This window comes from Hyperthermus butylicus DSM 5456 (genome assembly GCF_000015145.1).
GTDB lineage: Archaea > Thermoproteota > Thermoprotei_A > Sulfolobales > Pyrodictiaceae > Hyperthermus > Hyperthermus butylicus.
On sequence record NC_008818.1, the window covers coordinates 975,242 to 1,032,912 of the forward strand.

Here is a 57,671-nt window from a genome sequence, read left to right on the forward strand (position 1 = left end):
CACCTGCAAGTATGATCGCCTTCAAGGTTCACGCCACCACACAGTTACTCGACTGTAACAGTCTTTGCGAGGTTACGCGGCTTATCGGGGTCACGGTTTAGGGCTACAGCCAACTTGTAGGCTAGCAGCTGTGCTGGCGGTATTATAGCATAGGGTATGAGGAGTTCATCGTAGCTGCCAACATCTATGAAGACGTCTACGCCTTCTAGCTTACCATAGGGTGTTGTGCCAATAACGATTGTGTGGGCACCTCTTGCTTTCATCTCCATAACGTTGCCTTGCAGCTTTTCAAGTAACACATCCTCGGGTGGCACACCGAGGAATATGACTGGGAAGTCCCTCTCGACAAGTGCTATTGGGCCGTGCTTGCTCTCTCCGGCTGGATAGGCTTCTGCATGTATGTAGCTTACCTCCTTGACTTTTAGAGCAGCTTCATAAGCTAGGGGTACACCGATGCCACGACTTAGGATGTACATGTTGCCCTTATTCTTTAGTACCAGGACGAGTTTATCCAGTATGCGTAGGCTTGCATCTATACTTCTTGCAGCAGCCCTGCCAGCCAGGGCTAGTTCTTCAATAGCTTTCTTATACTCCGTAGTTGTAATAGTACCCTCCTCGGTTGCGAGTGTTAGTGCAAGCGATGTTAGTGCCAGGACTTGCGTGAGGAAGGTTTTCGTTGCTGCGACACCTATCTCGGGGCCTGCCCTAGTATAGATTGTTGTATGTGACTCTCGTGGTATAGTGCTTCCGAGAACATTGGATACGGCTATGATTTTTGCGCCTTTAGACTTGAAGGCTCTCAGAGCTTGCAGGGTATCTATGGTTTCGCCGCTCTGACTAACAGCTATAAGCACGGAATCCTCATCTGCTACATCGGAGTAAACGGTGTATTCACTCGCTATAAACGGCGTAGCTACTCTCTTAGCATACCTTGCTATGTAGTAGGCAAAAACTAGGCCTGCATGATAACTTGTTCCTGCACCTGTGATAAACACTTTTCTAGCCGATGCTATCAGCTTTGCAGCCTCAGCCAGCTCTTTTGAGGAGAGAAGTCCTGTGTATGTCTCGTAGAGAACCCTAGGTTGCTCCATAATCTCCTTTAACATGTAGTGGGGATAGCCGCCCTTCTCTGCATCCTCAATACTCCACTCAACCCGTATCACTCGTGTCCTCCAGTTGATTGGTTTCCCGTCCTTCTCGATGTACACCTTGTAGGGTTCTATGAACCCGTACTCTCCGTCCTCGAGTACTATTACTCGGCGTGTATATGGTAGTATGGAGGGTATGTCGCTAGACACCATGTTGAAGCCTTCGCCAAGCCCTATAATGAGGGGGCTGACTCTTCGCGCAAAGTATATCCTTAAAGGTTCACGTGCGTTTATGATGGCTATAGCATATGCTCCTTCGAGTACCTGAACTATCTTGCGTAGGGCTTCTAGTCCGTCAAGTCCTTTCGAGACATACTCCTCGAATAGGTGGGCGATAACCTCGGTATCGGTATCGCTTCTGAACATGTGGCCCTTTGAAGCGAGCAACTCGCGCAGCTCTGCAAAGTTCTTAATAATTCCATTGTGTACGACTGCTATTTCACTCCTACAGTCTATGTGTGGATGCGCATTTCGCTGGCTAGGCTCGCCATGGGTTGCCCAGCGTGTATGCGCTATACCTGTATGGGAGCAGTAGGCTTCAATACCATACTTTTCGACCACGTGGCTGATTCTGCCTTTATCCTTGAAGACAAGTATTCTAGCCGTCCCACACTCTATAAGTGCAAAGCCGGCGCTATCGTAGCCCCTATACTCTAGCCTCTTTAGACCATCAACAAGCATCCTGGTTATGCTTCCAACAATCTCTCCGTCAGCTGTGATACCAACGATTCCACACACGGTCCATAGCCCCTCCAGGCTTCAATCTTCTAGTCTTCTACGCTACAGGACTGTCTGGGTGCACACTCTTCGCGAAAGACATAGAATTGAGAGGGTATAATATGATACCGGGCTGGCTGTGATGAAAGAACCCCTGTTACGAGCAGTTGCAATGAAATGCCTTCAGCGTACTGAGCCCAAAAACATCTACTCCAGCGCAACCTCCTTCTCAAGGTATACTAGCGTGGGCCTCTTGGATACGTAGCGTGGAAGTGTTGACTGTACTCTCGGGTATCCCTCAAGGTCTTTTAGCACCATTTCCAGCAGCTCCTCGGGCTTCACCGCTACCCTATCGTTGGTGCGTCGTATGGTTACGTTGACGGTGCCGGTTTCCACCTCGCGGTCGCCTATAACCGCTATGTAGGGTATCCACTCCCTAGCTGCATCCCTTATCCTCCTTCCCAGGCTTAACTGTCTATCATCAATATCGACCCTTATAAGGTGCCGTTCCAGCAGACTTGCAACCTTCTCGGCATGGCTGAGCTGTTGCTCTGAGGACGGATTGACCGGGATTAGCCTTACTTGTATTGGTGCCAGCCATGTTGGTATGTAGGGTGTCTGGCCGCGCCGCTCCATCTTTACAGCGGCATCGAATACCATGTATATGTATCTCTCAATGGAGCCTATGAGTGCAGTATGTATTATCACAGGGTAATGCTCCTTGTTATTCTCATCGACATATCTTATTCCGAACCTTTTCGCGTTGCCGACGTCAAATTGGAAAGTTGCTATCTCCCGGGGCCTGCCAGCAGAATCCACAATGTGATACTCGACGTTAACTACCCAGTAGTATATGCCTGCCGGATAGACTGTTATCAAGGCAGGCTTCCCATCACGCCTTACGAGTTCTAGTAGTAGGTTGCGTTTCTCCTCCCAGAAGTCCTCGGTTACATTGTATACGGCGTAGTATGTCTGGCCTAGCTTCTCAGCCTCCCGGTGTATAATCTTTTGCAGCTCCTCAGCAATCTTTACCGCTTCTTCAACGCTGCGAGCCAGTATGTGAAGGTCGGGCATATAGAATCTGCGTAGCCTAAAGCAGAGTGTAACCTCTCCACTCTGCTCGAGCCTGTAGCTATCGGCAATCTCGAACATTCCGAGCGGAAGGTCCCGGTAGCTGAGAACATAGTCTTTAAGCATAGAGAACTGTTGATGGCATGCCGCGTATCTCATGACGAGGTGTTTCTTATCAGCCCATAGTTCATAGAGGCGGTCGCCGAAGAGTGCTGCATGTTCATAGACGGGCTTTTCTGCCAGGTCGAACATGTTTGTACCCTTAACCTTTAGCACGGGGATTGTGAGGCTTCTAGCAAGTATCCATGCATACTCGCCTACAGCCTCTATCATTAGTGTAGCGTGTGGCTCGTAGCGCATGTGTCCGTAATCGGATAATGGCTCCCATTCAAAACCGAATTTTGCGCACAGCTTGTTAACTGGATTTTCAACTCCGCCAATCTCCTTGCCGAGAGCCTCCTTCTCTATTACAGCCCTAAACTCTGGAGAAGCCTTCTCAAGGAACTCTTCGGGACTATAGACTTCGCCCTCCGGGGTTAGAACGTAGTACTTCTTCTTAACCTCAACCCTAGCCGTGGTCTTAGCCTCGTAGTTTCTTGAAAGCTCTGATAATGGGTGACCGTGGCAGTGCAGCTCAAACTCCTTATACCAGCCAAATGGTGCCCTGCTAACCTCAAACTTGTCGCTAGCCAGCTTCTTTATCTCCAACTCGAGCATTGCTAAGATATTCTTGGCTTGATGAGGCGGTGCAAGCTTTTGTGAGAGATGGGCATAGGGGTACACGACTATCGTCTTAGCTCCAACCTTTGAGGCTATCTCAACGATATCCTTGGCAGCAGTCTCTACGACTTCCTTTGGGTTGCTAGTATCGCGGCTCTCAACAGTGGTAAATACGACGAGGGCGTTCTCGAAGCTGCCTTCTCCTTGTACGCCGTTAATATCTTCTGCCTCAGGTATAGCTTTCATCCTTGTCCGGTAGATGAACCGTTTAGCATGTATTAGTAGCACTCTCAAAACGCTACACCTAGGCCAAGCAATTAGCCCAGCACATCACAGCTCGGCGAGGATTATTTAAGGGGTTTCGCGGGTCGACATGTGCTTTTAAGCTAAGGCCGTCAAGAGAATAGTTTCGGCCGGGTCAAGAGCAGTATATAAAGGTGTTACTACACCTTCATGCCCGGGATAGTAGGATGGCTAAACAAGAAATAAAGTCGATAACCGATCTTCCTGGCGTAGGTCCAGCTACAGCTAACAAGCTAATTGAAGCAGGCTATGCTACCATAGAAGCTATAGCTGTTGCGACGCCACAGGAGCTGAGCGCAGCAGCAGGCATACCGCTAACGGCTGCCCAGAGAATAATAAAGGCTGCACGTGAAGCTCTCGATATAAGATTCAAGACAGCCCTCGAGGTAAAGAAGGAGCGTATGCAGACCAGGAAGATAACAACTGGCAGTAGAAACCTTGACGATCTACTAGGCGGCGGAATAGAGACCAAGACAATAACAGAGTTCTTTGGCGAGTTTGGTAGTGGAAAGACACAAATATGCCACCAGCTAGCTGTAAACGTGCAGTTACCCATTGAGAAGGGAGGTCTAAGCACGCAGGACAGGGTAGCTAAGGCTGTCTACATCGATACTGAGGGAACATTCCGGTGGGAACGCTTAGAAAACATGGCGAAGAGATGGGGGCTAGACCCCGACGAGGTTATGTCGAACATATTCTACATAAGAGCCATAAATAGTGACCATCAGATGGCGATAGTCGACGAACTGTTTAACATAGTGCCCAAGGAGAACATTAAGCTCGTAATAGTGGACTCAGTTACTAGCCACTTCAGAGCCGAATACCCGGGCAGGGAGAACCTTGCTGCTAGACAGCAGAAGCTCAACAGACACCTGCACCAGCTTGCAAAGCTAGCAGAGGTCTATGATCTAGCAGTGGTAATCACGAACCAGGTTATGGCTAGGCCAGACGTCTTCTATGGCGATCCAACCCAGGCTGTAGGTGGGCATGTATTATACCATGCGCCGGGTGTGAGGGTGCAGCTTAGGAAGAGCAGGGGTAACAAGCGCATAGCAAGAATAGTGGACGCGCCGCATCTGCCAGAGGGCGAGGCAGTGTTCGTGATAACAGACTACGGCATAGCAGACCCGGAGGACTAGCGAGCTAAGCTAGCACCTCCACACTATGCAACTATTACATGCTGCTATAGCTTCTTCATCTAGCTCTACAACCGATCTTTTCCAGTGAAACTTGATCATGCAATCGTCAAGCACTATAACTGGTACTTTAACACGTAGCTTGAGGCCGCTAAGTTCGTCGCGTACATGCTCCTCATCGCTTTCGAGCTTGATACTCTTAGCAACGCATACGAATAGCATCCTGCGGAGAGCCTGGCGCTCAAATACTATGACGCTGTACGTCCCCTCCCCAGCCTCTATGTGTGCCGAAGCACTGGTAATAACGAGTCTCAGCTGTCTGTCATCTCGGCTCGAGTAGGGGAGCCTTACCGGCCTAAGCCTGGCAGTAACTTCGCCAAGCCGGCTACTATGAATACCGAGCTTCGACAAAACGGTATTAATGGCGGCTTCCAGACAGCTATCACTCGCCATCAAAGAGCCCCCTAGGAGGGTGAGGAGTAGGTGTACGCTGCTTTAACAGCTCTAGTCGTGCTAACAATACTCTCACTCTACGATATAAAGCAGCGCGAGCTGCCTCCGCAAATAGTATACGCAGGGCTAGCTGCAACTCTACTAGTACGCATAGCCGAGTATATGCTTGCAAGTCTAAACTATGTAGGTCCAATACCAGCTAGGGCTTACATAGCATTAGATCTGGCGCTGCTGTCATCATATGCTGTTGTAGCCCTACTAGGGCTCCACGGCTGGGGTGACGTCTTCACACTAGCAATAATAGCAGCTGCATCTCCCCTTCCCGAGGGAAATATAGAGCTTCTACCCCCGCTCCTCCTAGCAACAATATACTATGTCGCCATAATGGTCCTCTATGCGATAGCTAATGCAGTCATAAACATCGTAAAACATGCTGATAAGCTTGCAAAGATACCTCTACGCTACAGGATAGCTTACTTACTAATCGCGCAGCCGATACGAGCCAAGCAGTTCCTGGAGAACAAGCGGAAATGGTGGTATCCACTATCACTATGTAGCTACAAGATAACTTTCAACATATACCACAACCCCGAGGACGTTGCAAGAGAGGTTAGGGAGGCAATAAGGAGAGGCTGCATACGCAAAGAGGACACGGTATGGGCAACATATGGCATGCCGGCGGTCCCCCTACTAGCGGCATCCTACTTCATAGCCCTGCTAGTCGGAGATAAACCCCTACTAGCACTAGTATCAGCCTAGACGCTTTGAACCGCAGAGCCGAGGAGGGGTGCAGCAGAATTGTCTGAGCCGCTAATGCCTGTATTGTTTGCCCCATGGAGATTCAAGTACATAAAATCGACGGTTGAAGCCGAGAAGCAGGTCTGCATCTTCTGCGAAGCGCCACGAAAACCAGACGATGAAAGCCTCATACTATACCGTGGAAAACATAGCTACGTAATAATGAACCTCTACCCCTACAACACGGGTCACGTAATGGTAGTACCCTATAGGCATGTGGCAAACATAGAAGACCTATCCGACGAAGAACTGCTAGAGATGGCAAGACTAGTCAAACTATCCATAAAAGCCATAAGGGAGGTATATCGGCCCCACGGGTTCAACATAGGCATAAACATTGGCCGTGTAGCAGGCGCCGGTGTAGACAAGCATGTACACATACACATTGTTCCACGCTGGAACGGCGATACAAACTTCATGCCAATAATAGCAGGCGTAAAAGTGGTATCACAAGATGTGAAGGAATCATACAAAATGCTCAAGCCGGCCTTTAACCGTGCAGCCCACGAGCTAGAGAGCTGGAAAGACCCTTCTCAACACCATCAAGATAAAGCCTAATCTCACCTATATGACCCATGATCTCGTCCCTAACCCTTGAGAGGCCGCGCATGCTATGCAGCGCTTCCATACGGTTCCTAACAGCTGCAGCGTACCTAGCGAGAAGCTTAGCCTTCTCAGCATATGCTACAGCAGCATCAAACCCAGCGTCAACAAGCATCTCCAGTACACGCGCAAGCTCAGCCAAGTCGTTCTCAAGTCTTCGGGAGAATAGGCTGGACTCTATAGCTAGTAAGTCGTCCTCGATCTGGGCTAGTAGTTTTATAGCCCTTCTAACGAGTTCTATTGCTTGTTGGCTAGCCTTCCCTAAGCCTGTAGACCATGCGCTTTCTCTCATAGTCTGGCTCCCTAACAACTATATTCTCTCTAACGAGGCTGCTCAAAATTTCTCTTATCTCAAACTTCCTGGCAGACCCAGCAAGCCTCGAGCTAACACCCTCAAATATCTCGTCAAAGGTTAGTGGGCCTCTAGCCTCTTTCAAGACCTCGATTATAGCTCTGGCCACGTCCTCCCGGCCCAACCCAGTTACACCAAACCCCAAGACAGCAGTAGTGCGGGAAAAACGCTATATTGCGGACGCACGTGCCGTAGAACCCTTCCAGGAGAAGGGTGTAGCTATGGGGGACTACGAGCTAGTACTTGTTGAAGAATATGAACTCCTCGGCGAGAAGAGGTACAGATTCCAGCTAAAAGGCACATCAATATTCCTAAACGTCTCAGCAAACAACGTTGAGGAGGCGCGCGAGAAAGCCAGGCGGATGGTTAGGGAGATACAACTAGATGCCCTTCTCCGCTACATAGCTGCACAAACTGAGCAGAAGACGGCCAGTTAAATCTTCTTTGATGGAGCCCGAGCCTTTCTTAGCTCCTCGAACTCCTTTACAACATCCATAGCTGCCCTCCTAAACTCTCTCTCGTCGAGTCTCTCCACGAACAATCTAAAGAACCTCGCCAGGCACGACTTACTATGAAAGGTTAATTCCACGTTAGCCCTCCTAATGATTATGCCTTGCCCCTCCGGGAAAACCCTACCGCATACAACACAAGTATACTTCTTCACCGCCATTGCTCAGCGCCGTAGTAGGGCTTGACGCATAATTATATTAAACCCTATCGCAGCAACACAACCACTCTCTAGGGCTGCATCCTAGACTTTGAGGAGGCAACCTACCAGCCCGAGCAGCCTGCTGGTGTTAGGGTAGTCTCCCGGAAGGCAAGGGTAATGAGCGAGGAGAGGGTGTATATGCAAAGCAGGCTAGAGTTCGAGGGTGCTATGTCGCTACTCCACGAGAAGGTACGGGAGCTAATACGGCTCCGTGGCTGGAGAGAGCTGACTGAGATCCAGGAGAAAGCGATTAAGCCAATACTGGAGGGTCATAATGTATTCATTGTAGCGCCCACTGGTTACGGGAAAACAGAGGCTGCACTACTACCCATACTCTCAAGGATGCTTGAGGAGAGGGTTGAGCCTGTAGCACTCCTCTACATCACCCCGCTGCGTGCACTAATAAATGACATCTATGAACGCATAAGCTGGTGGGCATCACGCTTTGGTTTCATAGTGGCTCGAAAGCATGGTGATGTGCCGCACTCGGAGCGCACTCGGAGGCTACGTCATGCACCACACATCCTAGTCACAACGCCCGAGAGCCTAGAGATAGATCTTGACTGGGCGCCAAAGTTCCGGCAGTATTACCGCAACCTCCGCTGGGTTATAGTTGACGAGGTCCACGAGATAGTTTCCAATAAACGAGGCGTACAGCTAGCAGTTCTACTCGAAAGGTTCCGCCGCATAGCTGGCGACTTCCAGCTCATAATGATATCTGCTACTATAGGTGAGCCAACGATAGCAGCACGAGCATTTACCGGTAGCTCCCGCAGACCATTAACCGTTGTCTCGGTCGAAAAGCGGAAGCCAATAGAGATAGTTGTGGACTATGTAGAGGCGCCGAGCACTAAATTCTGGAGAGCAGCTGCAGAAAAGCTTGTAAAGCACATGGAGCCCTTAACACTTGTGTTCGTGAACTCTAAGCATGCTGCCGAGAAGCTTCACGGCGAAATAGAGAGGATGGGTGTTGAAGGAGTAGTTGTTCACCATGCCTCAATACATGGAGAGGAGAGGCGCCGCATAGAGAAGATGGCGAAGGAAGGAAAGCTAAACATGATAATAGCAACGAAGACTCTAGAGCTAGGCATCGACATAGGTAGTATTAGGAAGGTCATACTCTTCCGTCCAGCTGGCAGTGTATCCTCCCTCCTACAGAGGCTCGGCAGGAGCGGCCACACGATAGCTGGCAAGATAAGCGGGATAGTCCTAGCTACGGATCCGCTGGAACTCCTCGAGGCAATAGCGGAGGCTAGACTAGCAGCTAAGGGTAAAGTTGAGGTGCCAGAGCTTCCAGTTAAACCTCTCGATATGGTTGCTAGAGCTATACTCGGCATGGCGTTATCCGGCGAATATACAGTAAATGACATGTACGATATACTATCCAAGGTCTACTACTTCCGGGGCCTAACTAGGAGTGAGTTTGACGAACTCATAGACTATCTCAAGAATGCAAAAATGATAAAGATTAACAACGACGGGAAAGTGTCGTGCGGCCCACAGTTCTACAAGATATGGAGATTCGACGCTGGTGATAGCAAGTATAGCTGGTGGGTGCAAAACTTCTCACAGTTCTTCACGACTATAGGTGAACGGCGCGCCTACACCGTCCGAACAGTTGACGGCAGGGTTGTAGGTGAGCTTGACACAGATTTTGTTGTAAAGGTTCTACGTGTAGGCCACGTTATAAGGCTTGGCGGTAGGAACTGGCAGGTTATAGGAATAGACGAGCACAATGGAAAGGTGGTCGTAGCTGAGACAGAGCAGTCTATAACAGCTATACCATTCTGGAAGGGTAAGGGGCCAGAACTATCGAGGCTCGTCATAGCCGAGCTCGAGAAGGTCATACAAGAAACGCATCGTGGTCAGCTCAACATCCCATCTTCAGTCAAGCTCACTGAGTCTGCTGCAGCAGTACTAAACGGTATCATAGGCGAGGTGCGGAAGTACCGCTACCCAGCCCCGGCGAGGAATAAGGTAATCGTTGAGAAGCTTGCAGACGAGGACGTCTATGTCGTGTTAGCACCGGAGCGTGTGGTAAGGACTCTTGCCTACTTGGTAATGCTTGAGGCCTACCGGTCTAGTAGCGATGTATACGTGAAACTTAACCACTACGGCTTTGCGGTACCCTCTCACTCAATAGCGTTTAATCCGCTAAAATTCTTGGTTAGCCTTACACGCGAAGAGTTCGAAGAAAGGCTAAGGGAGGCAGTTACGCGGTCACCATACTTTGCGGAGGAAGCACACAATATACAGCTCGTATTCGGCGTAACTAGGAAGATAAAAAGGAGTGATGGCGTGGCCTTTGAGGAGATTGCAAGGCAGACGCTTCAAAATTACTTTGACCCCGAAGCTGCATGGGAGCTAATACAAGGTATACGTGAGGGCAGGATAAAGATCGTTTTCAACCAGAGTAGAACCAGCATGTATGCCAGGAGTGTAGTTGAAGAGGTTCCCGAGAAACCCTGGGTAGGCGATGTCGGAGAGTTGATAGCAGAGACGCTAGAAGGCATGGCGTTTACGGTTGAAGAGCTTGCAGATGCTATAGGTGTGCCGCCAGAGATAGTTGAATCCAAGCTACGAGACCTCGGCAAGCCTGGCGCTGATAACCGTGTATTCTACTTCATAGATGTTGATACTGGCGAGATTAGATGGGGCCTAGTAAGGGATGCAGCGGGCATAGCTGTTTCAGAGGAGTTCTCGTCATCGTTCACGCCGTTACAACAGGATGGGCTATACCTGGTGCTCGTTAAGAGTGAGAATGGAACACTGATACATGCCATAGTCCGCGTAGCAGAGTTCGTGAGGAACCCCGAGAAGCTCCTAGAACAAATACCATTCCATGAGATTCACGAGGTGAAGGTTGTACCGCTAACCGGTTACTATGAGGGGCAAGCGCCTAGGTACCAGCAAGTGCCGAGAGAGATAGTGCCATATCTAGTACTCAACGCTATAGCATTCATACAGAAAATGCAGATGAGCAACCCGCTGATATAACACCATATGGGCGATGAAGACCGCCACGCGCCTGAACTCATGATGAGGGTCCGTGTTTCAGAGCCCCCAACACCTTTACGGCTGGGCGTGATGAACTCTCGTCTCCCGAGCAAGTGCTATGAGGATGTTATCCCCGGCTGACCCTTAGCAGGGTTGCTGGAGTGGTGGCAGCGTCTTGGCCAGGCTCTATACGTACCTAACCGTGACGCTGAGTTTAAAGCCGCAAAAGTCATTGCCACAGCTGATAAGCCTTGTGGAGATGTCACATCCCTCACTAGAACTTGTGGACTTCAACGAGGAGACACGCCGCGTCGTCATACGTGCTAGGGCTTCTGAGGCACCCTTCCTCGAGAAGCTCCTCAGGGACTATGCCTCCTCCGCCTCAATAGAGGTTAAGGCTTCCCTCCGTACAAAGATAGATGTCAAGAAGCTGCGTAGCATCGGGGTACGCTACATAGCCTATGGCGGCAGAATTCTCTTCTACACGCGGTGCAGGGATGACGCGGTTTTCGGTGAGGCAAGGGGTAGAGAGATATTGCTAAAGTACTGTAGGTGGGCTAGCAGTGTGGATCCAGCAGCTCTTCCCCCAGCACTCTGTAGTTTCTCCCAGATAGAGGGTCTAGTCGAACTCGTATCCAGCGCTAGACGGTGTTTCGGGGAGCTGCTTAGAACTCTGGGGCTGGCCTAGAAGGTTTTGTTAGGTGTTGCTTGAAGCGTATGTTTTAAAGCACTTTATGCGAGATAGGCAGCGCGGAAGGGGGAGGTGTAGGGCTTGGCTGTGGAGGAGAATGTTGTCGTTATTGGTAAGAAGCCTGTCACAGACTACGTTCTCGCAGCGATACTTTTGTTCAACGAGGGCTATGATGAAGTAATCATTAAGGGTCAGGGCAACAATGTGAGCAAGGCGGTTGATGTGTATAATGCATTAGCAAATAGGCTTCAAGATGGTATAGAGCTTGTAGATGTTAAGATCGATAGTGTTGAGCGTGGTAGGAGACTCGTACCAGTTATAGAGATAAAGGTTCGAAGAAAGATAGTTTAAAGATGTGCTAGGGCCACCAAGACTTCTTCCAAGCTTCACTCTATACTCCTGGACGACCTAGCTACGCCTCTAGTTGCCTCTCCGCCACACACATATAACTCCATATCCTCAGCTAGCTAGTGCTAGAGAAGACTAAATTGTTGGCTAACTTCTCGGCGAGGCGTCCTGCCTTGGCTGGTGAGGCTGCAATACCGAGCGTGGCTTGGAACGAGCAGGTGGGGCTGCTTGCGCGTATAGTTGTTGCACTTTTCGCGGGTATGCTGGTTGGTATTGAGCGTGAGAAGGCTAGGACTGTAGCGTTAAGGAGTAGGAGGAGGACGGATGTTGAGGAGATAGTTATTAAGGAGGTTCCTGGGCTTAGGACCTTCAGTCTTGTAGCGGTTTTCGGCTCAATACTTGGGATACTATGGAGTGGTGGCTACATAGATTCGGCACAGACAGCTGTTCTACTAGGCGTATTTGGCATTATTGTTGCCGTCTTTGCTACACATAGGCTCCTAGTAATGAGGTCTACTGGTATAACCACGATAATCGTATTGTTAGTAGACTTCGGCATAGGTCTCCTAGCAGGTCTAGGTCTTATACTAGTAGCTGTGAGCGTAGCCGTCCTCTCAACATTCATGCTGGCTATAAAGCTGCCGGCGGAGCGTATAGTGGGCCGCATAAGGTACGAGGAATTCCTCTGGGCATTGGAGCTTGGTGTTATACTGATAGTTGTTGGTCCATTCTTCCTCGGGCTCCCAGCGTCATTCTATGGTGTTAGTCTTCGCAGCCTCTACCTCTTCTTCGCACTGGTACTGGCGACGTCCTATCTGGGCTATGTTATGGCTCGGCTTAAGGGTGGCGAAGGGATAGCGTATACAGCCTTCTTTGGTGGCCTAGCTAACAGTGAGGCTACCCTTGTAGGCTTGCTTTCAATACTTGATCAAACGCTTCGGAGGCTGCTAGCATTTGATGTTACAGTATTGTCGAATACAGCTATGATACTAAGGAACACGGTTATAGCAGCAGTGATGACCTATGTGTCGGGTTATGTAGATTATGAGGTCGTAATACTAGTCCCTCTTCTAGCTTCTACAGCCCTAGCACTATTGCCTGCAGTACTTTCCTGGCGCAGGGCGCCCCAGCGCATAGCGGGGATCGAGTCTCTACGCATAGAGAACCCGCTGCGTTTAAGCACTGCAGCTAGAATGACGCTTCTCTATGTAGCTATAGCCTTTACGGCCAATGTTGTCCGCAGAACTGGTATCCTCGGCTTAATATCGGTAGCTGCTGCTGGCGGCTTCGTTTCAAGCGGGGCGACAATAATTGCGCTCTTCTCCGTAGATGGTATTGATCCGGCACTACTCCCGGCACTGGTCCTCATAGCCGTTGTCATGGGTGTCTTAAACAAGCCCGTCTACGTCTACATAGCTGGCTGGAAGAGCCGAGAGGTACTAGCAAAGGTTGGGGGGGCAACGCTACTGCAAGCAGTCCTTATGGTTCCAGGGCTACTCATAACCCTGCTACTCTAGCTCATCGGGATATTGGCTATAATGTGAAGCTAAACTTCTGGAACAATGCTGCGTACCCCGCATCAACTAGAACGGTTAGTACGCGGACGCCGGCAGAGTATAGGCCTGCAACAGCATATGCTGGCGCATCGGTTACATCGACTACGCGTGCCGAGAAGCCGCGTGTAATTCTCGCTACTCTCCTTACAACCTCCTTAACGTGTAGCCTTGTACTCGGCTGTAGGGGTACACGGTATACATCTACAATCCTCTCCGCGGCAAGGACTTCGAGGAGTGTGTTAAGAGGCCCCCACCCCTCTACGGGCTCAGAGGACGCAATAACCCTGATCCTGCGTGCACCTTTAACCCTGGAATAGGCTATCGCTGCTAGCACGGGCTCCACGGCTGTCCGAGCGATGACAGTGTCAGGCACAGCGTCGCCTCCTACCCTCTGAGCTATCGCTTCAAAGGCCTCGTCAAGCGACTCCAGCACTGTTTCGATGAGCTGCCTCCTAACATCCTCCCTTCCCGATGCCAGTGCCAGCCTGAAGAGGTCACCTACGCCGAGCCCGGGCTGCAAACCCCTCTACACCTCACAAGCAACCCTTGCGGTTACTATGCCGCTGCTAGCCTCTATAACGCTGTAGCAGCTTGGCCTTGTAGCCAGAGAGCCGGGGCAAACATGCAGTATTCCGTCAATGTAGAATGTGCCGGGACACATGCATTCCCCAATAACCACCGCTAGGGGCTTGTACTGGTAGAGCTTGTGGAGCTCAAGGAGTCCCCTCCTTGCTCCCGGCAGCGTAGAATAATCCATAACCATGTATGGTGGGTAGTAGGTTGCAAGTATGAAGCTTCTGGGCTTAACCTCCCCTAGCTCTCTTAAAAGCGAGTAGATATTGGCTACGGGCTCTCTCCCACCGATACCGCCAAAGTAGAGCCCGTCAATGTACGCCAGGTGGCCCTCTACGAGGTAACCAATCGAGTCTATAACTCTTGCAATATGATGGTCATCGCTTCTCCCAGCTACTCCTACGACAACCTTACACAGAGCCGCAGCCTCTTCGAGAACCCTCGCAGAGCCCACATCGCCGAGAATCAGCAGAACGTCGCAATCCCTGAAGATACTCTTCCAGCTTGCTCTATCAAGGCCGCGTACAGCTATTATCCGCATATACGGGCCCTCGGCGCTACAATGCGTCTACATCCAAGTGTTCAGGTCCGCCCATCGCTCCTCACGGGGCCGCCACTCTCCTACATACCCGGCTACAACAGCTATTATAGCTGCTGCCCGCAGCCTCCAACTCCGGGGGAGGAGTGGGGCCGATGAAGCACTATGGTAGCGGGTATGGGGAGGCCAGCCGTTGACCGGCACGCCGGCCCCCGAGGCCCTAGCAGGTAACCTCATCTATTTCCATTCCGTGGTTCTTGTTTATCTCGTGTTGGAGCAGGTAGAGCAGATCGCTGAGCCTATTGAGGAGACGGGCTGGAAGCTCCACTTGGCCCTGCGGGAGCCCTACCTCCCATACACAGCGCCAGAATGCTCTCTCAGCCCGCCTTGTAACAGCCCTTGCAAGTGATACGGCAGCAGCTGCTGGGTGGCCCCCATTCAGTTTGAACGTTGGCTCAAGGTTCTGGGAGAGCTTCTCCACCAGGCTTTCAACCCACTTGAGGTCTTCGGGGCCTAGACAGGTGCGGCCATTAATGGTGAAGCCTATACGGAAGAGTAGTTGCTGAACCTTCTTTAGTATGATGGCTATGTGTCTATTCCTCTTGTCGAGCCACTCTAGAATGCTCATTGCCAGTCCTATAGCTGCTTCAGCCTCGTCGAGGGTGCCGACAAATTCTACACAAGGGTGAGACTTGGGAACCCAGCCAGCGCAGGGTACGAATGTGTAGCCGCTATCACCGAGGCCGGTGGAGAGTTTTAGCCCTAGTCTTTGCTCTACTGGCACAACCACCGCCGTTAAAGCATTGGCCTACACGGTGGTTTTACGGGGTTTAGGGTACATCGCTGTTATTTGGTGCCAGAGGTTTTGCAACTATTTAACACTTAGTATCTAACGGTTTTCAATATGTTTAAAGGGATGTTTGGCTGCGTTGGTACATGGAAGTAACGGCCAACTTTCGATGAAGGTGTAGCTCGGCTTGCCTCTAAGCGAGGTTAACTTGTTAATAGGTGGTCCTCAAGGCTTGGGCATAGAGACTACAGCATATGTGTTGACAACGGCGTTTACCGTTGCGGGCTACGGTGTTCTCTCTGAGAGGGAGTACCACTCAAACATTATTGGCAGGCATAGTTACATAATTATGAGGATTTCATCCCGGGACATACCCAGAGCTCTCACCTACCCGATAGATATTGTAGCGGCTATCGATGCTGAAACAGTGTTTACGCATTTCGAGGACGTTAAGCAGGGGGTGTATTCATCTACGACAAGAACACTGAGAACGTGGAGCTAGAGACCATAGTCTCCATGGACTCGGCTAGAAAGGAGAGGCTGATAAAATACCTTGACAGTCTAGGTGTAGGTCACACGGTAGGCGATGTAGTTAAGCTCCTCGAGAACCGTGGTGTAAAGACAGTGGGCATAGACTATAGGCAGCTTACGGGCGAGCTTGCAGAGAAGTTTGGCGTGCCGAGAAGAATGCTGCAGAGGTTTACAAACTCCATACTTGCGGGTGCTGTAGCTGCGCTAACCGGTCTTGACCTTGAAGCTATTCGTGAAGGCTTTATGAAGAGGTTTCGGGGAAGAGAGCACATAGTCGAGCCTAACATGTACATAGTCTCGAGGGCTAAGGAGGTAGTTGAGGCCCTCGTTGGCAGGATATTTGAGCTCGAGGAGAGCAGGCTACCCTATGACGAGCTGCTGATAGTTAGCGGTAACGAAATAGTAGCAATGGCAAAGGTTGTTAGTGGCGTACGTTTTCAGTCCTACTACCCAATAACTCCTGCTCAGGATGAGAGCTTCTTCCTCGAGAACTATGAGGTGCTGGACGACGGGTCAAAGAAGCTCGGAACAATAGTGGTATTCCAGACCGAGGATGAGATAGCGGCAATAGCAGCAGCTATTGGTGCAGCACTAACCGGTGTAAGAGCCTCAACAGCTACTAGCGGACCCGGTTTTGACCTTATGGCCGAGGGGCTCTCTTGTGCCGGCATGTGCGAGGCACCTGTAGTGATTACGTTCTACCAGCGTGGCGGTCCGTCGACGGGTATGCCTACCAGAGGCTCGCAGAGCGATCTCATGGATGCCCTATTCGCTGGGCACGGCGAGTTTCCAAGGATCGTAATAGCGTCCGGCGATCACCTTGAAGCATTCTATGACACGTTGAAAGCATTCAACCTAGCCGAGAAGTACCAGGTGCCGGTCATACACCTTCTCGACAAGTTCATAGCAAACAATGTTGCGGTAGTACCTGTGCCACAGATAGAAAAGCTGCGTATAGACCGTGGAAAGCTTGTGTTCTGCTGGGAAGGTAATGGGTACAAGAGGTTCAACCTTAGTGAGGGCCTAATCTCGACAAGGGTGCCCTTCGGTGGTGCAGTAATGTGGTATACTAGCGACGAACACAACGAGGAGGGCCACATAACTGAGGATCCCGAGCTAAGGATAGCGATGGAGACTAGACGTAATGCCAGGCTCGAGCTGATGGATAGGGAGATACCGGAGGATGGTGAGAGAGCAATACTCTACGGTGGCGAGGATGCTGACTACCTGCTTGTCGGCTGGGGCTCAGTTAAGGGCACTGCTATGGAGACCGTGGATATTCTGCGGCGGGAAGGGCTACGGGTGTCCTACCTGCACATAAGGTACTTCCAGCCATTTCCGTCAAGGTATGTGTCGAAGCTGCTTAGCAGCATAGGCGCCGACAACGCGATCCTAGTTGAGCACAGCTACCATGGCCTCGCAGGCAAAGTTATAGCTATGAATACTGGGCATGTTATTCGCAAGCGTATAGTCAAGTTTACCGGTCGCCCGATCTATGTTCACGAGCTTGTCCAGGCTGTAAGGGATGTTGTTAGTGGGAAGAGTGAGAGGGTGGTGTTGAAGTATGGCGCGTAGGCCAGAGGAGTACCGGACTAGCCTCTGGATAGACTGGTGCCCAGGCTGCGGCAATTATGGTATAGTTACAGCGCTAACACAAGCCCTGGCGGAGCTAGAGCTTGACCCGAGGAAGACCGTGATAGTATCTGGTATTGGATGCTCTGGCAAGACGCCACACTATATAAATGCTAATGGGTTTCACACGCTTCATGGTAGAGCAATACCATTCGCTACTGGTATAAAGCTTGCAAACCCAAAGCTAACAGTAATAGTGCACGGTGGCGACGGTGACCTCATCGGTATTGGTGCTGGCCACTTTGTAGCCCTGGGTAGAAGGAACATAGATATAACCGTCATAATGCATAACAACCAGGTCTATGGCCTTACTAAGGGTCAGGCATCACCGACACTGCCGCGCGGTATTAAGACCAAGGCGTTGCTAAAGCCGAACATACAGGACATGCTTAACCCAATAGCGCTAGCACTAGCTGCAGGCTATACATTTGTAGCACGATCCTATGCCATGGATATACAGCATTTGAAGGAGATGATTAAGAAGGCTATAAGGCATCGCGGAGCAGCGTTTATCGATGTGCTACAGCCATGTGTAACCTACAACGATGTTTACACGGTACAGTTCTATCGCAAGGCACTATACAAGCTTGAGGATGACCCGTCCTGGGATCCAGTGGTTAGAAGTCCCGAGGAGGAGGCTGAGAAGAAGGCAAGGGCATTCCTCAAAGCGATGGAGTGGGGTGACCGGATACCCATAGGCGTGTTCTACCAGAACCCGCTGGTGCCAAGCTTTGAGGACCGTCTAGCGGAGAGACTGGGCAAGGAGTATCTCGAAAACCCGCCAGCACTACAATCCATAGCTGACGGTGAGGGCAGGCCCATAGTATCGACAGAGGCCTTCAAGAAGATATTTGCACAGTCCATAGTTAGGGTGCGGAAGCGCGGCAAGCAGCAAGGCTAGCTTTTTATCACTATAGTGGGCTGTATGTCGTGTCCTCTCTAACCATAGTTTTGTTTTATTGGCGTGTGCTGCAGAGATACCATGTGGAAACCCTTTAGCCCCTCTACCCGGAATCCCAGTAAGCATATGGGGCTCCTCCTAGAGCCACCCATGAGTCCTCGGTATGCCGGGGGGCGCAGCTACCCTTGGAGGCTGAGACTGAGGTTACGAGTAAGCGGCAGGGCTTAGGGTTTATTGTTAGACGTGCCAGACCTGAGGATCTGCCGAAGGTTATAATGATAAACAAGGTTACATTGCCAGAACATTACCCCGAGTGGTTTTGGCGCGAGCATCTCGAGAAGTGGGGCGAAGCGTTCTTCGTAGCAGAGGTTGACGGAGAGGTTGTAGGCTACGTCATGACCCGTGTGGAGTATGGGCCTCCGTTTGTTGCTAAAGGGCTCATAGTCAAGAAGGGCCATATCGTCTCGATAGCTGTGCTTGAGGGGTATCGTAGACGTGGTATAGGCAGGGCCCTTATGGAGGCTGCTATGGAGGCTTTGAAGACAAGGTATGGCTGTAAAGAGGTCTACCTCGAGGTTAGGGTCTCGAATAACCCGGCTATAAGGCTCTACGAGAAGCTTGGTTTTAAGAAGGTGAAGGTGCTACACATGTACTATCTTGACGGCGAAGACGCATACCTCATGGCTCGCGAACTCTAGCCCCATCTAGCACCCCATGTTTATAAGTTCTAACCCGACTGTAAATCTTCACGGATTGAGTGTCATGCAACACTTGAGGGTAAAGATTATAGCCTCTATAGGCCCTTCATCCGGCTCTCCCGAGGTCATACTCAGGCTTGCAGAGCTTGGTGTTAGCGGCTTCCGCATAAACTTCGCCCATGGTGAGCCGAGTCTTTGGCGTGAATGGGCTGAGTATGTTAGAGAGGCTGAACGCAAGACTGGGAGGCCGCTAGCCCTTATAGGTGACTTGGTGGGTCCTTCAATCAGGCTTGGAAGGGTGAAGAATCCGATTAAGCTTAACGCGGGAGACAGGGCTGAGTTTAGATGTGTTGAGGAGAGCGAAGGCGGAGATACGAAGATCATACCGCTGCCCGTAAGGAGGGTCTACGAGGTTCTCGATGAAGGCGACTTAATAGTCATGGATGACGGTAGGGTTAGGCTTAGGGTTCTCGAGGTATCCGGATATAGTGCTATTGTTGAGGCATTAACACCAGCGACTATAACGTCCAGAAAGGCTATAGCTATAAGAGGTAAGGATCCGGGCCTCCCAACACTCTCCCAGCGGGATGTCGAGCATGTAAAGTTCGCCCTTGACAATGGCTTTGACTACATAGCTCTTAGCCATGTTCGCACTCGTGACGACGTTGACGCGCTTCGTCTCATCGTTCTGCGGGAGGGCGGTGACGCGGGTATAGCCGTAAAGATAGAGAATAAGTCGGCAGTAGAGAACCTACAAGACATCATTCGTGCAGCAGATCTCGTAGTTGTCGCGCGCGGAGACCTAGGGATGACGTATGGTCTTGAGGAGGTTCCAGTACTCCAGGAGCGTATCGTAGCTGCAGCTAGAAGTGTAGGTAAACCCGTCATAGTCGCTACACAGCTTCTAGAATCGATGATCGAAAACCCTGTCCCAACCAGGGCTGAGGTTACAGACGTGTATGTTGCGGTGCGGCAAGGTGTGGATGGCCTTATGCTTACCGGCGAGACAGCTATTGGACGCTACCCAATTGAAGCTATCCGCTGGTTAAGGAAGATTATTACTCGAGCTGAACAGGTACTACACATTGAACGTTATACCCCCAAGGATAAGAGATGGGCATACGCTGCAAGCATTGTCGAGACTGCGGAGAAGCTTTCGGCCGCTCTTATTCTCGTCTATAGTATAACCGGCAGCCTACCCCCATGGATAGCGGCTTCTCGTCCGATGGTGCCTGTTGTAATCGGTACAGGCAGCCCCCAGAGAGCACGTAGGCTAGCCGTGCTGTGGGGACTTGATGTCCGCATAGTGGAGGCTGGAGGTTACGAGGAGGGCCTAGCTAAGCTCGAGGATGTGTTGAGCGAAGAGGGTTTACTATCGGAGGGCGACGTCATTGTTGAGGCTTACCGTGAAACAGAGCATAAGCAAGTAATTGTCGTTAAAAGGGTCTTTAAAGGGCTTACTTGAGTCCAAGCTTTTTCAGTGCATAGTATATCGTTGACTCCGGGCGGCCTAGCTGCCTAGCTATCTCATAGACCGTTGCGCCCTTGAGATATAGCTCGCGTATTGGTGCTAGCTCCTCCTCTGTCAGCCTCCTATGTTGCCGGTACCTACCCTTCCTCCTTTTAATTCTGCCCATGGCTTCAAGCTTTTCTAGCGCCTTGTACACAGTGCTCATGCTATTGTTGCACCTCTTAGCAATCTCTTTGACCGGTACGCCGTCCTTGTAGAGCTTCTCGACTATGTCAAGGCAGTCGTTAACGGAGGGCAAGGCTTGTCCCACAAAGCCTGGGACTGCAAAAAGGGTTTTTCAGCATTCGGTTCCACGCGTCCTGTACCGATATGCGGGGCCCGGTTTCGTGGGCGTAACCTGGCTTTTCAGCGTGTGAAGGATAACACTAAAAACCTCTAGCGAGAACGTATAGAGAGTTGACTGAGCAAGCCACATGAGCAGCCCTATGCAGTGCATGGGGTGCGTATGTCGTGGCTGTTGGGGAGGGAAGGGTTGTAGCCTTTGTGCTTTGTGTAACCGAGATCGGTAAGGAGTACGAGGTTGTAGAGAAGATCAAGGATATAGCGAGGCAGGTTGGCGTTGAGGTCGAGGCCTATGTAGTCTATGGTGAGTACGATGTTGCGGTAAAAATCGTAGCTGATAATCTCAAAAAGATAGACAAGGCTGTTACTATGATTAGGAGTATACCGAGTATAATGAGGACCGTCACCCTCATAGCTGCCGAGTAGGCATGGAGATTCCGTGACAATCGTGTATCCTCCTTTTTCCCGGTGGCTAGCTCGCATTTATTCTCCGGGGACTTACTGTTGGGTTGGGGATTGCTTGGCCCGGGCATCCATAGCTTTTGCGGCCAGCAACTAGTTGTTGAAGAGCTGTCCAGGGGCATCTGTAGGTATCGTAGGCCTAGCGGTGCCGTCCAAAAGCTAGTACCATGTGAGGGTCTTCACGTGTATCCGCAGCCACCGGTTTATTATCCGGAACATGTAACCAGCTATGTTATGGTCAGGTTTGAGGAGCCGATAGTAGTCGACAAGGGTGCTTCTACCAACTTTTGGGTCCACATAGACTTCGACGTCGTTGTTGTCGCGGGCTCCGAGGAGGATCCTGCAAGAGTAGTTGATGCGTTCCCGTCGACAGGCAGGGGAAAGTATGCGCTATATGGACCGCCCAACCGTGGACTACTTGCAAGGTATGTTCGTGCGCAACCGCTCATGGAGCCCGTAACCGAGCAGTGCCGTGGCCTTGCACGCGTCGTGATCGTCAACCAGGGGTTGCAAGCAGTTGAGGTTACGCGGGTTGTCTTCCCGGCGCTACACGCGCCAGTCTACTTTGATGAACAAGGCGCTGTTTACTATCCTGAGATCCGTGTGGTGGCTACAAGCTATTTTTCCAGCCATAGTAAGCGTTTCCGACAAGCCGCCCAGCCGGGGGCTACGGAGGGCGCCGCTGCTTGCAAAACCCAGAAGCATAGTCGGCGTACATGGGGTAGGGCTTATCCGCTCCCCAAGCTACGTAATGGCTCACGGTCTATAACGGATTCGAGAGGCAACTCAGCATGGTGGGGTCTGGTAAAAAGAGTAGAGCCAGTCCTAGCCAGGGCACCATAAGGCATTGTGTCGCCGAGGCCTGGAGGTAAAGTAGCTTCTGAGGATTGTAGGTCCGGTTCGAGGAAGGGGCTGCTGGGACTAGCTACTACATGGCTTGTAGATATAGCCTTGAAGCACTACGCCAATGCTGTAGTCCACAAAGTATGTATTGTCGTCGCCTATGAGTGCTATGCTTGTAGCTACTACCGGTAGTGGGGGGTCTGTGCGTATGTTGGCGATGCCTGCATCAGTGAGGTATGGGTTCTGGGTGTACCCCATTACTACTAGGATTTTGTCTGGTGGCGCAGTAATGTTGAACTGTACAAATACTCTGTCGTTTCTCTCATAGTATAGCACTATACCGTTGAGTAGTCGTGCTCGTAAAACTAGGAGGCGGTAGGGGAGGCTTCGATCCTCCATATTATTGTAGGCGTAGTGTATTGATAGTGTTACATCGTCAATTGTCGTATTTACTTTGAGGATACTGTATTTCTCTGCTTGGCCTAGCTCTATCCATGTGCCGTTGGGGAATACTAGCCATGCGAGCAGCTTGGACTTGAGAGTATAGTATATTGTCACCACGGCTCCTAGGCCTGGGATGTACACTATATCGTCTACGAGATAGTATTTGAACCACCAGTATCTGTTGCAAGCGTTGGTGAGGGGTGTAGTGTTTACTCCGAGGCGCTCCAGCATTGTGAGGGGCTTTGGTGTTGCCCAGCCTGTAGGGTTATTGTATATGAGGCCGCTGGCGCATATGTTGTACTCGTCTCCGTCTATTGTGCCGCTGTTGTAGGCGTCGTAGTATGCTGCAGCTAGTAGAGTGTTGAGCTTCCCCCCGGGTATGTAGCCCCGGTAGGCTTCTGGATCACTCGTTATATTGTAGACCACTGGGTCCAGGTACCAACTACAATTTGTCATGTTTGAATATATGGATGTGAGGTTTAGGCAGAGTTGTGGCTCCAAGAGTTCGGTGGCGCGTACGATCCTGCCGCTAAGACAGAGCCCTGCTTTGGTCGGGTCAATCTCGTAACTGTAAAGCCAAAGAGACTCCCCACGGACAAGTATTACGACCGGCTCATTGCATGGCAGCTCCAGCAGGGCGGTATTATTCACTACGGGGGCCCTAGCGATAGGCCTGCGGCTTGCTACGCTGTAGGCTATGACCTCAGAGGCCTTGTGGCCCATAGCTATGGGTTTTATGGTAAGCCTTACTGGGAGCACATTGTTGATGCATTCATCTGAGAGGGGAACTAGCTCCATGCGTGGCGGTACTGCTGCAGCGGCGGCGTGCACGGCAGCTCTCACGGTAGTCTTGGTAGCGGAGACCACGTATGCAGCTATTAGCGTAAGCGAGAGCGTAGATATGAGCGCGACTATAAGCGCTGATACTACGCCTCCAACACCCTTCAGCTGCAAGCCTCTATTACACCCAGTAAGGGGGCCTCTTCCAGGCACGGCTGGGATGGGGACTAAGTCGTAACTATTGGCTGGAGGCGTCCCAGTGGGCTATTCGTGGCCTAGCTCTATCACGATAACCTTCTCCCTCTCGACAACCCGAAGTCCATAGCCCGAGGCGAGCCCCACGACGTAGCCTACTAGGGGGTCTTTGCTACCGCGGAAGATGAGGACGCGGTTATAATCAACGATGCCTAAGCCTAGACGGTCGGTTATGAGGGATATCAGCTCTGAAACGTCAAGCCCAAGCTCCCTTAGCGCGGCTCCCAGGCGCTCGCCCTCAACCCTAGCCTCCCTGGTTCCGGCCCCGAGGAGGGTGCGGGGCACCGGTACGGCGCCAAGTCGGGCGAGAGCCTCGAATAACAATGCACGCCTTATGAGGCTGGGTGCGTGGAACCCCCTTTCCTCAGCCTCTGCAGCCGCCTCCACGAGGCTCCTAACGTATCCTGATATGGTGACGCCGTAGCGGGTGGCTAGCTCCTGGAGAATCCTTGCATGCTCCTCGTCGAGCATAATGCTTTTACGCCGGGGCAAGGCTAACCAGCCGCCTTAAACCTTACAACCACGAGGCCTGGAGACTCATCACCACCATTGACGGCTAGGCCGAAACCCTCTACTACGCCAGAGACAATGGCATGTACAAACCTCCTTATACGACTCCCAGATAGTACAGGCGATGCAACAACAATTTTTCCCGATTTACCCTCGTCAACTATGTCCACAGCCATGCCTGGCAGCAGAGCCCTCAGAACCATCGCCAAAGCGAAATTATCGTCGAGGCCCCTAGCGCGGGTAGATGCAGCAACAAGGCTGGCAAGTCTCGCAACGCTAGAGGTGAACTCCTCTACTGCATCATCCTCTGCCCTCTCCAGGACTCGAGCAAGAGCCTCCAATGGCACCGGAGCCATACCCAGCCGTGCCACGTCTGCAAGTACGGCGCTATCAGATAGCACCGAGGCAACATCATCGCGGCTCCGGAGGATACGGACAGCCTGGCTCAGAATAGTCTCAACTAGCTCTGGAACACTCATACCAGCTCTCCTAGCAATAGGTGTAAGCTCTTCAACAAGCCGTTCACTCACTGGTATAAGCCTCCTAGACCCCTTCGGCACTCACAACCCACCCTAGCCGCTCAACCGTCACGCCCATACACTACTCAGACCCGGTCCATGATAAGAGGTTCCCGCTCCAACACCCATTTTACACAACACTGCATGCAAGAGTAGGCACACCCGCCTTAAACCCCCACCAACCCGCTAACACCACCGGCCGGAAAGGTAAAGCCCAGAAAGAGGTGTAGCTCGGCATGAGTAGGCTAGCCCTAAACATACTCACAATACTCCTCATAACACTCCCAGTCATAGCTCCAATGCTACCAGTAGCAAAGGCACAGACGGTATACGCTGAGATAATAAACTGCACCAACTGTGTAAGTGTGATTAACAACACCTATGCAGTGGTTACAATCGGCAGCGAGATAACGTTCCTAATACATGACGACGACGGCCTAACCTACAACTGGGAGAACATCACAGCCAACATAACAGTCAACGGTGTACTTAACACTGTAAACGTAGGCTTCTACGGGATCTACGGCGACTACGTGGGTAAGCTAGTAGTCGAGCAGGTTGGCGGCCTCATCAAGGTAAGGTACTACTACTATGACAACGCAACTGACAGCTTCGTCGACATGGGTTACCTCAACGGTACAATCACCGCTACCAACCAGACAATAGTCATAGAGTACAAGGGTGCCAAGATAACCCTAGTGTACCAGCAACCACTAGCAACCTACACCCTAGAGATCTACGGCCGCCTACACGAAGGCAAGTACTGGCTACCAAGGCTAGGCGATGACGGCGTAAACAACATAACAGCACTATACAACGCCCTTGGCGAGTGGAGGATAAAGGCCGACCAGCCAGTATTCACGCCCGGCAACAACTACACTGTAACACTCTACGCTAGGCTTGTAGGTGAGACAACACCACTATTAACACAGGACGTAGTATTCACGGCTAGTGACGAGTACACACTAGTACCAGCCAACGCCACCGAGGCAGAAAAGATCAAGAGCTTCCTACTAAATCTAAGCAGCGCAGTCAACCCATGGTACATTGAGGGTATAGACTTCGCCAACCCAACAATGATGGGCGACATGCTAAAGCTAAAGGCCGAGATACAGGGCTTCGGAGAGACAGCCGAGGTAGATGCAGTAATATTCGTCAGCATAGCTAAGATAGAAATAGACAGTGCTGGCTTCAACAACCCAGAGGTAACCATAACAGTATATGACGCTGACACCAACCTAGACACAACCGCTGCAGAGGCAACACCATTCACATTCGACATACTAGTGAATGGCGTACCAGTAATGCAGCTACAGCTACAAGAGACTGGTGCTAACACTGGCGTATTCACAGCAACAACAAACATGTTCGACCTATACAGCTTCGGTGTCATCAGTGAGACCGACAACGTGATAGACTACAACTTCACAGAGGTACGTGTAGACGATCCATCAGCAAAAGTGATATGCTTCAGAGGTGGCAGCTTCACAGTAACCTACTACGCAGCAGAATTCAGCGTCAAGGAGGAGCAGCTAACGCTAAGGAACATCATACAGTGCTGTCCACCACTAAAGCTAACACTGCAGATAATAGATGAGGATCTCAACCTGCCAAACCAGGAGATAGTAGCAATAGCAACACTCAATGCTGGCGACTCGCTAACCAACGTTGTTGCCTACTACTACTACAACGACCAGATAACGACTGTACCAGCACTGAACTTCTCAATGTACATGGCTGACGAGGAGGGCAACCTCTACGACCTAACAGTACGCGAGCAATTCACCATCTACTTCATCAAGGTAGCGCCTGGCGTAGTTGAAGCTAGCATAGATCTATCAAAGATCGACTGGCAGGCTACAAACGCTGCAGCTTCAGCAGCTGGCCACCAGCTAACAAAGATAGTGATAGTATACAGTGACAGGTTCAACCCGAACCTAACAATAGTCAACAAGCAGGCAGAGGTAACACTACAGAACGTAACCATACAGGTTGACCGTGACACCCTACCAATATCATTCAGGATCGTAAGCAGCAACAACCCACCAAGGATAGGCCTTGGTAGCTGTCCAGCATGTGCAGCCTGGGAGGTTGACACCTGGTCTGATGTATCAGCCCAGACAGTACACATAACAATCTACGACGATGGGCACAACGAGGACTGCTGTAGTGTTGACGTGATAACACCAGCAGAGATAGAGCTAACACTCTACAAGGTAGTTGACGGCCAGACAGTAGTATTCGGCAGCGGCACTGGCAGCCTAAGCATCGACCTATACGCCATAAACGCCACTGGCCACTGGGTAGACTATGGCACATGCTACATCGAGGTAAGCGACCTGGTAGAGACTGGCTTCAACACTGGTGTATTCACCGGCACCCTAAGCATCTACTCAGAGATCGACGTAGACCTTGACGGCACACCTGATATAACAATAGCAGGCTGTCCATCACTATGGCTGCAGGGTGCAACACTAGAGATTAAGTACACAAGCCCGGCAGTAGGCTTCGCAGTACAGAAGATAACATTCGCAACCTACACAGCCAAGCTACAGCTAAACACACACGTAGTACACTATGGCGACGAGCTAGTGATAACAGTCGAGGACCCAGATGCTAACCTTGACAGCACAATCAACGAGGCTATCAAGGCAACACTAAGCTTCTACTGCCCACTAACAAGGACAACTGAGGAGTACACAGTCTACCTGAAAGAGACCGGCACCAACACTGGCGTGTTCGTAGGCAGCATCACCATCGACTCCAGGCTAGCAGGTCCATGCGTAGACCTCTACTGTGCAGAGCTAACAGTAACCTACGTGGACAGAACACCATTCGACGAGAACACACTGAACTACGCCGAGCAGCTATTAAAGCAGAACCTATCAACATATGGTGTCAACGGCTTAATGATATTCAGCGAGTGTGACTGTAACAAGGTACTAATAACAGATACGATAGTAGAGCAGCCGGTCAAGGGCAGTGTGGAGGTCTACTACAAGTTCCCAGCAGGGCTAGAACAGCTAGCACCATGGAACAAGGTTTGGCAGAAGGTAACCAACGATGTAGTACCAGCCTATGAGGGCATTGAGCTCAACATAACAGTCTACGACCCTGACAGGAACAGACTCTACGATGTGGTAGACAACATACCGTACAGCAAGATAGCAGTAACAATTGAGGGCCTCAACGCGCCACCACTAATACTAGAGCAGCTAGTTGGCAGCGGCTACCTAACAGAGACTGGCGCCAACACCGGCACGTTCAGCACTGTCATAACGCTAGGTGACCTGCTGGCAGGCTTCCAGAGGCTTGGCTACAACGTAGACCTAACAAGCGTAATTGGCAAGAAGATAGCGTTCATCTACTATGATGACCAGACAGCATGCCAGGCAGCAATATGTGGCAGCTACACTGGCGGCTCCACCAGCGTATGGATCAAACCAGTAGACATTGAGGGCGGCGTCACTGTAATCAATGCTGTAACTGGTAAGCCGAACCCAGACAACATCTACAACTGTGGCTGTACAATAGGCAGTTGTCCATCAGCAACTGGCGATATAATAGACATCATCGTCAACGACGTATCGCTGCTAAAGTACGTGCAGGCTGGTGGTATACGGCTGGTAGGCAACCTAACACTAAGGCTGCTCTACAACAATACTGAGCAGCCACTAACATACGGCGGTCTCGAGACACTAAGCTACATCGGCTATGAGAACCTAACACTGCCAGGCAGCAATGTAGTCATACCAGTACCAAAGTTCGCTGCAGAGAACGTACTGATCTACTGCAGCGTACCACTGGCAACAGCCGGCCAGCCATACATAGTAGCACCAGTAGGCAGCAGGGTCAAAATAATCTACCACGACCCAGCAATAGAGGCTGGTACTGCTAAGGACGTAGAAGTAACAATTGGCATTGGCGTACCAGGCCTACTACCGACACCAGAACAGTCAGTACAGTTCGTTGAGCAGCAGCTAGAGGTTAGGGTATTCAATGGCACAGCATTCGTAGAGACGACAACAGTCAAGCGCGGCCAGCCAGTATCGATCTACGTGCCGCTCAACTACGATGCACTAACGGTGAGGACATACACTGGTGCCAACGTATTCACAGTGCTACTAGTAATCAAGGATGCAGAGGGCAAGGTAGCACTATTCACGTACACCTACATTGACGTCAGCAAGATGGAGAACGAGGTAAGCTTCGGCATACCAGCAGAGTTCACCAAGCTACTACCAGCGGGCACATACACTGTAGAGCTATACGCTGTAACCAGCCTAGACGCACTAATGCCACTATCACCGGTACTATCATTCCAGCTAACAATAACCGAGTAACCAGCGAGTTTGAAGGGGCAAACCTATGACCCAACGCTTTTTTACACATCCAGTTTACGGGCTTCATGGTTTTTACTATGCAACTATGTGTTTGCCTCAATGCTTAAATAGCTACCCGTGTAGGATTCGTGTAATGGTGTAAGAACATATGGCTTGGAGGATTAGGGGGAAGGTGGTAGCAATGAAGACAAGAATGATACTGGCAAGCCTTGCAGTGCTAATCTTCGCATTCTCGACAATCGCTATGGCTGCTTCAAACTATGCTAGCTATGGCCCAGTAGAATTCTACACCGACAAAGCCAGCTACCTGCCTGGCGAGACTGTAAGGTTCACCATAGTGATACATGATAGGACTGACTTCCTCGACAGGATAGACATATACATTCTCCGCAACGGCCAGGTAGAGTACCTATGGCACTACCCGGCAGATAACGGCACCGGCGTAGTCTTCTACCTACAAAACGTTAACGGGAATAGCGTAATTACGTTCAGCAAGGCATTCAGCGAGAGTGGAAGTTATGAAGCAAGAATAGCCATTCCAAGTCTTAACGTGGCTGCAAATGCTCTAGCAATAACATTCACTGTGGGCCCGCGATATGAGATAGCTGGCATAGTCGTAGATGAGGAGGGTACACCGGTAGCTGGGGCCACTGTAACAGTACTAGAGACGGGCGACCAGGTCACAACGAATAGCACTGGCGGATTTAGCGTTGGCGTCTCCTCACCAGGGAACTACACGCTATACGTAAAGGCTAACGACTTCCTACCAACTACAGTAACTGTCACTGTTGAGGATGTTGGCACAACAAACGCTGGCACAATAGCTATTGAGAGTGTAGCACACGCCATAACAACCATAAGACAAGAGCTAGAGGATGTAAAGGCCGTCCTCACACAGCTAGAAGCCAACCTAACAAGCCTAACCGAGGACTACCAGGCAGCAATAGAGGACATTTACAACAGCATAGCATCTCTATCCGATAGGCTCACAGCAGTAGAGAGTGCTGCTAGCCAGCTACAGAGCAGCCTCAGCAGCCTAAATGCAACGGTTAGCCAGCTACAGGAGATGCTAGGTGAGCTACAGAGCCAGCTAAGTAGCCTTGCACAGCAGCTAGGAGAGCTATCCAAGGGCCTAAGCGTGCTGGCACAAGACCTTAATGCAAAGATCGAGAAGCTAAACAGCGAGATAACTAAGATAAAGGAAGCCTACGCAACTAAGGACGAGCTAAACACAGCTATAAACAATGTCAACTCGAGAATAGACCAGGAGAAGGCATCTCTCGAGCAGCAGATATCGGCGCTCAACGAGGAGATAAACAAGCTCAAGCAGAGGCTCGACCAGCTAGAGTCAGCAACAATACAGCAGCTATCAAACAACATACAGCAGCTAACCAGCGAGCTACAGTCGCTAAGCGATAAGATAGATAGCGCCTCCCGGACTGCACTCATAGCAGTCATACTAGCAGTGATAGGCATAGTTGTAGCTGTAGTAGCAACAGTACTCGTATACCGCAAGATAACAGCCTAAAGATATTAAGGGCGTATGAGCCCCAAAACAAGTAGTTTTTTACGCTATCATTATCACCCACAGCCTTGTTGCTGGCCCATTCTTCTCCTTGACAATATCGTTGCGCAACTCTCGCATTCCTCAACCTCCCCGGCTGCACTTACTAGGCTAGCTTTCCAGCCATTATCTGAAGAGGGACACCAGCCCCCACCCGTGCCATTGCCATACTAGTTTTGCTTGTGCGCGACTAGCCCGTTGTGTATCACTGTTCACACATGATATTGTGTTATAGCGTTTAAGATAAGTTTTTTAAATTGTATTAAGGGTGTCTGGGCTTATGGAGGGTAGACATGTTGTCACGTAAGGCTTTATTATATCGTTTTGTATCAGCGTTTACAATAATGATATTCATTCTACCCTATATACCGATGGCTGTAGCAGAAGGACAGACAGATAGCGGAGTTAACGTGACAAGCGTGGGACCATACATACATCCTGCGTTTAAGACTAAGGAGTACTGGGAGTATGGTGGCTTATCTGGCAAGGTTTTCCGGGAGATTCTAAGCCTAGCTGAGGAGTTTGCTAATCATAGAGGGATAGTTGTTGAGAAGCCTAGTGAGCCCTATGCAGCTGCTATACTACTAGTCGAGCCACATGTAGATATGAGCTTCTATCGGAGCCTTGCAAAGGCTATTGTAATTACAGGTATCTACCCAACACATGCCTATACTATTGTGACTGGCTGGGTTACGCCGAGCAGTATTGAGAAGCTCTCAAAGATGGCCGGCATCGTGGCAATACTGCCTGACGTGACACTTGACAACCTCCTATCGAGTGCAAGGAATGATGAGCTACTCAGAGAGCTGCAGATGATGGGCCGGGTAGATCCTGACGAGTTAATAGCTTCGAAGCCGGTGCTTGAGAAGCCGAGAGAGCTACCAGCAGCTCCAGCTGGTCCCGTGGATCTCCTATCAATACCAGGAATGTACCACTATACTGTCAATATTACTCGTGCAATAGAGGTCTGGAGCAAGTACGGTATTATGGGTCAGAATACGACATTGGCAATCATAGACACTGGTGTAGACTACGCTAGCCCAGGCCTAGGCCTCGACGCTATTGCCAGGGACGAGTATGGTATACCGCTAATCTTTGATGCTGATAGCCTAGGTCTTGTATTAACACCAGTGCCAGCAATACCTGTAAACGAGACACACGTATACGTCGATGTTAGCGAGCTCTACTTCTTCTACCCGCCATACAACGTGTTTAAGGATAATGTCAGCTTCGCCCGCTTTGGAGATGTATGGCTATACTGGAACCTCCCAGAGTACTGGAGGGTACCACTGGACGTCTACGCCGGCTTTAGCACCTCTGGTGTTGTGCCAAGGTTTGGTATTGCAGTAAGGATAATCAGTACGCCCGTAGGTACTGTAGCCTTTGGCGCGCCAGTGCTAGTCTACGACAGTGACGGTGATGGCTACTATGACACCGTGCGTGTTGACATGACCACCACTTACTACTACTTCTACCAAGCAGTAAACCAGAGTGGAGCACTAGCAAGTCTCTACCTATACCAGCCACCCTATAGTGGGCCCGACTATGACTTTAGCGACGAACCAGCAATAAGGTATGGCAATGAGATAGCGGCACTGGACCTGGATGGCGATGGTGTATACGACTTTAGTGTTGGTACACTAGCAGGCTACATCTATGATGCCTTTGGTATTGTGCTACTGGAAGAAAATAATGTTCTAAAGCAAATGCTAGCTGGCCTAGAGCCCGGCTATGGCGTCAGCGTGTTCAACGTGTGGGACATGTGGAGCTTCGACTACCTAGGCTATGTGTGGCCAGGCATGGATGTATGGGCTGGTAGGTACGTTGTGCTAGAATACGACTTCCACAGCCATGGCACCTTCTGTGCCACCACTGCTGCTGGTAGGCCGGCATGGGGCTACACAGGGTACGGTGAGTACAGTGGATGGAGCCTAATAGTGGGCCAGGCGCCTGACACCAAGATTGCTGCAGCATCCGCGCTCTCCATGGGCAACGTGTTTGCCGCTGTATACTTCTTCAGCGGGTTCGACGTGGTTAACCCATATGGTGTCGAAAACGGGTTCTTCCACTACTACGTCCCGGTGCCGGGCAGCGTCAATCCATGGATAGCATTTGAGGGTGGCATACTTGTCTGGAACTACACGGGCAAGCCTAGGGTTGATGCTACAAGCAACAGCTGGGGCGCCAGTGGATGGGCGCTATGGGGCTGGGCTAGCGGCATGGACCCGATAAGTGTTGTATTCGACTATACCAGCCTAGTTAGCAAGACACCGCACTTCGTCGCGGCTGGCAACGGCGGTCCAGGCTGGGGCACCGTTACAAGCCCAGGAGCCTCTGCCATGGCTATAACAGTGGGTGCAGCCACAGAGTTCACCTATAGGCCGTTCTACGGCTATCTGCCGGGTGGCAACAAGGAGATAGTGTCGTGGAGCAACCGCGGCCCAGCCGAGACGGGTATCGCCAAGCCAGACATAGCAGCAATAGGCAGTTTCGCATGGGCAATGGGTAGGCCATGGGACGCATTGGCGTGGGGTGCACTTGACGGCTTCTTCGCCTTCGACCTCTTCGGAGGCACAAGCCAGGCAACACCGATGACAGCTGGTGTAGCCTCACTAGTCATTACAGCCTACAAGCAGGCAACAGGCAAGGACTTCATGCCTGCACCTCTACTAAAGACAATACTGATGAACACCGCGCACGACACCGGGTTTGACCCGTTCAGCCAGGGTGCAGGCTTCGTAAACGCCCTTGCAGCGGTTGAAAAGGCGCTAGCGCTAGCTCATGGCAGACCAACACTGGTCTACAGTACGTCGGTGCCAGACTTCATACTCTCACAGCAAGCGCCAAACTACGAGACAATAGCGCATGGCGGCATAGAGGAGGGCGGCTGGGCTGAACCAAAGCTAGTACTAGCCGGTACGAGCTACGCTAAGGCAGAGCTAACTGTGAAGGGTGTTGGCAGGTATAAAGTATATGCTATGGAGCTTGTGAAGACGCTAGAAAAGCCGCTAGTATACATGCTCGGTGTTAGTGTGCCAACAATAACAGTTGATGGAATCAAGATAGTATGGCGGAGCGGGAGCAAGATAGCAATCAACCTCACCGGCCTAGACTACGTTGACATGGTTCCACTGGCGTACATCGATCCATCGAGGCTACTAAGCTACGACCTCGTAGAAATATCCATGGTTTATCCATACCAGTACTTCGATAGTGCCGGCAGGTACGGCACATGGAGAGGCGGCATCTACTACAATGGCATAGAACTATGGTACTGGATCGACCTCAACCGTAACGGCATAATGGAGCTCAACGAGACTGCTAGAATACAGTACGACCTGCGCGGCGCAAACGCATTCCACATACAGGTAGCAAAGCTAGCTGAGCAGCTTAGCGAGATAGAGCGCCTAGTAGCAATGCATACAGGTATGGATGTCTCAGCAGCACCAAAGCAGCTGGTACTAGTGTACAGGGCGTACTACAATTACTGGAGCTACGAGGTCTACAGCGGTAAGCCAGTAGTAATATACGCTGATGTCACCATCAAGGGGTACGAGTGGAAGTCATGGAACAACATTAGGGTCTACCCATCAGTATTCACTGCCAGCGGTACCCGCACAGTCAAAATATTCGCTGTAATGCCGCGCGGCCCAGGCATATATACAGGCTACATCGTTGTAGAAAACACGCTCACCGGCGAGAGAATACTGGTACCAACAACAATCATAAAGATACTAACAATGAACGACGCCTACCGCTCATACACTATAAGCCGTGCATACTACTATGGCGACCGTAACGACTTCTACCGTAACGATGTGCTGCGTGGTGCGTTCGACTGGACCTGGAGGTATGAGAGTGGCGACTGGAGAACATACCTGGTAGAGGTAAAGGACCCGAAGATAAAGTATTTGGTGCTAGAGCTAAAGTGGAGTGGCGGCACCAAGAACTATATGAGCAACCTTGACGTAATGGTATTCGGCCCATACACCTACAAGCTGGTAGACATTGAGAACGATACAGCACCGTACAAGGTATACAGCATGAATGTCAACGGGCTACAGCTAGGTGGAGAGCTAACAGAGGACTTTAGAATGTTCTGGGACGACCCAGCGCCAGGCACTAGCAGGATAATAGTGCCGATAAGCGGTCCCGGCCTCTACAGGATAGTCGTTAGGAACATCGAGTATAGTGGCGTACAGCAAGAGGAGTCGTTCATGCTGAAGATAGCACCTGGCAGCCTGAGCATATGGCCACGTGTGGTGAAGCTGTCAGATGGTTCTAGGGCTTACGTGAGGATACTAGCAAAGATACAGGCAACCATCGATACTTCGACGGTTGCAATAGTGCCGCTGGACGAGATGTTCGGCGGGTACTACGAGTGGTACTATCCATACAACAACTTCACAGTTAGCGTTGAGAATATTATAGGTAGGAGCTACCGCTACGCCAGCTACATAATAAGCCTAGTATCAATCTATGCACCGGTAGGCCTTGGAGAAGGCACCTACATTCTGCCACTAGCGCTGATAACTGGTACGCCTGTAACAGCGTAGGCGGTACCCATGCTGGTAACAGCAGCGTGTACTTCTCATGGTATGTATTGCCTGTTGATATACCAGTAGTGCTGCGTTAACCAATGTAGTCCCTTGTTTTCCACACAAATATTTTTTCGTAGCTGGTAACTTCTTCTGCTAGCCTTAAACCTAAAACGAGCATCTACTCTTTTATAAATATTTTCATAGTTCTCTTGTTTGTTTTCTCCATCTTATTTATTTATGCAGACTCTGGGATACTACTTAGTGGGAGGTGGAAAGTTATGGCGCTCCCTAGGCCGCCGGTTGGCGAGGGCGTGGAGGTTCTCTTCAAGCCCAAGGGTGTAGCGGTTATTGGTGCCTCTAGGAAGCCTGGTAAAGTAGGCTACATGGTTCTATACAATCTTAAGAATAGCTACGAGGGTCCAATATACCCTGTAAACCCGAACGCGGACGAGATACTGGGGCTCAAAGCCTATCCGACAATAATGGATGTACCTGACCCTGTAGATCTTGCAGTAGTGACTGTGCCGGCAAAAATGGTGCCAGATGTAGTAGACCAGGCTGGAAGGAGAGGTGTTAGGGCGGTTATAGTGATTAGTGCTGGCTTCAGGGAGGTTGGCGGCGAGGGGGTCGAGCTTGAGAAGCGGCTGCTCGAGGTTGTGAGAAAGCATGGTATCCGAATGCTGGGCCCCAACTGTCTAGGAGTATACTCTCCATCAACCGGCATTAACGCGACATTTCTCGACCCGGAGAAGCAGGGTCTACCAGGTAAGGGCCCCATAGCATTCATCAGCCAGAGTGGTGCTCTTGGCGCAGCCTTGCTAGACTGGCTTGACGCTAACCAGTTTGGCATAAGCAAGTTCATAAGTATTGGCAACAAGGCTGACATTGATGAGGCCGACCTGCTAGCCTATCTAAGAAAGGACCCGGAAACCAAGAGCATTGCAATGTATATCGAGGGCGTCGCGCCCGGCGAGGGTGGGAGATTCCGCCGCGCTCTAGAAGAGACAACACATGAAAAGCCAGTGGTCATACTAAAGTCTGGCCGCACCGCTGCTGGTGCACGTGCCGCTTCAAGCCATACTGGCAGCCTTGCAGGTAGCTATCAGCTATACGAGACTATCTTCAAGCAAACCGGAGTAATACCAGCCTACGACACGGCACAGCTATTCGAGATGGCGTTAGCGCTAGCGCTACAGCCGCCAATGCTGGGTGATCGTGTGGCAATAATAACGATGGGTGGGGGCAGCGGTGTAATGGCCTCCGATAACCTCGCCGAGAAGGGGCTGAAGGTTGTGGAGCTTAGCCCAGAAACGCAGGCTAAGCTACGCAAGGTTCTACTGCCGATTGCTAGTCCGAGAAACCCCGTGGATGTAACAGGCTCTGCTACTGATGAGCACTTCCTAGAGTCAATTAGAATCGTTGTTGAGAGCGGCGAGGTTGACGGCATATTCCTCATACCATACCTAAACCTTGCATCCATAACCCCGGAGCTTCCACGCAAAATAGCTGCACTCGTGAAGGAGATACAGCAGAAGTACCGAATACCATTCGTAGCCTCGGTAACCGCTGGCAAGAAGACATGGGCTCTAGCAAAGATTATGGAGAAAGAGGCTGGAATACCGGTATATAGTAACGAGGCTAGCGCAGCCAGAGCCATGTGGGCACTCCGCCAGTACGGCAAGTGGCTACAGAAGATAGGTGTAGCCTAGACGGTACAAAAACAATAAGGGTAGTGTTTTGCTAGCACCCTCTCGCCACACCTACGCACGCCAGGCCCTGCTCAGCTCCTTGCCAGGCCTTTCTCGCGGAGCAGCTGTATGAATAGCCGGAAGCCCTCACCCATGCTGCTTGTGTGCCTCACAGTGACTATGTTGCCATCTAGAACTGCGCCGGCATCAACGTATTCTGCGCCTGCGTTCACAAGATCGTCCTTTATGCCTGGGTAGCCTGTAACCCTACGGCCCCTGATGACACTAGCTGAGGCTAGGAGTAGTGGGCCGTGACATATGGCTATGATTGGTTTACCCTTCTCAGCCATCCTCCTAGCTATCTCCACTGCCTCTCGGTGCTGCCTAGCCCTTTCCGGGCTCCTCCCGCCGGGGATTACAAGGACGTCGTAGCTGTCAAGCCTCTCCACTGCCTCCCGGTAGCTGAGCGTAGCCTCAACCTCGAAGCCCCTCTTGCCCTTTATCTTCAGCGGGCGGGGTTCTAGCCTCCCTGTTTGGGGGTCGTAGCGGGGCACGTCGCTGTACTTGGCGTGAGACGCTATGTCGATTTCGAAGCCTTCTTCGAGGAGACGGTGGTACGCGTAGAAGAATTCGAGGTCGTCAAAGTCGGGCTCTACTATGAAGAGAGCGCGGGGCACAGCTGGTCACCCCTTATGACTGTGGATTATTTGTGTAGGTCTAGGGGCAGAGTGGTTGTTAGCCTCAGCTTTAGCCGGTGCAGCTCAGCCATAACCTTCTCAACGAAGGCATCCAGCTCGGCGGGAGCTACACCCTTCCCAGCCGCGACCCTCTTGACCTCAGCCTCTACCAAGGCGTAGCGTTTATACTTCTCGTTAAGCCTGCGCCACGGTATGCCCTGGAGCGCCTTGGCGAGCCTCTCGTCGTAGGGGAGAACGCCCTCCAGCATCAACACAGCTATTATCGGGTAGCCTACGTAGCCCCGGAGCTTCGTACCATTATCATCGCTGTACGCCAGGCCCTGGCCTGGGTCTACGTAGACTCGGTAGACCCGGTCCCCCTCGCTGCTAACTACGCGGTAGACATGGTCGCCGGTCTTCTCAACACGGCCATCAGCTATTGCGCCAAGAGCCTCGAGCACCTTTATCCTTGGAGGCAGTCTTAGAGGCCTAGCCGTAGCCACTGCCCGGCAGCCCTCTAGGATTACTAGAGGGGCGTGGGAGCCCTTATCACAGTCTAGCCCTACACTTGTCTAGGGGTTTGAGGGTTTTGGGCCAGCTGACCCAGTTCCTCGGCGAGATACGTAGGGTTCTAGACAGGCTCTACGGGGAGGCGGCTGCCGGCCTCCGCGAAGCCTTCAACATTGCATGTGGGGGTGGGGGGAGTGCTGAGTCGGTGGGGGAGCATAGTAGGATTGCGTTAGGGCTGCGGAGCGAGGTTACAGACATGGCTACCATAGCTATTGCTAGGTTTCAGCCGGTTGCGAGGGATCTTCGCAGACTCACATCCTACCTCGAGGCGGCCTATGACCTCTTCAGGATTTCAAGATATGCATTCGAGATCGCGAGGCTCTACCAGCTAGTACCCCGTGAGTGTAGGAGGTGTAGCGAGAGCATCCGGGTGGTGCTCGGCAAGGCAGAGGAGATGCTAGACATGGCCTATCGCGCCCTCGTCGAGGAGGATGGTGGGCTCGCGGAGAAGGTCTCCGAGCTGGATGCATCGGTGGATGAGGCCTACGTCGAGGCTGTCCGAAGGCTTGGCACCGTCGCCCACCTCTCTAGATGCGAGGTTGCAGAGATGCTACTGCTACGCCATGTTGAAAGAATTGCAGACCATGCAGTCTACATAGCAGCCGAGGCCTACTACATCGCCACCGGCCACCGAGTATACCCCCAGGCCCCACCAAAGCCTAGAGGGAGCGTATAGCCCCGAAAACCATGAGATTAGCTCTGCACAGCTGGGGTAAACGCCGGGGATGCTAGATCATCATTGTTGGCGGCCGTCTTGGTGCTTCTTCCTCCTCGCCGCCGGCCTGCTTGACGGTTGCTACTAGCGGGTTTAGCTTGCCCTCCCTTGCCAGCTGCTCGAGCAAGTTTCTCACGTCGCTCGTGTGCTTAATGTCTATCTCGAGGAGCTGCTGCAGCACGCTAAACATTACCTTCCAGACCTCTAGCAGCATCTCCCGGGGCACATGAGCTATTATCACCGGGTCCTGGAGCCAGTTGTCGAAAGCCTTGATAGTCCTCATCATGTGCTGGAACGCCGCCCTAGTAGCAACTATGAGGTCTAGCCTGTCACCATGCTCGACCTTGGCTGCTGTCTCCTTGAATGTCTGGAGTAGCCTCTTCTGCATCCTAACCCACTCGTCGAGCTGTTTTAGGAACACATAGTCTATCACGCGTACCTCACCTGGCCTACTCAAGGCTTATCCTCCCTTTCCGGGGTATATCTGGGCTCCCAAACCCCCGTTTAGCTCCTTCCTCACGTATTATAGTACGTGCTTCCATGCGATAAGCGCTGTAATGGTTTACACTAGCCCGGATTTCCTTCGGTATCTCTGAAACCTCTAGCACATCCTGCATACCGTGTTTTAGGGCTCTAACAGCCCCTATCCTAGGCCTGGGGTGTGTGGCCTGGCGGAGCTTAAAGCTGTGGAGGTACACGTACGGGGCGTTGAGGGGCTCGAATACGTGCTTGCTGCTGGCCAGCGTGTAGCCGACCTTGCGCTTTCGAGGCGCAGGCTATACTACATCCTCCTCCGAGCACGTGGAGATGGTGTAGTCCTTGGCCTCTACGGTAGCCTTGCTGACGAGGCGGGTGTTGTGGGCATCTACCGCCGTATAACGGGTGGCAGGCCTGCCTACGTTGAGCACGACACCTACTACCTTGCCGTAGCGTTGCCCGGTGCTAGGAAGCTGGAGAGCCTAGCCCCGAAGGCCCTAGAGCTTGAAAGGTGTAGTAAAGGCGTAGTAGGCTTCACCCTCCTCGGTGAGACGGGTTTCCTAGAACTCTTCGCGGATAGTGACCCTCTCCAATGCCTCCTCGAGGTATTCAATGCTAGGCCAGGCGGCAGGCTGAGCCTAAGCCCATCGGTTCTCGCCGAGACCGCACAGCTGTACGCTTCGCCCAGCTGGAGGCTCTACAAGTACAACCCGGCAACAGCCGAGGCGGCTGCATACCGGGGCAGCTACTGGGTAAAGGCTAGCATTGAGGTAACAGATGGCTACGTAACCGGGGTCTGGCTTAGCGGCGTCTTCTACGCTGCACCACCTATGGAGCCCTTCAGCATACTGGAAACCATCCGTGGTACAAGGTTTGACGAGCTTGTGCTGAGTAATGCTGAGCTGGCGGTAGACTACCGTGTCGAGCTGTGGGGCGTAACCCGCGACGACTTCAAGAACGTGCTCCGAAGCCTCCACGAGAAGGCTGGGGAGAAGTATTTCACTGTGCCCGACTAGCGTTGCCAGGATAAAGTCAACGGTAAACTCACCAAGGAAAGGTATTCATATGTGGGACAAACACAGAATAAATCTGCAGGACAAATGGTGTGCAACGGGTGAAGATGTAGCCATGGAGTTCAAGCTTCTGAGAATAAACCTCTGGACACAGAAGGTCCGCGAGGAGAAGATTGACGAAAGAACCCTGCGCCGCTTCCTCGGCGGCCGTGGCCTCGGAGCATACCTGGCGCTCAAGGAGATCCCCAAGGGCGCTGATCCCCTGGGCCCTGAGAATAAGCTCTACATACTAACCGGCCCCCTAACCGGTACGGCCGCAGTGGAGACCGGTAGGTACCATGTTGTCGGTAAGAGCCCGCTAACGGGCATCCTCGGCGACAGCAACTCTGGCGGCCAGTTCGGCCCCTGGCTAAGGTTCTCGGGCTATGACGGTATTGTGCTTGAGAGTGTTAGTGAGGAGCCAGTCTGGATAAGCATTATCGACGGCGAGGTAAAGTTCCATGATGCACGCGACCTCTGGGGCCGCGGCGTAATCTACACTGAGAAGAAGATACGTGATCGGGTTGGTATAACAAAGCCAGACCTAGGTAGCGTTCTGTCAATAGGTCCGGCGGGCGAGAACCTCTCGAAGATCGCTGCTATAATGAACGACAAGTACCGTGCAGCGGGCCGTACAGGTCTAGGCGCGGTAATGGGCAGCAAGAGGGTCAAGGCAATATTCGTCTACGGTCACCGGAGGATAGAGCTCTACGACAGGCAGAAGTTCCTCGAGGCTGCAAAGAAGCTGTCCAAGGCCATAGTTGAGCATAGTATAAGCCAGTCACTAACAAAGTATGGTACAGCCGTACTAGTAAACATCATCAACGAGCACGGCGGCCTCCCTACAAAGAACTGGACCCGTGGCGTATTCGAGAAGGCACAGCAGATCAGCGGTGAGTACCTAGCCGAGCACTACCTCAAGACAAACAAGGGCTGCTGGGGCTGCGCTATAAGGTGCTCGAGAGTAGCTGAGGTTAAGAGTGGTCCGTACAGGACACCGGTCTCTGAGGGCCCAGAGTACGAGACCATCTGGGCTAACGGCGCCAACACCATGATAGGCAACATGGAGGCCATAATAAAGATTAACTACCTCCTCAACGACATGGGCTTAGACACGATAAGCTTCGGCAACACCGCCGCCACACTAATGGAGCTCTACGAGAAAGCCCAGAAGGGCGAGCTACCAGAGGACAAGGCTAAGAAGCTACTCGACCTCTTAGAGGACGTTGAGCCCACATGGGGCAACGCTGATGCCGTGATAAGGCTGATCTGGAAGACAGCATACCGCGACGGAATCGGCGACTACACAGCCGAGGGCGCCGCAAGGCTCGCCGAGGAGTTCGGCTGCCCAGACTGCGCAATACACGTTAGGGGTCTAGAGCTACCAGCATATGACCCAAGAGCAATCAACAGCATGGCGCTAAGCTATGCTACCAGCAACCGCGGAGGCTGCCACCTCAGAGCCTACGGCGTAAGCTTCGACGTGCTTGGTGTGCCGAAGAAGTTCGACCCGCTCAAGATAGACCTTGAGAAGGTCAAGCTCATAAAGTGGCAGCAGGACTACTTCGCCGTGATAGACAGCCTTGTAGTCTGCAAGTTCAACACGTTCGCCGACGCGCCAGAGTACTATGTGGAGCTGCTAAAGTACGCTATGGGCTGGGAGGACCTAACAGTTGAGGAGCTGCTAACCATAGGCGAGAGGATATACAACGTGGAGAGGCTCTTCGCAGTACGCGAAGGCAGGGGCTACAGGGACTACCTGCCAAAGAGGCTGCTGGAGGAGCCACTACCAGACGGTCCAGCCAAGGGCAGGACGGCTAAGGAGGCGTTGGAGACGTACCTGCCAGAATACTACAAGCTACGCGGCTGGGTAGACGGCAAGCCAACACCTGAGACCCTCAAGAGGCTCGGCCTAGGAGAGTTCCTCTACATCGTAGCCTAGCGGTATCCACGAGCCTCAGAGGATTCCCTACCCAAATAGTTTTTGGTAAGGATTAAGCTTCCCCCTCCTCCAGGCTCTCCAAGCTTCACACTAGGCTTCACGGATTTCTATCCCTTGGCTATGCTGGTAGCAACAGCTGGCAGTGCTGGTAACGGGATGGACGATTTGTGCTCCCCCGAAGGAGGGATGGTAATGTATAGCATGCTATCCTGGGGAGTTAGATGCTTGCGGCGTATTTGCTCTCGAGGGTTCCTTGCTATGCTGCCTCCTTACAGCTTGTACGAGATGGGTAACCTTTACTTTTCCATAGAGCTTTGCTAGTAGGACCCCGTGGCGGAGCACGGTGTAGCACTTTATGCATGGCGTGACTATTTCCCTCGCCTTGCAGCCTTTGCAGAGATTCCTAATCCTCCACTCGTAAATCCTATTGCGTAGTGTTGCGAGTGGCTGCTCTCTCAGATAGTTTAAGCCTCCACCACCGCCACAGCACAGCGTGTAGGGAGGCTTATCCCTTGGCGGCTTAGCATGGGTAAGCGCCTTCACCGAGGGGTACGACTCTCTCTCGAAACGTGCAAAACCACAGCTCGGAAAGAGCAGGCGGTCCTTGTTATTCTCCCCTCTACCCCCTCCACTCATCCTTATATGCTGGTGTATCAGCTCGTAGATGTTCACGGCTTCCATGTTGCTGGTAAGCCAGGAGTAGTGCTTGGCTAGTAGCAGGAGTTTATGGTCAGCACCGCAGCCCGAAAGCACTATACCCCTAACACCTAGTTCCTCTGCGGTATTGATCACGTTTGCCAGAGCATTTAGCGCGACATCCGGCCTTGCAGCATCGAAGGCTGCGTTGCCGCCTAGATCGAGCGCCTTAGTGGATACAGCAATACTGTACCCCGCTTTCTTCAGAACTGTGAGAGCGTCCTCAAGAATATCCGGGTATATTGTTGTCTCGAAGGGGGATGGAATGTAGAGGTAGTCTGCTGGCTCGTCCACGGGGACCCCTACCTTCTCGGCAATGCTGAGGAGAAGCTTCTTCGGCGCCTCTGGGTTGGGTGTAAAGCTGTGGCCCCGTACTATATTGCGAGCTATCTCCTGCAGGCTCTGCGGCTGTTTCCCCTCAATGCTGAGCTTTATCCTTGCTGCTAGCACGACCCTCCAAACCTCAATACCATAGGGGCATAGGATTGTGCATGCTCCACACATTGTGCATGTGTAGATGGTCTCGATATCCTCGCTTGTCGGCGAGCCCTTCACAAGCACATGATATGCAGCCCTTAGACGCCTAGGCGGGGAATACCGTGCAGCACCGAGCGCTCTGTAGGAGACGCAGCCTGGGGTGCAGAGCAGGCAGCCTATGCACGCCCTGTGGTACTCTTCGGCTAGCATGCGCGCTTCGTCAATAAGCTCCCTAGCCACCCTCCCATAGCCTATATTCATCTCTACCCCTTGCAGTCTCTACAACGACGTGTAGCATATAGGGCATTGTTCAAAAACTTCAATAGTAACCTATATAAAGTAACATACTAGGCGCAATTTCTCACCAGGGGGAATTATTGATCTCCAATGGGGACATGTTGCACAAGACTATCACGGATATACTGCTCAGCTCCATAGGCCTACCAACACTTAGCAGGGCTAGAAAGCTTGTCGGCGAGATAGAGGAGAGAACCGAGGTAATAATCGGCCTCTCCAGGGGCTCCAAGCTCTCCGAGGATGGGCTAGCATACGTGAAGAGCTTGGTAGGCGAAAACGAGCACGTAAGGATAATACCGGTTTACGTCAAGGAGTGGCCTAGCAATAGGCCAGACCCGCTGATAATCATCGGTGGGAGGCTCGGTGGACGATACAAGTTCTACGGCATACCCACCGAGATCCTGGCGTCAGCATTCCTCACAGCTATCGCAGCCGCGGGGGGCGCCTGGAGGCCAAAGAGCTGCCGGGGCTTTTAAACGGCCTCGGGAAAACTCATACTGTACGTTGTACCTGGTCTACCCTGCGCCAAGGCTATGTACTATGTGATCCAAGTCATCTACTGCAGTGAGAAGGCCGAGGTGGAGATAGTAAATCTTAAGACGATGCTGCTTAGGGGAATACAGCTGCCAGTCAAGCAGGTACCAGCATTTGTCACGCCAAAGGGTACACTATACCAAGGCCTACCCGGTGATGCACAGGGTGTTGCAAGGCTATGGGAGTCCTAGAACTAGCGTTTATCCCGGAAAGCCCCGGGGGTAAGTGTATGAGTCCGGGAGGGCCACCGTGAATAAGGGGTGGTCGATGTGGCGGAGCGTGTGCTCGACCTGAGAGCATATACCGCCCTGTGCGGCGATTATAGCGTACATTTACTCGGCAAGCTCGAGCAGATGAGTAGTGGTGAGAAGCTCAAAGTATATGTCGCTAAGAGCAGTGCTGGCCTTCTAAAGGAGTCTGTGAAAGCCATAACCTCTGCTGGCCTAGCTGAACTCGCTGGAGAGGGGGAGGAGGGAGACGCCTACTACGTCATCCTAGTGAAGAGGTAGCGGGGGGTGGGGCCGCTTGGCCCTCCTCCTACCCCTAAGTGCAGGGTTTTACGTATTTGCCGGAACGCTTGTTCTGGTGCTGGCGGCGGGCATAGCTGCCACAGTGAGGAGCAGAACGGTTCTCGGCATTACTCCTCAGGCTAGGGTTCTCCGTTCCGCCTATGCCTCGCTGCTCCTGGGGAGCACTAGGTCCTTTGTAGCCGCTATTGCTAGCTTCGTGTTCCACCTGGGCCTAGTGGTTATCGCTGTTCTCCACCTAACAATGCTTGGATACCTTGGCGCTAGACTCTACGTACTAGACGCGGGGGCTTTCCAGGCGATCATATACTGGCTCCGCGCGGTAGCAAAGACTGTAGCATTGTCGGGGACCATACTCCTACTCCTACATGTAGAACAGATGCTGCGGGGCTTCAGGCCAGCACTGGGCAGCATTACTGGCACTCTAATCCTCACAACGGCAGCCCTAGCCATAGCCACGGGGTATGCATCGCTAAATACTCACATAGCCCTGGGGCTCCTAGGAGCAGCATATGCCGCCTACACGGTGCTCAGCAGCCACATAACCAGAGGCTCGAAGCTCCTCGCCCAGAGGATCCTCCGCACATAAAAGCCTCAAGCCATAAGCCAGCTCTCCAGCACGATAGACAGTATAGACGCGCCTTTCCACAGACTATAGGACCACTAGGTACGATGCTAAGCCGTGCTGTGGGGCACAGAGGCACGTAAGCATAGCGCAGCGGGTTGATCATCGCTGCTGCCGGGAGGATATGGATACTGGTGCCATAGCGACAAATATGGCGGCGCGGCAGAGAGGAGCCTAACCTGGAACGAGTATAGAGGTCCACATGCCGCGTATATCCCTCGTGTACGATACTGCTTGCGCTACCTCACCACCACGATCTCTGAGCGTGTGCTAATGGGAACCAGGGCTATGGCGATGCCTGGGCCCGGCGAGACCCCTGGAAGCGGTGGTTGTAGGGCTCGGGAAGCGTGAAACCATGGTTCCTGCATGCCTCGACAATGGATGGCCTGGTAAGGCATAAATGTGTCTCCGGAGACACACTCATGCTCAGCTCTAACGTGCAGCACTCGTCAGGCTCCAACGAGCCCTAGGCCTACTCATAGACGATATTGCCGGGCTGTTCTACCCCCTCTACCAGGCTGCCCGAGAGGCTACTCTACCCCAAGGACAGAATGGAGGAGATCTACGCCTGGCACATTAGGCTCCCAGAGCTGAGCCAGCTCGCCAGCTTCCTCATCCTCGGCTACCTCTTCGGCTACGTGCTCAACACCCCGAGCCACTACCGGCTAGGCTTCATAGCGTTCGGGCTAGCGTCGCTGCTAACGACTCTCTACCTGGTAAAGTTCCTGCCAAGGCTCGACGCCGAGGAAAGGATCAGCGTTGAGGGCTTCAAGTTCAGGGTTGACAGGGAGTTCAAGCTCATACTGCTAGTCGAGGCCCTAATAACCCTCGCATGGTCGCTAGCACCGGAGATAGTACTCCTCAACTACATAGTAAACGTGTTGGGGCTAACACTGTTTGAGGCAATGCTCGTCGAGGCATTCATATCGCTAGGTGCAATCCTAGCAACATACATATCGAAGATGCTGGATCGCCACCACCGCTTCAAAGCCATGGCCATAGGCTATAGCCTCGTATCGCTATGGGCGCTAATAATGTCCCAGGGAGCACCGTTCCCCCTTGTACTCGCTGCACACTTCTGCAAGGCTTGGCGAGGTACTCGCCTTCCCATCTACCGTTCATGGATCCTATCAAAGATCCCAAGAGAGAAGGCTAGCAGCCTACTCTCAGCACTCTCCAGCTACAGGAAGCTAATCGCACTCGCCTCACCAGCTATAGCGGGCAGCCTCGCAGAGCTAAACCCAACACTACCATACTACGCCAGCCTAGCATTATTCATAGCCGCAACACTAGCACTACTAGCCCACGCCTACAGAGAACACACGTAGGTAGCTTTGTACGGCGAAAAGAACTCCATTGCAACGCTAGTCAGCTAGAGGAACGGTAAACGGGAAAGAGAGTTAGCCCTTGGAAAATAGAGAGATGCGGGGGAGAAAAACTGGGTGGGAAAAACTCCCTCCACCGAGGCCGGTATCTCAGCCTATCTCTTCACCGTGGTGTGGTATCACTTCGTTTAGCTCTAAGTCAAGCTGGCTGGCTATTGCATGTGTTACTAGCATCTTTGCTACTAGTAGGGCTGCTAGGGCTAGTGGTGCAAGCTCACGAAGCCTTAACACCAGACTGGTTAGCCTCCTCATCCCTTACACCCCTCCGCCTGGTCCGTGAAAAGTGGTGCAGGCGGTCCCTCATGTAAGGTGGTCAGGATGGGCTCCTTGAAGCGTAAAGGACTACCGGTGATATCACGCATCCTAGTTCTCCTTTCATGCTACGACTACAGGCTTGAGGCCGAAAAGTTCGGCGTAGTAAAACAAACTATACACCCCATGGTTGCCTCAGCCCGAAAGAAGTACAAGCCCGTCTATCACATCAAGGACCTGAGGCCCCTGGGCTTCGCCACAATACTAGCCACTATGAGAGACAGGGAGCTGTGGCGCAAACTAGCAAATACTAATAGTGTAGAGTACATAGAGAACCATGTTGTGTTGGGGAGGTATGTTTCATCGATAGTGTTAACAGTTGATGGACACATAATAGTGACCTACAATGTGCCAAAAATACTACTTGATGATGCTGTCTCGGTCGTAGAGAAGTGGTATACTGATAGACAGGGGGAGGTCGTTGTTGGAGAGACTATGCCGGTTAGGAACTGTGCTGGGGTCGTTGGGCAGCTAGCTCTACCGAGTCTTGAGCAGCACTACCACGTAGCTAGGATGTTTGAGGAGTATCGTAGCCGTATGCCCTTCATGGACTATATACTCTTATCGATACTCGATCATGATCCACTTCTCCCGCTTAGCGATGTGAGAAACCTTGTGCATGCTATAGAGGCTAGGATAGAGAAGGAGATTGGGGAGGGCCTACTACGCTACAGGTACGTGCTACGTCATTATCGTTCACTCTCAGAGAAAGGGGTGCTAGGTCGTGCCCGCATACCCAAGATAATAGAAGAACCTAAAACGGCGATAAGCATTATTGCTGAGGAAAAGTGTGCTCCCAAACTATACGCCTATGCGGCAGCGTATCTTGCATCAAGCAGGATGTTCATATCCAAGAGTACTCTAGTGGTGGGGCTGTATGTTCCGCAAACCGTGGTAAATCGGCTAGCCGAGGAAGCCTATGATTGTATTATTGAGGCCTACGTGCCTGTGAAGGGGTTCCTGGCGCCGTTTCCGTTTGAGATGTATGATCCGATTAGGGATGAGTGGAGCCTGGAGCCGGTGTCGCAAGACATAGTCAACTTGCTAAGAAAGTTCCGGCTACTAGCGTAAGTGTGGAGGATGCAAGAGATGACACGTGATCGCCATCGATGACATTCTCGATTAAGCGTGATACGATCTTAGCGATAGACGGGGAGATCTCCTCTACGAGGCGCATAGCCTTTTCTAGATTCTTTACGGCTAGGACAGCGAAGGGGACACCGTAGCGTGTTTTAGAGCTAGCGTTCAGCACTGCATAGAGCCCTGGCATTGCTCGGCGCAGGTATGCGTCAATCCTTTGCCAGCTCATCCCTGGCACCGATCCTGTATTAACTCGTGGTAATAGTTTTGACAGTATCCCGGGGACAGGCATGAAGCCTGCCTGACCAAATTATATAAGGAGGGCCCGTGTCATATGATTATTTATACAATTATGTTTTATACAATTATGTAGTGTCGAGTTGTTGGCGGGCCCGGGGGGATTTGAACCCCCGACCACCGGCTTAGGAGGCCGGCGCTCTATCCTGGCTGAGCTACGGGCCCAGCCAGGCTCCATGTAGACTGCTATTCTCTGACGGGGGCTGCGTTATATTCGTTGCTGGCTGGGGTTTGTCTCTGGGTTTTTGAGGGGCTCCCGGTGGGTTTACTGGCTGGAGTAGTGGGGGTATAGGATTCCCTTGGCTGGTATTGTTGTGTCTGCTCAGCAGCCGGGTGGACTTGAGCAGATTGGTGACTTGTTGGCGCTGGCTATTGGGCTGCTAATAGTCATAATAATACTGGCGTACAGTATCCGTGTTGTACGGGAGTATGAGAGGGTTGTGGTGTTCCGTCTCGGCAGGATTATCGGTGCTAAGGGACCCGGCATAGTCATAGTTATACCCATCATTGACCGTGTGGTCATGGTTGACCTGCGTATCCATACGGTTGACGTGCCGAGGCAGAGGATCATAACTAGGGATAATGTTGAGGTTTCTGTGGATGCCGTTGTCTACTATCGTGTGCAGGACCCGATTAAGGCTGTTACGACTGTGCGCAACTACCATCTCGCCGTCACAATGCTGGCGCAGACCGTGTTGAGGGATATCATTGGCAAGAGCGAGCTGGACGACCTGCTGACCCGGAGGGATGAGATCAACAAGGAGCTGCAGAAAATCCTCGACGAGTTGACAGATCCATGGGGTATCAAGGTTACAGCTGTAACGTTGAAGGAGGTTGTACTGCCCGAGGGTCTCGTAAGGGCTATGGCTAGGCAGGCTGAGGCTGAGAGGTGGAGGAGGGCTAAGATAATCGAGGCTGAGGGCGAGAGGCAGGCAGCCAAGATACTCGCTGAAGCAGCTGAGATCTATGAGCAGCACCCGGCCGCGCTGAGGCTGCGTGAGCTATCCACGCTCCTCGAGGTGGCTAAGGAGAAGAACCTCATAGTCTTCTACCCGCTAACCGCTGGCTTCGAGGGTGTTGCAAGCCTTACAGCGCTTGCCGAGGCTCGGAAGAGGAGTGGGGAGAGCCGGTAGCCTGTAACACTACCCTGGGAGCACTACACTCCGTTCCAATGTTTTTCCTCGCAGCCCATGCGTCGAGGGGATGCCCCTGCTCGCAATACATGTTATCTACCCGTGTGGTGCCTGGATTGCTTAGCAGTAAAAACAATGTATTGGGAACAGAATGGGTCGGACCATGAATCCTTGGCATATCTTGGTTTGGGGCATGGTTGTTCTAGTGTTTGTGGTGCTTAATAGCGTGTGTGTATGGCTTAGAGTAGTGGATGTGGAGCTTTTCGGGGAGCGAGACCCGCAGCCCCGGGGTTGTCAAGCTGCGGGGATGACTGGGCGGTTACCCAGCCGAATGCCTAATTTTTTCTAGGCTCCTGGATTCCCCGGTGTAGGCTCAAAGGATTTTTACGAATGGTGTACGTGTTGTTGTGCTGGTGGCTCGGCTGTGGCTAGGCTTGAGCCTGGGCTCCGGTGTGTTGAGGAGTTTCGTGTTGAGGAGGAGCATACAGCAAGCCATGTGGGTAGTGGGACTGTGAGGGTTCTCTCGACGCCTGCAATGATAGCGTTTATGGAGATAACTGCTCTACATTGTGCTCAGAGGTACCTGGGGGAGGGGGAGACCACGGTAGGCACAATGGTCTGTGTGCGACACCTTGCGCCAGCTCCGGTTGGCGTGGTTGTGCGTGTTGAGGCTGTGCTCGAGAAAGTTGAGGGTAGGCGGCTCCTGTTCCGTGTCCGGGCCTGGTGGGGTGATACACTGCTGGGTGAGGGTGAGCACGAGCGCTACATCGTGAACACGGAGAGGTTTCTGGCGAAAGTGGAGAAGATGCTGAGGGAGAAGCAGGAGAAAGAGACAAAAAGCTAGGCTTCACCGAAGCTGCGGTCTCCGGCATCGCCCAGGCCGGGGACTATGAAGCCCTTCTCGTTCAGCTCTGGGTCCACGGCTCCGACCACAACAGCTATTTCCCCCTTCACGGCTTCGCGGAGTGTCTCTAGCCCCTCCCGAGTAGCTATCAGGGAAACCACCACGATTCTCTTGGCGCCTTCCCGCTCTAGGCGGGCCACGATCCTCGACAATGTGCTTCCCGTAGCTAGCATGGGGTCCACGGCGATGACGGTCTTATCCTTCACTGGGGGCACCCTCCAGTAGGGTACCTCCACGTCGAACACTAGCCTACCTTCCTGCTGCCTCCCCGTATCCTCGAGCCTCGTCGCGGCGGCGAAGCCTAGCACGGCGCGGGGGTAAAGTTCGAGGAGCCCCATAGCCATGGGTGCTGCCGCGCGGAGAACAGCAACCACCACAAGCTCTTCATCAGCTACCCGTACAGCGGAAGCTGTGGCGCCAAGGGGGGTTCTCACAGTATCCCGTCTAGATGGGAGGAACCTGGCAGCCTCGTAGCCGAGGAGTATCCCGGCGAGCCTCAGCAGCTCCCGGAATCTCCACGGCTCGGTATGCTCGTCACGCAGTTCTAGGAGGATGCGTTGGAGGGCAGGATTCTCAGCGACGTGTAGCTCTAGACGGCTCACCGGCCACCCAGATGGGGCCGCTACCGGGGCGTCCAGGGTTTATCAAGTCTGTGCTAGCCTAGCTGCATCCCGGACCGGCAGAGGGCCTCCACGAGACCGTAAACAGTGTCCACGAGAGCCTCGGCTAGCGCAACCTCGACCTCAGACTCTAGCCGCGGGAGCTTCTCAACCCTCAGCGCTACACCCTGCAGCACAGCCTGCAGCCTATCAGCCAGCTCCCCCACGGTACAGCGGGGCTCCACGCTACCCCAACACCCCGCGATGCAGGGCTCTACAGCCCCGGAGAGCGTCTCAGCCGCGCGCCGCAGCAGTCTGGCAAGCCCACTACCCCTCCCCCGCCCCTTACCCAGCGCCTCCGAGGCATCAGAGAGAATCGATAGTGCAACATCGCAGGCCTCGCGGAGAGCCCTGCTACAATCCCTATCCTGCACCACCACAGCCACCCAGGACTTCTCTGGCGTGCAGAGTGTAAAATGCTAGGAGTAGTATGATGCTTGTAAGCTCTGGTGGTGCTGCTCCAGGCGGTGTATCCCTCACTAGGTGCATGTACCAGAGCAAGCTGGTTGATGCGGTGCCCAGTGCTGCTGTTGCCAGCAGCTTGGGGCTGCGCTTCGCGCTGTAGGCTATGACGTAGGGTATCATTGCGAGGAAGAACGCGGCAGAGGCCACGAAGTGTGCATGACCATATGTCTCGTCGAACACTGCTACTAGCCCGAGCGTGAAGCCGACCAGGGCTAGGAGGACTGCCTCGAGCCCTCCAGCCCTAGGGATGCAGAGAACCGCGTAGACCGTGATTAGCACAGCGCCGGTGTAAAGCGCCGAGTTAAACACTATGGCTGTTACGGGGTCGTAGCGCGGATTGCCAAGGTCGCTAAACGCGTTGTCCCAGAAGCTCCACCAGCCCGAAGCAAGCGTGGCCGCAACGGCTATACCGGCGAGTGGTATGAGGGGCCCAGCTACAGCGAGAAGCATGCAGAGCTTGCACCGAGCCTTTGGCAAGGACGACTAGTCCCCAGAGTACCACTCCCCGGGCTTGCAGCTGAAAACCGCTTTCCCAGAGCGGGCCCTGAGCGTGTTCGGGGAGAGTAGCCGGCGGCGGTTATCGGTCTAGACCACGAAGAGAGCGCGTGGCGAGAACAGTACTCTATCGCCATCCTTTAGCCTCGTCTCTAGGCCGTCTAGGAAGTCTATCCTCCGCCCATTAACAGCTATCTCCACGGGGTAGCGTGGCTCACCCTTCTCATCCAGAATCCAGCTCTTAAAACCCGGCTTAACCTGGCTATCGATGTATTCTATGAGGTCCCTAACGGTGGCCCCCTCAGCCAGCTCTATCTCGAGCTCAAAGCGACCCATTAGCTCGTAGAACTCCTGGATAAACACAGCCTTTACCTTCAAGCCTTGCAGCCCCTCCTTCCAGGCCGTAGTACCGGGGCTCCGGGGAGATGGTGAGGGTTGTGGTGTCGGGCTCTACTCTTATCCCTAGCTCCGAGCCTATGCTTTCGATGGTCACCTCTGGCTACTATTATATTCTGAAGCCCCTCCTCCTAGCGCACTCCAGCAGCCTCCTGGTAACCTGTTCGTAGTAACCGCCCTTGCTTAGGACGTAGCTGTAGATCCTTTGTGTCTTCTCGCCGAACACGTATGCGACCTTCCTGGCGGCCTCCTCGTCTAGGGCTATGTAGCGGTTCTCTGCCGCGAATACCTCCCTGGGCTGCCTCGGCTTGGGTGATGGCTTCTCAGCAGGCCTCCCAACACATAGTCCTACAACGGGTAGCACTTGCTCTGGCAGGTTGAGGATTTCCGCTATGCGGCAGGGGTTCGAGTAGAGCGCTATGAAGACTATGCCGTAGCCCAGACTCTCCGCTGCGAGTGCCGCCCAGCCAGCTGCAATACCGGCATCCACCACCCCTATGAGGAGGTGGCCCAGCCCGGGCTCGGCAAACTCCACGCCGTGAATCCTTGCGGCTTCGGCGAGCTTGCGGTAGTCGACGCTAAACACGAGGAACACCGGGGCCTTAGCTACGTGCTCCTGGCCGCCTACAGCTTCTGCAAGCTTAGCCTTCAGCTCTCCATCAGTTACAATGGTTACAGTGAAAGGCTGTATACCCCAGGACGTGGGTGCCCTCCGTGCAGCCTCAACAATGGCTTCGAGATCCTCAGGCTTGACGGGCTCATCTGTGTATTTGCGGATGCTGACGTGACGCGAAATTGTTTCTATGCAGCAGGACATGCTGGCACACCGGTCTAGGGTACTGTAGCTAGCAGACTAGAATACATAACCCGCCCCAAACATCGAAGCGTAGTAAGCGAACAAATGGTGCTAGTGCTTGGAGGCGCTAAAGGGAATCCCGGAACCCACTATGTCCATATGATGTCCCTATAGCCTCCACGTGTAATCCGGGGCTATGTTCTGCAGCGTTCTGCGGCTAGCGTTCTAAGCCGCGCCCTTGGCTAGCGGGCAACACCACGCTATTTTGCATTCAACACAAGTGCTTAGCTATAACAATCAGCTAAAGCCAAGTGTACTTGCAACTGACAAGAAGCGTAGTACCTGCATAGCCATAGGAAGGGGGTGTGGCGGGCCCGCCGGGATTCGAACCCGGGACTTCCGCCCAGCCAGGCCTGAAGGCCCGCTGGTCTACGGGTTAAGAGCCCGCCGCTCTACCAGGCTGAGCTACGGGCCCAACCGCGTGGCTCCACGTTACGAGGTAGCCTTTCTGGAGGGGGGTATATTAAGGTTATTCTCCTATTGGTGGGTTTCTTCGCGCACCCAGCGGCAGTACTCGGCATAGCATGCTACTACGGGTACAGCAACTATCTCGGGTACTTGGTATGGATGTATCTCCTTAACTTTTTCAATCAGCTTGGGTAGCTTGTCCATAGAGGTTTTCACAATCAGCAAGTCCTCCTGATCATTCTCTATCTTGCCTTGCCACCAGTATCCGCTCTCAACAGGAGTGATGTTAATGCATGCAGCTAGTCTTTCCTCGAGCAGTTTCTGGGCTATTTCCTTGCCCTTACCTCTGGGCGTGGTGATGTAGACTACTACTACTCCACCCTCTATGGGAGCTGTACTTGTCAAGGCTTCAAACCCCGTTAGTACAATGCTCAAGTTGATGGGCTATAACAGTATCACTCGTGCATTCAAAGGGCTCTGGACATAGGTGGAGTGTATATTTAAAATCTCCCAGCTGCACAGCTGTATTGTCCACAAACCTAGTTTGACGTATGTAGTGGAGGTGTGCTGCTTTGGCTCGGGTTGAGCGTAGGTTCGGAGGCATTGCAAGCCCCCTTGTGCGGCTAGCCTACTTCATATTCGAAATTATTGCATTCATTATGTTAGCTGTCGCAGCTCTAATAGCATTCTATGATTTCATTGTGTTTATATTCGAGCGCGTATTCGACTATACCGAGGTACTGCCAAGGATTCTACTAATCTTCGTGTTCATAGACCTCATGAGGGTTATCGTGCACAGTGTTACTGAGAGAAGGTTCCGAATGGACATACTCTTCGAAGCAATAACGATCGCTGTGGCACGTGACCTCATAAGCGCTCTAGCACTCGTTGAAAAGGAGTTCGTGCCTATAAGGATAATAGTGTTGTCGGGACTTCTGGTGCTCGTAGTAACCCTATGGTACTTCGCTCGTCGAGCCGAGTTTTCCGCCAGCTGTACGGGCAAGTAGCGCCAATGTCCTTCTAGCCTCGACGGAGAGCCTTGACACTGTAAGCATCTTCCTTGCAAGCCGTGCAGCGGCCCTCACTAGGCGGTGGAGGGTCTCGACCTCGGGGCCCTCGTAGCCCAGCTCCTCAGCCTTCCGGAGAAGCTTCACTGCCAGCTCCAGCTCGTTAAACGCTATGCCACGTAGGAACGCCAGGTCCGACTGAGTGAGCCGGGGCTTGGAGGCGAGCGCCTCGAGCTTCTCAGCTAGCTGGTCCGGAGATATGCTCGCTATCTGAAGCTGTAGGAGCGCAACCTCTGGCTCAACCTCGTCACCGGCTTCTTCAAGTTCAGTATCCTCCGAAACATTCACGCCCTGCTCATAGGCCTCTAGGGCCTCGATGACGGCGTCGAGGTCTATGAAGCGCCACCAGTGCTGGTTGCTGCTACGATAGCTTGTCTCGACGATTCCGTAGTCTCTTTCGAGGACACGAAGGAGCATTGACGGGTTATACTCTATTCCCCATGCCCGGAGCCGGGCTACAACCTCCCGGTAGCTAAAATCGCCGAGCCTAATCCCTCTCCTCCCCCGCGAGCCTACAGCAGCGTCGACGGCTGCGCGGAGAACAGCATAGCCCCTCTCACCGTATTCGGCAAGGAATTCCAGGACTCGCTCCCGCACACCAGGAGCCTGGGCCAAGGCGCCCACCACACTGTCGCGGGGGAGGAGAGGGTCCTGGCCCCCTCCGCTACCTTATTCGCGGGTATTCCTCTAGAAGATATACCTCTTGGCCCACCGTGGCATTACTCGAGGCAGCGTAGCACCGGGGTATGACAGGAGTAGCACTGCGGCATGTGGTTCGGATGTACCTCGCCTACTTCACAGCCCCCAGAGCCGCTGGGGGCTCTGCGGCCCATCAGGTGGATGGCTGCGGCCCTCCACATCCCTCCAGGGATGGGTTAGTTGTGTGGCACGCTTTTCTAGTTATAGCTGCCGTTGTGTAGTTGTTTGGGACTGGGGCTTCAGGAGCGGCAGCGGAGATATTAACGGGTGTAAAAGTACATATTGTCCCAGGGGGATACGCCTTGCCGCTCAACGTAGTGGATGCCTATGTCTCTACGAGGGATGGCAGGGAGATAGTGCGGGGTGTCTCGCTGGAGATCCGCGAGGGCCGCATACACGTCCTCATGGGGCCTAACGGTGCCGGTAAGAGCAGCCTAGCACAAGCCGTCATGGGGCACCGCAATTATGTGTACAAGGGCAAGCTCCTCTTCGACGGCGAGGACATAACTGGGCTTAGCACTGCTGAGAGGGTTAAGCGCGGACTTACTCTTGCAGTGCAGATCCCTGTTGAGGTTGAGGGGGTTAGGGTCTCTGAGATCCTGGTACGTGTTGCACAGAAATTCCGGGGAACTAAAACAATGAAGGAGGCGATGCAGGTTATAAGGGAGGCACTGGAGGCCGTGGGTCTCTCTGAGTCCCTCCTCGCAAGGGAATACATGGTCGGCATGAGTGGTGGTGAGAGGAAGAGGCTAGAGCTTGCAAGGATAATCATCCAGAAGCCAAAGATAGCAATACTCGACGAGCCCGATAGCGGGGTTGACGTGGAGAGCATACCGAAGATAGCAGCTGCCATAGAGAAGCTTGCCGAGAGCGGTACCGGCATACTCCTAATCACCCACCAGCCCCGCCTCCTCACCCGCCTCATCCCCGACAAGGTCTACGTAATGCTCAGCGGCAGAATAGTCGCCGAAGGCGGTATCGAGCTGGTAAGGCGTATCGAGGAGAAAGGATACACACCCTTCAGGGGTGAGTAGTGTCGTGTCGGTCATGGATAAACCCCTAGCTGAGCTGAGCAGGGAGGACATTATAGAGTTCAGCCGTAAGCGCGGCGAGCCAGAGTGGGTTCTAAGACTCCGCCTCAAAGCCTACGAGTACATACGCTCTACGAGCTACGACCCGTCAATAGATCCATACATGGAGAAGGTTACCTACCGCCAGTTCCTTGAGGGCCTCGAGAAGCCACTAATTGTCGACGAGCAGCTGGCAAAGGCTGCTAGGAGGCTGGGCATACGGCCCGACGAGTTAGAAATCATATACAGCGGATTCAGCGTAAACATAGACAACGTCGTTATCAAGACTGTTCTTAAAATGCTTGAGAAACGCGGGGTCATACTGACATCGATGGACGAAGCTGTAAAGAGGTACCCCGTTGTGAAGGACTACGCGTTCCGCGGTCTACACCCAACACTAAGCAAGAAGGTAGCCTACCACGTCATGCTATGGGCTGGCGGCATATTCGTGTACGTGCCGGAGGGTGTTAGGCTACCCCAGCCCATTCAAGGCTTATTCATCATAGGGAAGGAGGGGCTTAGCCAGACAGAGCACACGCTAATAGTCCTCGAGGAGGGCGCAGAGCTACACTGGATTGAGGGCTGCACGGCACCGCTAAGACTTAGCTATGGCGTACACCTCGGAGGCCTGGAGGCCTTCGTAAAGGATAGGGCTAGGCTGTTCGTGGTTAGTATTAACAACTGGCCAGGCGACGTACACCATACCCCCGCCAAGAGGGTGATTGTAGAGGGGTATAAGGCCTACGCCGAGCTTACAAGCGTATCTTTGGCAGCCAAGACGGTGAACGTGGCGCCACGGATAGATCTCCGCGGCCAGGACAGCACCGCAG

The 57,671-nt window shown here is 52.6% G+C and carries 59 protein-coding genes, 2 tRNA genes and 1 pseudogene (2 of these 62 running past the window's edge); 33 read left to right on the plus strand and 29 right to left on the minus strand.

The annotated features are described in order from the left end of the window. From HBUT_RS05050 to HBUT_RS05060, 3 genes are all read right to left on the minus strand, one after another. Positions 1-25: the 5' portion of an NTP transferase domain-containing protein gene (locus HBUT_RS05050; RefSeq protein ID WP_011822130.1), read on the minus strand. The gene continues 1,115 nt to the left of window position 1, outside the view; only the first 25 of its 1,140 coding nucleotides appear in the window; it begins with the start codon at positions 23-25; the stop codon falls past the left edge of the window. Between the two features lie 19 nt (positions 26-44). Next, positions 45-1,886, minus strand: a complete 1,842-nt coding sequence (gene glmS / locus HBUT_RS05055; RefSeq protein ID WP_011822131.1) for a glutamine--fructose-6-phosphate transaminase (isomerizing) — start codon at positions 1,884-1,886, stop codon at positions 45-47. 186 nt (positions 1,887-2,072) lie between these two features. Beyond that, positions 2,073-3,950: a threonine--tRNA ligase gene (locus HBUT_RS05060; protein WP_011822132.1), complete on the minus strand. Its 1,878-nt coding sequence runs from the start codon at positions 3,948-3,950 to the stop codon at positions 2,073-2,075. A gap of 176 nt (positions 3,951-4,126) precedes the next feature. On the opposite strand from HBUT_RS05060, the gene radA reads away from it, so the two are divergent. Beyond that, on the plus strand, positions 4,127-5,098 hold the full coding sequence (radA, locus tag HBUT_RS05065) for a DNA repair and recombination protein RadA (RefSeq protein WP_011822133.1): 972 nt from the start codon (positions 4,127-4,129) through the stop codon (positions 5,096-5,098). A gap of 9 nt (positions 5,099-5,107) precedes the next feature. Here the strand turns inward: radA and HBUT_RS05070 are convergent, their stop codons facing one another. Beyond that, a complete protein-coding gene (locus HBUT_RS05070) occupies positions 5,108-5,548 on the minus strand; it encodes a hypothetical protein (RefSeq protein WP_011822134.1) in 441 nt (146 codons plus the stop codon). 30 nt (positions 5,549-5,578) lie between these two features. Between HBUT_RS05070 and HBUT_RS05075 the strand changes: the two genes are divergently transcribed. Together HBUT_RS05075 and HBUT_RS05080 are read left to right on the plus strand one after the other, a co-directional pair. Then, on the plus strand, positions 5,579-6,307 hold the full coding sequence (locus tag HBUT_RS05075; protein WP_011822135.1) for an A24 family peptidase C-terminal domain-containing protein: 729 nt from the start codon (positions 5,579-5,581) through the stop codon (positions 6,305-6,307). Positions 6,308-6,361: 54 nt separating this feature from the next. Continuing rightward, positions 6,362-6,904 carry an HIT family protein gene (locus tag HBUT_RS05080; RefSeq protein ID WP_048061799.1) on the plus strand — a complete coding sequence of 181 codons (543 nt, stop codon included), beginning with the start codon at positions 6,362-6,364 and terminating at the stop codon, positions 6,902-6,904. Here HBUT_RS05080 and HBUT_RS09535 read toward each other — a convergent pair. Next, complete coding sequence (locus tag HBUT_RS09535; protein WP_011822137.1) at positions 6,837-7,241, minus strand: hypothetical protein; 405 nt, start codon at positions 7,239-7,241, stop codon at positions 6,837-6,839. The two genes, HBUT_RS05080 and HBUT_RS09535, sit on opposite strands and share 68 nt — an antisense overlap. Continuing rightward, on the minus strand, positions 7,201-7,425 hold the full coding sequence (locus tag HBUT_RS05085; RefSeq protein ID WP_048061481.1) for a hypothetical protein: 225 nt from the start codon (positions 7,423-7,425) through the stop codon (positions 7,201-7,203). The genes HBUT_RS09535 and HBUT_RS05085 overlap by 41 nt, the downstream gene beginning before the upstream one ends. Before the next feature lie 97 nt (positions 7,426-7,522). On the opposite strand from HBUT_RS05085, the gene HBUT_RS05090 reads away from it, so the two are divergent. Continuing rightward, positions 7,523-7,738 carry a hypothetical protein gene (locus tag HBUT_RS05090; RefSeq protein ID WP_048061482.1) on the plus strand — a complete coding sequence of 72 codons (216 nt, stop codon included), beginning with the start codon at positions 7,523-7,525 and terminating at the stop codon, positions 7,736-7,738. Here HBUT_RS05090 and HBUT_RS05095 read toward each other — a convergent pair. Next, positions 7,735-7,971 (minus strand): hypothetical protein, encoded by a 237-nt coding sequence (locus HBUT_RS05095; RefSeq protein WP_011822140.1) that lies wholly within the window; start codon positions 7,969-7,971, stop codon positions 7,735-7,737. The genes HBUT_RS05090 and HBUT_RS05095 overlap by 4 nt on opposite strands. Before the next feature lie 177 nt (positions 7,972-8,148). Between HBUT_RS05095 and HBUT_RS05100 the strand changes: the two genes are divergently transcribed. From HBUT_RS05100 to HBUT_RS05115, 4 genes are all read left to right on the plus strand, one after another. After that, the gene (locus HBUT_RS05100; RefSeq protein WP_194840465.1) at positions 8,149-11,007 is read left to right on the plus strand and encodes a DEAD/DEAH box helicase; all 2,859 of its coding nucleotides are present in this window, start codon (positions 8,149-8,151) and stop codon (positions 11,005-11,007) included. Between the two features lie 175 nt (positions 11,008-11,182). Next, entirely contained in the window at positions 11,183-11,695 is a 513-nt protein-coding gene (locus tag HBUT_RS05105) for a hypothetical protein (RefSeq protein ID WP_011822142.1), read from the plus strand. Between the two features lie 90 nt (positions 11,696-11,785). Then, a complete protein-coding gene (locus HBUT_RS05110; protein WP_228546795.1) occupies positions 11,786-12,049 on the plus strand; it encodes an AlbA family DNA/RNA-binding protein in 264 nt (87 codons plus the stop codon). Positions 12,050-12,219: 170 nt separating this feature from the next. Next, positions 12,220-13,563 carry an MgtC/SapB family protein gene (locus tag HBUT_RS05115; protein ID WP_011822144.1) on the plus strand — a complete coding sequence of 448 codons (1,344 nt, stop codon included), beginning with the start codon at positions 12,220-12,222 and terminating at the stop codon, positions 13,561-13,563. Positions 13,564-13,579: 16 nt separating this feature from the next. Here the strand turns inward: HBUT_RS05115 and HBUT_RS05120 are convergent, their stop codons facing one another. The 3 genes from HBUT_RS05120 to HBUT_RS05130 form a co-directional block, all read right to left on the minus strand. Continuing rightward, entirely contained in the window at positions 13,580-14,122 is a 543-nt protein-coding gene (locus tag HBUT_RS05120; protein WP_011822145.1) for a hypothetical protein, read from the minus strand. A gap of 6 nt (positions 14,123-14,128) precedes the next feature. Beyond that, positions 14,129-14,716, minus strand: coding sequence for a metallophosphoesterase family protein (locus HBUT_RS05125; RefSeq protein ID WP_011822146.1), 588 nt, complete (start codon positions 14,714-14,716; stop codon positions 14,129-14,131). Between the two features lie 217 nt (positions 14,717-14,933). Continuing rightward, positions 14,934-15,503 (minus strand): ATP:cob(I)alamin adenosyltransferase, encoded by a 570-nt coding sequence (locus tag HBUT_RS05130; protein ID WP_011822147.1) that lies wholly within the window; start codon positions 15,501-15,503, stop codon positions 14,934-14,936. 256 nt (positions 15,504-15,759) lie between these two features. Here HBUT_RS05130 and HBUT_RS05135 point away from each other — a divergent pair. The 5 genes and pseudogenes from HBUT_RS05135 to pyk all read left to right on the plus strand — a co-directional run. Further along, positions 15,760-17,105, plus strand: a pseudogene (locus HBUT_RS05135) (2-oxoacid:acceptor oxidoreductase family protein); the annotation flags it as partial. Positions 17,106-17,297: 192 nt separating this feature from the next. Further along, on the plus strand, positions 17,298-17,609 hold the full coding sequence (locus tag HBUT_RS09830; protein WP_267195220.1) for a hypothetical protein: 312 nt from the start codon (positions 17,298-17,300) through the stop codon (positions 17,607-17,609). Further along, a complete protein-coding gene (locus HBUT_RS05140; RefSeq protein ID WP_011822148.1) occupies positions 17,599-18,567 on the plus strand; it encodes a 2-oxoacid:ferredoxin oxidoreductase subunit beta in 969 nt (322 codons plus the stop codon). Before HBUT_RS09830 ends, HBUT_RS05140 begins: the two co-directional genes overlap by 11 nt. Before the next feature lie 185 nt (positions 18,568-18,752). Next, complete coding sequence (rimI, locus tag HBUT_RS05145; protein ID WP_011822149.1) at positions 18,753-19,265, plus strand: ribosomal protein S18-alanine N-acetyltransferase; 513 nt, start codon at positions 18,753-18,755, stop codon at positions 19,263-19,265. A 64-nt stretch (positions 19,266-19,329) separates the two neighbouring features. After that, complete coding sequence (pyk, locus tag HBUT_RS05150) at positions 19,330-20,730, plus strand: pyruvate kinase (RefSeq protein WP_011822150.1); 1,401 nt, start codon at positions 19,330-19,332, stop codon at positions 20,728-20,730. Here the strand turns inward: pyk and HBUT_RS05155 are convergent. Next, a complete protein-coding gene (locus HBUT_RS05155) occupies positions 20,723-21,034 on the minus strand; it encodes a helix-turn-helix domain-containing protein (protein ID WP_011822151.1) in 312 nt (103 codons plus the stop codon). The genes pyk and HBUT_RS05155 overlap by 8 nt on opposite strands. A 212-nt stretch (positions 21,035-21,246) precedes the next feature. Between HBUT_RS05155 and HBUT_RS05160 the strand changes: the two genes are divergently transcribed. Both HBUT_RS05160 and HBUT_RS08950 read left to right on the plus strand, forming a co-directional pair. Continuing rightward, the gene (locus tag HBUT_RS05160) at positions 21,247-21,504 is read left to right on the plus strand and encodes an Lrp/AsnC ligand binding domain-containing protein (RefSeq protein ID WP_011822152.1); all 258 of its coding nucleotides are present in this window, start codon (positions 21,247-21,249) and stop codon (positions 21,502-21,504) included. Between the two features lie 90 nt (positions 21,505-21,594). Further along, a complete protein-coding gene (locus HBUT_RS08950; RefSeq protein ID WP_011822153.1) occupies positions 21,595-22,383 on the plus strand; it encodes a DUF432 domain-containing protein in 789 nt (262 codons plus the stop codon). Between the two features lie 78 nt (positions 22,384-22,461). Here the strand turns inward: HBUT_RS08950 and HBUT_RS05170 are convergent, their stop codons facing one another. From HBUT_RS05170 to HBUT_RS05180, 3 genes are all read right to left on the minus strand, one after another. Then, positions 22,462-23,781 (minus strand): hypothetical protein, encoded by a 1,320-nt coding sequence (locus tag HBUT_RS05170; protein WP_011822154.1) that lies wholly within the window; start codon positions 23,779-23,781, stop codon positions 22,462-22,464. 90 nt (positions 23,782-23,871) lie between these two features. Further along, positions 23,872-24,354: a ribbon-helix-helix domain-containing protein gene (locus HBUT_RS05175; protein WP_011822155.1), complete on the minus strand. Its 483-nt coding sequence runs from the start codon at positions 24,352-24,354 to the stop codon at positions 23,872-23,874. A gap of 2 nt (positions 24,355-24,356) precedes the next feature. Then, positions 24,357-24,932: a hypothetical protein gene (locus HBUT_RS05180; RefSeq protein ID WP_011822156.1), complete on the minus strand. Its 576-nt coding sequence runs from the start codon at positions 24,930-24,932 to the stop codon at positions 24,357-24,359. A 194-nt stretch (positions 24,933-25,126) separates the two neighbouring features. Here HBUT_RS05180 and HBUT_RS05185 point away from each other — a divergent pair, with 194 nt between their 5' ends. From HBUT_RS05185 to HBUT_RS05200, 4 genes are all read left to right on the plus strand, one after another. Then, positions 25,127-29,233, plus strand: coding sequence for a hypothetical protein (locus HBUT_RS05185; RefSeq protein ID WP_011822157.1), 4,107 nt, complete (start codon positions 25,127-25,129; stop codon positions 29,231-29,233). Between the two features lie 148 nt (positions 29,234-29,381). Next, positions 29,382-30,761, plus strand: coding sequence for a carboxypeptidase regulatory-like domain-containing protein (locus HBUT_RS05190; protein WP_048061483.1), 1,380 nt, complete (start codon positions 29,382-29,384; stop codon positions 30,759-30,761). A gap of 332 nt (positions 30,762-31,093) precedes the next feature. Further along, on the plus strand, positions 31,094-35,353 hold the full coding sequence (locus HBUT_RS05195; protein WP_048061484.1) for a S8 family serine peptidase: 4,260 nt from the start codon (positions 31,094-31,096) through the stop codon (positions 35,351-35,353). Between the two features lie 263 nt (positions 35,354-35,616). Beyond that, positions 35,617-37,047: an acetate--CoA ligase family protein gene (locus tag HBUT_RS05200; RefSeq protein WP_011822160.1), complete on the plus strand. Its 1,431-nt coding sequence runs from the start codon at positions 35,617-35,619 to the stop codon at positions 37,045-37,047. A 71-nt stretch (positions 37,048-37,118) separates the two neighbouring features. On the opposite strand, the gene HBUT_RS05205 is transcribed toward HBUT_RS05200, so the two are convergent. Both HBUT_RS05205 and HBUT_RS05210 read right to left on the minus strand, forming a co-directional pair. Continuing rightward, complete coding sequence (locus HBUT_RS05205; protein WP_011822161.1) at positions 37,119-37,703, minus strand: type 1 glutamine amidotransferase domain-containing protein; 585 nt, start codon at positions 37,701-37,703, stop codon at positions 37,119-37,121. 26 nt (positions 37,704-37,729) lie between these two features. Continuing rightward, on the minus strand, positions 37,730-38,206 hold the full coding sequence (locus HBUT_RS05210; RefSeq protein WP_011822162.1) for a hypothetical protein: 477 nt from the start codon (positions 38,204-38,206) through the stop codon (positions 37,730-37,732). Between the two features lie 86 nt (positions 38,207-38,292). Between HBUT_RS05210 and HBUT_RS05215 the strand changes: the two genes are divergently transcribed. Next, the gene (locus HBUT_RS05215; protein ID WP_011822163.1) at positions 38,293-38,949 is read left to right on the plus strand and encodes a phosphate signaling complex PhoU family protein; all 657 of its coding nucleotides are present in this window, start codon (positions 38,293-38,295) and stop codon (positions 38,947-38,949) included. Between the two features lie 52 nt (positions 38,950-39,001). Here the strand turns inward: HBUT_RS05215 and HBUT_RS05220 are convergent, their stop codons facing one another. Then, complete coding sequence (locus tag HBUT_RS05220; RefSeq protein WP_011822164.1) at positions 39,002-39,445, minus strand: DUF2153 domain-containing protein; 444 nt, start codon at positions 39,443-39,445, stop codon at positions 39,002-39,004. 229 nt (positions 39,446-39,674) lie between these two features. On the opposite strand from HBUT_RS05220, the gene HBUT_RS05225 reads away from it, so the two are divergent. Both HBUT_RS05225 and HBUT_RS05230 read left to right on the plus strand, forming a co-directional pair. Next, positions 39,675-40,481: a hypothetical protein gene (locus HBUT_RS05225; protein WP_011822165.1), complete on the plus strand. Its 807-nt coding sequence runs from the start codon at positions 39,675-39,677 to the stop codon at positions 40,479-40,481. Positions 40,482-40,593: 112 nt separating this feature from the next. Further along, positions 40,594-42,459, plus strand: coding sequence for an aldehyde ferredoxin oxidoreductase family protein (locus HBUT_RS05230; RefSeq protein WP_011822166.1), 1,866 nt, complete (start codon positions 40,594-40,596; stop codon positions 42,457-42,459). Between the two features lie 204 nt (positions 42,460-42,663). On the opposite strand, the gene HBUT_RS05235 is transcribed toward HBUT_RS05230, so the two are convergent. Further along, on the minus strand, positions 42,664-43,872 hold the full coding sequence (locus tag HBUT_RS05235; protein WP_194840466.1) for a (Fe-S)-binding protein: 1,209 nt from the start codon (positions 43,870-43,872) through the stop codon (positions 42,664-42,666). A gap of 137 nt (positions 43,873-44,009) precedes the next feature. Between HBUT_RS05235 and HBUT_RS05240 the strand changes: the two genes are divergently transcribed. From HBUT_RS05240 to HBUT_RS05260, 5 genes are all read left to right on the plus strand, one after another. Next, entirely contained in the window at positions 44,010-44,405 is a 396-nt protein-coding gene (locus tag HBUT_RS05240) for a hypothetical protein (protein ID WP_011822168.1), read from the plus strand. A gap of 66 nt (positions 44,406-44,471) precedes the next feature. Then, complete coding sequence (locus HBUT_RS05245; protein WP_048061486.1) at positions 44,472-44,654, plus strand: hypothetical protein; 183 nt, start codon at positions 44,472-44,474, stop codon at positions 44,652-44,654. 78 nt (positions 44,655-44,732) lie between these two features. After that, positions 44,733-44,972 carry a hypothetical protein gene (locus HBUT_RS05250; protein WP_011822170.1) on the plus strand — a complete coding sequence of 80 codons (240 nt, stop codon included), beginning with the start codon at positions 44,733-44,735 and terminating at the stop codon, positions 44,970-44,972. 16 nt (positions 44,973-44,988) lie between these two features. Continuing rightward, a complete protein-coding gene (locus HBUT_RS05255; protein ID WP_011822171.1) occupies positions 44,989-45,579 on the plus strand; it encodes a hypothetical protein in 591 nt (196 codons plus the stop codon). A 524-nt stretch (positions 45,580-46,103) separates the two neighbouring features. Then, the gene (locus HBUT_RS05260; protein ID WP_153801393.1) at positions 46,104-46,943 is read left to right on the plus strand and encodes an MFS transporter; all 840 of its coding nucleotides are present in this window, start codon (positions 46,104-46,106) and stop codon (positions 46,941-46,943) included. 147 nt (positions 46,944-47,090) lie between these two features. Here HBUT_RS05260 and HBUT_RS09540 read toward each other — a convergent pair whose 3' ends face one another. Beyond that, positions 47,091-47,252: a hypothetical protein gene (locus tag HBUT_RS09540; RefSeq protein WP_153801394.1), complete on the minus strand. Its 162-nt coding sequence runs from the start codon at positions 47,250-47,252 to the stop codon at positions 47,091-47,093. Between the two features lie 66 nt (positions 47,253-47,318). Between HBUT_RS09540 and HBUT_RS05265 the strand changes: the two genes are divergently transcribed. Next, positions 47,319-48,383, plus strand: a complete 1,065-nt coding sequence (locus HBUT_RS05265; RefSeq protein WP_048061487.1) for a hypothetical protein — start codon at positions 47,319-47,321, stop codon at positions 48,381-48,383. On the opposite strand, the gene HBUT_RS09545 is transcribed toward HBUT_RS05265, so the two are convergent. Together HBUT_RS09545 and HBUT_RS05270 are read right to left on the minus strand one after the other, a co-directional pair. Next, positions 48,349-48,621, minus strand: coding sequence for a hypothetical protein (locus HBUT_RS09545; protein WP_153801395.1), 273 nt, complete (start codon positions 48,619-48,621; stop codon positions 48,349-48,351). The genes HBUT_RS05265 and HBUT_RS09545 overlap by 35 nt on opposite strands. Positions 48,622-48,776: 155 nt before the next feature. After that, positions 48,777-48,854, minus strand: a tRNA-Arg gene (locus HBUT_RS05270). A 134-nt stretch (positions 48,855-48,988) separates the two neighbouring features. Here HBUT_RS05270 and HBUT_RS05275 point away from each other — a divergent pair. Beyond that, on the plus strand, positions 48,989-49,822 hold the full coding sequence (locus tag HBUT_RS05275) for a slipin family protein (RefSeq protein ID WP_011822174.1): 834 nt from the start codon (positions 48,989-48,991) through the stop codon (positions 49,820-49,822). Between the two features lie 424 nt (positions 49,823-50,246). Continuing rightward, on the plus strand, positions 50,247-50,666 hold the full coding sequence (locus HBUT_RS05280) for a thioesterase family protein (RefSeq protein ID WP_011822175.1): 420 nt from the start codon (positions 50,247-50,249) through the stop codon (positions 50,664-50,666). Here HBUT_RS05280 and upp read toward each other — a convergent pair. The 7 genes from upp to cutA all read right to left on the minus strand — a co-directional run bounded on the left by upp (position 50,663) and on the right by cutA (position 54,410). Continuing rightward, on the minus strand, positions 50,663-51,328 hold the full coding sequence (gene upp, locus HBUT_RS05285) for a uracil phosphoribosyltransferase (RefSeq protein ID WP_011822176.1): 666 nt from the start codon (positions 51,326-51,328) through the stop codon (positions 50,663-50,665). The two genes, HBUT_RS05280 and upp, sit on opposite strands and share 4 nt — an antisense overlap. 53 nt (positions 51,329-51,381) lie before the next feature. After that, positions 51,382-51,762 carry a hypothetical protein gene (locus tag HBUT_RS05290; protein ID WP_153801396.1) on the minus strand — a complete coding sequence of 127 codons (381 nt, stop codon included), beginning with the start codon at positions 51,760-51,762 and terminating at the stop codon, positions 51,382-51,384. Then, positions 51,749-52,327 carry a DUF998 domain-containing protein gene (locus tag HBUT_RS05295; RefSeq protein ID WP_011822178.1) on the minus strand — a complete coding sequence of 193 codons (579 nt, stop codon included), beginning with the start codon at positions 52,325-52,327 and terminating at the stop codon, positions 51,749-51,751. Before HBUT_RS05295 ends, HBUT_RS05290 begins: the two co-directional genes overlap by 14 nt. Positions 52,328-52,435: 108 nt before the next feature. Then, positions 52,436-52,723, minus strand: a complete 288-nt coding sequence (locus tag HBUT_RS05300) for a MoaD/ThiS family protein (RefSeq protein WP_011822179.1) — start codon at positions 52,721-52,723, stop codon at positions 52,436-52,438. 127 nt (positions 52,724-52,850) lie between these two features. Next, positions 52,851-53,558, minus strand: a complete 708-nt coding sequence (locus HBUT_RS05305) for a nitroreductase family protein (RefSeq protein WP_011822180.1) — start codon at positions 53,556-53,558, stop codon at positions 52,851-52,853. 345 nt (positions 53,559-53,903) lie between these two features. Further along, positions 53,904-54,012: transfer RNA gene (locus HBUT_RS05310), tRNA-Lys, on the minus strand. Positions 54,013-54,074: 62 nt separating this feature from the next. Further along, positions 54,075-54,410 carry a divalent-cation tolerance protein CutA gene (cutA, locus tag HBUT_RS05315; RefSeq protein WP_011822181.1) on the minus strand — a complete coding sequence of 112 codons (336 nt, stop codon included), beginning with the start codon at positions 54,408-54,410 and terminating at the stop codon, positions 54,075-54,077. A 167-nt stretch (positions 54,411-54,577) separates the two neighbouring features. Here cutA and HBUT_RS05320 point away from each other — a divergent pair, with 167 nt between their 5' ends. Beyond that, positions 54,578-55,012 carry a phosphate-starvation-inducible PsiE family protein gene (locus HBUT_RS05320; protein ID WP_011822182.1) on the plus strand — a complete coding sequence of 145 codons (435 nt, stop codon included), beginning with the start codon at positions 54,578-54,580 and terminating at the stop codon, positions 55,010-55,012. Here HBUT_RS05320 and HBUT_RS08955 read toward each other — a convergent pair. Further along, positions 54,959-55,687, minus strand: a complete 729-nt coding sequence (locus HBUT_RS08955; RefSeq protein ID WP_011822183.1) for a hypothetical protein — start codon at positions 55,685-55,687, stop codon at positions 54,959-54,961. The genes HBUT_RS05320 and HBUT_RS08955 overlap by 54 nt on opposite strands. A gap of 386 nt (positions 55,688-56,073) precedes the next feature. Between HBUT_RS08955 and sufC the strand changes: the two genes are divergently transcribed. Both sufC and HBUT_RS05335 read left to right on the plus strand, forming a co-directional pair. Continuing rightward, positions 56,074-56,805 (plus strand): Fe-S cluster assembly ATPase SufC, encoded by a 732-nt coding sequence (gene sufC, locus HBUT_RS05330; protein WP_048061488.1) that lies wholly within the window; start codon positions 56,074-56,076, stop codon positions 56,803-56,805. A 13-nt stretch (positions 56,806-56,818) separates the two neighbouring features. Then, positions 56,819-57,671: the 5' portion of a SufD family Fe-S cluster assembly protein gene (locus tag HBUT_RS05335; RefSeq protein WP_228546797.1), read on the plus strand. The gene runs 458 nt beyond the window's last position; 853 of the gene's 1,311 nt are visible here — the first part of the coding sequence; it begins with the start codon at positions 56,819-56,821; the stop codon falls past the right edge of the window.

What these genes read in the sequence shown, in the direction of transcription:
- radA (WP_011822133.1), top strand. Translation starts at nt 4,127, where the DNA reads ATGGCTAAACAAGAAATAAAGTCGATAACCGATCTTCCTGGCGTAGGT.
- HBUT_RS05070 (WP_011822134.1), bottom strand. Translation starts at nt 5,548, where the DNA reads ATGGCGAGTGATAGCTGTCTGGAAGCCGCCATTAATACCGTTTTGTCG.
- HBUT_RS05080 (WP_048061799.1), top strand. Translation starts at nt 6,362, where the DNA reads ATGCCTGTATTGTTTGCCCCATGGAGATTCAAGTACATAAAATCGACG.
- HBUT_RS09535 (WP_011822137.1), bottom strand. Translation starts at nt 7,241, where the DNA reads ATGAGAGAAAGCGCATGGTCTACAGGCTTAGGGAAGGCTAGCCAACAA.
- HBUT_RS05090 (WP_048061482.1), top strand. Translation starts at nt 7,523, where the DNA reads ATGGGGGACTACGAGCTAGTACTTGTTGAAGAATATGAACTCCTCGGC.
- HBUT_RS05095 (WP_011822140.1), bottom strand. Translation starts at nt 7,971, where the DNA reads ATGGCGGTGAAGAAGTATACTTGTGTTGTATGCGGTAGGGTTTTCCCG.
- HBUT_RS05100 (WP_194840465.1), top strand. Translation starts at nt 8,149, where the DNA reads ATGCAAAGCAGGCTAGAGTTCGAGGGTGCTATGTCGCTACTCCACGAG.
- HBUT_RS05125 (WP_011822146.1), bottom strand. Translation starts at nt 14,716, where the DNA reads ATGCGGATAATAGCTGTACGCGGCCTTGATAGAGCAAGCTGGAAGAGT.
- HBUT_RS09830 (WP_267195220.1), top strand. Translation starts at nt 17,298, where the DNA reads ATGGAGACCGTGGATATTCTGCGGCGGGAAGGGCTACGGGTGTCCTAC.
- HBUT_RS05140 (WP_011822148.1), top strand. Translation starts at nt 17,599, where the DNA reads ATGGCGCGTAGGCCAGAGGAGTACCGGACTAGCCTCTGGATAGACTGG.
- pyk (WP_011822150.1), top strand. Translation starts at nt 19,330, where the DNA reads ATGCAACACTTGAGGGTAAAGATTATAGCCTCTATAGGCCCTTCATCC.
- HBUT_RS05185 (WP_011822157.1), top strand. Translation starts at nt 25,127, where the DNA reads ATGAGTAGGCTAGCCCTAAACATACTCACAATACTCCTCATAACACTC.
- HBUT_RS05190 (WP_048061483.1), top strand. Translation starts at nt 29,382, where the DNA reads ATGGCTTGGAGGATTAGGGGGAAGGTGGTAGCAATGAAGACAAGAATG.
- HBUT_RS05200 (WP_011822160.1), top strand. Translation starts at nt 35,617, where the DNA reads ATGGCGCTCCCTAGGCCGCCGGTTGGCGAGGGCGTGGAGGTTCTCTTC.
- HBUT_RS05230 (WP_011822166.1), top strand. Translation starts at nt 40,594, where the DNA reads ATGGAGTTCAAGCTTCTGAGAATAAACCTCTGGACACAGAAGGTCCGC.
- HBUT_RS09540 (WP_153801394.1), bottom strand. Translation starts at nt 47,252, where the DNA reads ATGAGGAGGCTAACCAGTCTGGTGTTAAGGCTTCGTGAGCTTGCACCA.
- HBUT_RS05265 (WP_048061487.1), top strand. Translation starts at nt 47,319, where the DNA reads ATGGGCTCCTTGAAGCGTAAAGGACTACCGGTGATATCACGCATCCTA.
- HBUT_RS09545 (WP_153801395.1), bottom strand. Translation starts at nt 48,621, where the DNA reads ATGAGCTGGCAAAGGATTGACGCATACCTGCGCCGAGCAATGCCAGGG.
- HBUT_RS05305 (WP_011822180.1), bottom strand. Translation starts at nt 53,558, where the DNA reads ATGTCCTGCTGCATAGAAACAATTTCGCGTCACGTCAGCATCCGCAAA.